This window comes from Rhizobium etli CFN 42 (genome assembly GCF_000092045.1).
In the GTDB taxonomy this organism is placed as follows: Bacteria; Pseudomonadota; Alphaproteobacteria; order Rhizobiales; family Rhizobiaceae; genus Rhizobium; species Rhizobium etli.
The window spans coordinates 1,420,356-1,478,026 of record NC_007761.1 but is presented as its reverse complement, the minus strand read 5'-3'; the positions used below and the strand labels follow the sequence as shown (position 1 = coordinate 1,478,026).

The following is a 57,671-nucleotide window of genomic DNA, read 5'->3' as shown; positions in this document are numbered from 1 at the left end:
CGCGCCCTCGGCCTACGCGCTTTCCGAACTCCACAAGATCCCCGGCCAGGCCTCCGGCGAGGCGCCGCCTGCACAGGGAAGCGCTGAGGGGCAGAACCAGACTCAGGGCACCACTCCCGGCGTTCCCATGGCCGAGCCGCTGGTCAACAGTCAGAACAGTCAGGGCGTCGACAAGACGCCGGGCGCCCAGGACGCATCCAAGCCGGTCGAGGTGATTTACGACATCAACAAGGCGCCCGAGCCAGTTCGCAAAATGCGCCAACAGATCGTCGAGGCCGCCGCCTCCGGCGATCTCGAACGGCTGCGGCCGCTGATGGGCACCGGTAAAGACCAGACGCAGGTGACGGTAGGCGAATCGACCGACGACCCGATCGGCACGCTGAAAGATCTCTCCGGTGATCCCGACGGAGACGAAATTCTCGCCATCATGCTCGACATCGTCTCGACCGGTTTCGTTCATGTCGGCCAGGGCACAGCCGACGACATGTATGTCTGGCCCTATTTCGCCGAGAAGGACCTTAAGTCGCTGACGCCGCCGGAGCGAGTCGAGCTGCTGCGCATCGTCACCGCCGGCGACCTTTCCGACATGCAGGAATTCGGCGGATATAATTTTTACCGCCTCGGCATTACGCCTGACGGCAAGTGGAAATTTTTCACGGCGGGCGACTGACGCCGCCTCGCATGCGTTTTTCGCATGACGCTTGCGATCCACGTCCCGAAGTCATACCTCTGAGCGACGACCAACGCGACAGGTTCCGCCATGCCAGCCGTATTCCTGAAAGACCGCTCACTGCTCTCCGTCGGCGGCGCGGACGCCCAATCCTTCCTGCAGAACCTGATCACCACCGATATCGTTTCGCTGGCGCCCGACGAGGCTCGTCCGGGGGCACTGTTGACGCCGCAGGGCAAGATCCTGTTCGACTTCATGGTTTGGCAGGACGGCGACGGCTACCTGCTCGAAACGGATGCCGGCCAGCGCGACGCGCTGCTGAAGCGGCTGACGATGTACAGGCTGCGGGCCGCCGTCACACTTACGACCCAGCCTGAGAATGGCATTACCGTTTGCTGGGGCGAGGATGCCGATCGCATCGGGGGTGCCCGAGACAGCCGCTTCGCCAAGGCGGGTGTCCCGCTGCGCCGCCGGGCAGGAAGGCATGGCGAGGACGCGCCGTCACTCTACGATAGCTTGCGCATCCGCCACGGTATCGTCACCTCGGGATCGGACTTCTCCTTGCAGGATGCCTTCCCGCACGACGTGCTGATGGATCTGAACGGCGGCCTATCGTTCAAGAAAGGCTGCTATGTCGGCCAAGAGGTCGTCTCGCGCATGCAGCACCGCGGCACGGCGCGCCGGCGCGTTGTCACCGTGTCCGCCGCAACGGCCTTGCCTCAAGCGGGCACGGAGATCACGGCCGCCGGCAAGCCTGTGGGGGCACTCGGTTCAGTCGAGGGCGGCAGTGGGCTTGCGATCGTGCGAATCGACCGCGCGGGTGCCGCGATGGCGGAAGGCACGCCGCTGCTGGCCGGTCAAACGCCGGTTTCTCTCGCCCTGCCGCCATGGTCCGGCCTTGTCTTTCCCGCCAGCGCCGACGAGGCCAGCACGTGACTGCCAAAGCTCCGCGTGCCTGGCAACGCATGCTTTCCGGGCGCAGGCTCGACCTGCTCGACCCCTCGCCGCTCGATATCGAACTCGTCGATATCGCCCATGGTCTCGCGCGCGTGGCACGCTGGAACGGCCAGACATCGGGCGATCATGCCTTTTCGGTGGCGCAGCACAGCCTCGTCGTCGAAGAAATTTTCCGCCGTTTCAACAATGCGCGGCCGGAGGAATGCCTGATGGCGCTGCTCCATGACGCGCCTGAATATGTGATCGGCGACATGATCTCGCCGTTCAAATCGGTGGTCGGCGGCGGCTATAAGGCGGTGGAAATGCGGCTGGAGGCGGCCGTGCACCTGCGCTTCGGCCTGCCGCCTCACCCATCGCGCGAGCTCAAGGACCGGATCAAGAAGGCCGACACGATCGCTGCCTATTTCGAGGCGACGGTACTTGCCGGCTTCACGCCCGCCGAGGCGCAGAAATTCTTCGGCCAGCCGCGCGGCATCAGCAAGGAGATGCTGATGATCGAACCTTTGCCGGCGCTGGAAGCACAGCGGTTGTTCTGCGAGCGCTTTGCGGCGATCGAAACCGACCGAGGAATGGTATCGTGAGCTTCATCGTCGTCTCGCCGCTCTCGCGTATCGCCGAAATGGCGGTGCGCCACAAGGCCCGTGACATGATCAGCCTGATCGCCAAAGAACAGAGCTTTCACCGGCCGGGCGTGATCGCGCCCGACCGTCACCTGACGCTTTCGATGAACGACATCGCGTTCAAGGGCACGGGTGGTCTCGTGGCGCCTGACGAAACGCATGTGCAGGCGATCATCGAGTTTGCCGGATCGTGGCGGCAGGAGACGCCGCTGCTCATCCATTGCTGGATGGGCGTGTCGCGATCGCCGGCCGCGGCACTCATCGCGGCGCTATCCATCGCGCCGGATCAGGACGAGGAAGGACTTGCCCGTCGGTTGCGCGCCGCCTCGCCTTTCGCGACGCCGAACGCGCTGCTGATCGAGATCGGCGACACATTGCTTGGCCGCGGCGGTCGGCTGGCTGCGGCCGTAAAGGCAATCGGGCGCGGCGCCGATGCCGACGGCAATGCGCCCTTCCTGCTTGCGGTCCGCGACGACGCCTGCGGTTGACGCTGCTGCCGTCTGCTCCATCTTGGCCTCGACCTACGCACAATTCTCAAGGCCTGATCATGGAACAACAAGCAGCCGACGTCCTCCTCGCCACCCGCACGGCACTCAGCCAGGCAAGCGCTCTTGCAGTCCAATATTCCTTCTCCGTCCTCGGCGCTTTGATCCTGCTCGTCATCGGCTGGACGCTGGCCGGCTTTGTCAGCCGCTGGGCCTATGAGGGCCTGTCGCGCATCCATGGCATCGACGAGACACTGGCGCGTTTCTTCACCAATGTGGTGCGTTATGCGCTGCTGATTCTGGTGTTCATCACCGTGCTCGGCCAATTCGGCGTCCAGACCGCCTCGATCATCGCCGCCCTCGGCGCAGCCGGCCTGGCGATTGGGCTGGCGCTGCAAGGGACACTGCAGAATATCGCGGCCGGTATCATGCTCCTGATCCTCAGGCCGTTCCGGGTCGGCGAATATATCGAAACCAGCAGCGTGGCCGGCACGGTGCGCGAGGTCGGATTGTTTGCGACAGAACTCAGAACCGGCGACGGGCTTTATCGACTGGCGCCAAATTCAACGCTGTGGAACACGCCGATCACCAACTTCAGCCGTGAACCTACGCGGCAGAACGACCTGAAAATCAGCATTTCTCGTGAGGATGACCTCGATCTGTCGATGGAGACCTTGATGGGTATTGCCAAAGGCAACCCAAGGGTGCTGCAGTCACCGGCACCCAGCGTTTTCATCGACACCCTCGGTGACAGCACGATATCGCTAACGTTGCGCTACTGGGCAAAGACCGGTGACTGGTGGCAGGTCAGCCGCGACATGGTGAAGCGAGTAAAACTTGCCTTCGACGAAAAGGGCGATCCAGCCGCTGTGCGGGACGGTGGAAATTCCACCCTGGGAGGAAGGTCCAACGGGACCGCGAGGGAAAAGCCGACCAGGCAGTGAAAGAATGCAGCGCGGCCGATCGTCGACCTATTGGACCACTCCGCAGGCAAGTCTCTCCCCGGCGTCACCGGAAGGCTGGCTGCGATAATCATCCGAATTGGCGTGCACCATCAATGTGCGGCCGCGAATGCCATCTTTCTTTCCGTCGAGCGTGACCATGCCATCGAAGATCTGGGCTCTGAGCACACCGTCCTGTCCAACATACTGGTTGGGCATGTCGCCAGCATGCGGCCCCTTGGCGGCAAGGATGCCATGCTCGGCCGAGTCCGGGTTGAAATGGCCACCTGCCGACTCGTAATGGGTCGCCGCGTCACAGCGGCCGGTTTCATGAACATGAAAGGCCACCCATTTATTGGCCGGCAACTCCGATATCTCCACTTCGATCAGGACGCCGCCATTGGCGGCAGCCGTCATTTGGGCCCGACCGTTTTCCTTGCCGTCCTTGCCGACGAAATTGGCGACCGCCGTCTGCTTGTTCTGGGCGCTTGCCGGCAAGGCAAGAGCCAGCAGGCTCAGGGCGGCGGTGATGTGAATGGCTTTCATGGAGATCTCCTTCCGTCCGGTTGTCCTTCTGAACGTCTTGGCCCGAAAGCTGTTCCTCTGCGGAGCTCCAAAGAGAAAAGCCGGCCAAAGGGCCGGCTTCAGATCACGGGAACGATGACATCGTCAGGCGACGGCGTCGAAATCGAACTGGCCGTAGGTCTTGCGGTAGAGATCGTCGGACTGATTGTCGGTCGCAGGTGCGGTCTGCTGCAGCGGATAGGGCACGGCAATTCTACTTGTCGTGCCGCTATCGCGGGTATCCATCATCAGCGCAATCAGACTGCCGGAAAATTTGGGCTGAGTCTCGCTGCCCATGTCTTCCTCCAGGAGTTCCTTGATGATGCCTGGCTTCTCATCGGCGGCACGTTCGCCGCGGCTCAACACGCCGTCGCCGTTGAGATCAAGCCGCGAAAGCGTCGCAAGATACGCATATGACGTGTCGGAAACGGATGTGGTGCGGGTCATACAAACCTCCATTCACCGCCTTTTGCCGGTGGTGTTTGCACGCAATACGAGGTGGGAAAGAACTGTTGACTCGGTGGTTAAACTGATTTGCGCAGTGCGTCAATTAGTTGTTAACTTCTCATTAACAATGGTTGACAGAAATTAACGGAATGCGCTCAGACCCGCCTTCCGCCGTTGCCCGACCCGGTATTTCAGTAGTTTTCAATAGAGAAAGCAACCTGCCTGACGACGTGCACCTCTGCTGCACCGCAACCGAATATTAATCCGCCCGCTCCAAAATAGTCGTTAGGCATTACCCGTACGTCACTATAAAAATCGATTTCAATGGTTTCTCTTGGAAGGTTTTCATGTCGGATATTTTGAGGTACGTCCATCAGAGGCGGACGGCTTTTGCTATTGCCGTCAGACAAGATGCTTTCCCATGAAGGCTGAAGCTCTCTTCTGGCGGCAATGTACAGAGGCTGTCATGGCCGACGGATCAATCGACGCGCAGCGTCTGATGGAGCTGGTGATCGCAACCTATCGCGGCCATGAAAGCGACTATGATATAATCGAGAGAAGTGCGGAAACCCTTCAGAGGGAAAACCAGGCGTTGAAAGGGAATATGTCGGCCCTCAACCAAGCGTTCGACGGACAGAAAAGACTCTTCGAGATCGTCCTGAACAACCTGCCGCTCGGCCTCAGCGTCTTTGACGCCGGCCAGCGGCTGACGCTTTACAATCTCCGCTTTCCTCAGCTCTTCGGCCTGACACCGGAAGACGTCGCTGCGGGCGCGACGATCGCCGAACTCATCGGCAAAATGCGCGGCAACGAACGCACTGCCTCCAAACCCGTCCGGCAGACAGCACGACCTTCTCTCGCCAAGACAGGAAGCAGCAGCATCCGTCGGCGCGAATGGCTGATGCATGATGGCCGCATCATCCAAAGCGTGGTGACCATCCTCTCCGACGGTAGCAGCATCGCCATTCATGCCGATATCACAGAGGATCGAAAGGCGGCCGAGCGCATCAGCTATCTCGCCCATCACGATCCCCTGACCGGACTTCCCAATCGGATGTATTTCCGCGAGCAGGTCGATACGAGACTCGCCCAGCGCAAGCCGCACGAGCAGATCGCCCTCGTCCACCTCAATCTCGACCGGTTCAAATCGATCAACAACACGATCGGCGTGTCGGTCGGCGACAAGATCCTGCAGCAGGTCGCGGAGCGGATCCGAGCCTCGGCCGGGTCGGAAAACATACTGGCACGCCTTGGTTCGGACGAGTTCGCCATCCTGCAGACCGGCAAGCAGCAGCCGAGAACCGTGACGGCACTGGCCGACCAGATCCGCAGCGAGCTTTCCGAGCCGTTCCTGAACGGCGAGAAACAGGTGACGCTCAGCGTCTCCATGGGTATTGCGATCGCTCCCGAGAACGGCGGGGAAACCGATATCCTGCTGAAAAATGCCGGCGTGGCGCTGTCGCATGCCAAGGCGGACGGACGCAAGCGCGAGCGCTTCTTCACCGGCGAGATGGAAGCGCAGATGCAGTTGCGCCATGCGCTGGAGGCAGATCTTCGGGCCGCCGTCGAGAACGAGGAATTCCATCTGCATTACCAGCCGCTCTACGATCTTGCCGAGCGGCGGATTTGCGGTTTCGAAGCATTGATCCGCTGGAACCATCCGGTCCGGGGCCGCGTGCCGCCGATGGATTTCATTCCGCTTGCAGAGGAGGTCGGCCTGATCGTCGATATCGGCCGCTGGGTTTTGCGCCGGGCCTGCCGGGATGCGGCCCAATGGCCGGAGAACATCAAGGTGGCGGTCAATGTTTCGGCGATCCAGTTCAGCGGCAGCGATCTGACGCAGGACGTCAGCGAAGCGCTTGCCGCCGCCGGGCTGTCGCCATCGAGGCTCGAACTGGAAATTACCGAGAGCGTGCTGATGGAGAACCTCAACGAAGTGCTCCCGATCCTGCACGCCCTGAAGGACCGCGGTATCCACGTCTCGATGGACGATTTCGGAACCGGATACTCCTCTCTGAGCTATCTCTCGAGCTTCCCCTTCGACAAGATCAAGATCGACAAATCCTTCGTCAACGACATCGTCGACAATAAGGAAGCGTATGCGATCATGCGCGCAATCATCCTGCTCGGTGATGCGCTCGGCATGCGCGTCACTGTCGAAGGCGTCGAGACGGCCGCCCAGTTGGCGCTGCTCGAATGCGAGGAATGCGACGAGATCCAGGGCTATCACATCAGTCCACCGCGACCGGTCCGTGATGTGCCTCATCTTCTCTGCCTGCCGCCGAAGAGCGGCGGCGCGACAGCTTCTCCGACGCTCGAGCGCTGACCTCCCTCGATTGCGACTCGCACGTTAAGCCGCTACAAGCCGGCTTCGAGATCCTCGAGTTTCGTAGCGGCGTCGCTTCCTGTGAAGCTCCCTTCGCTTTCGGCCGGCGCTCTTCGACGTTTTTTCTTCCGACAAGAGGTGGCGCAATGTTCGAGGCCGAAACCTTCTCCCCTCATGAAACGCTCGCAGCGGCGCTGGTCGCACACGCGGCCGAGGGCGACGACGGTTCACACGATCTTGCCCATATCCTGCGTGTCTTCAGGAACGCCATGCGCATCCATGCGGGAGAAGGCGGAGATGGACGGATCCTTGCCGCCGCCGTGCTGCTGCACGACTGCGTCGCCGTCGAGAAGAATTCGCCGTTGCGGGCAAAAGCGTCGGCCTTGGCGGCGGAAAAGGCTTCGGTGATCCTTTCCGAACTCGGCTGGAGCGAAGCGCATATCGAAGCCGCCGCCCACGCCATCACCGCTCATAGTTTTTCCGCTGGGGTGGCGCCACAGACGCTCGAGGCGAAGATCCTGCAGGATGCCGACCGACTGGACGCGATCGGCATGGTCGGCGTCGCACGCTGCTTCTATATCGGCGGGCGAATGGGATCAGGGCTCTACGATCCGTTCGACCCTGCGGCAGCGAACCGTGCGCTCGACGACAAGCGTTATGCCATTGATCACTTCCAGACGAAGCTGTTCAAACTGGCGGAGGGATTCCAGACCGAGACCGGCCGCCGGATTGCGGCCGCGCGGGACAGGAGCCTGCGCGATTTTCTCGCGGCATTCATGGACGAAATTTAGGGAGAATGGCATGCGTGTCAGCGACCTCTTCATCTACCCGCTCAAGAGCGCTCGCGCCATTGCGCTGCCCGCCGCCGATATTGACACCTATGGGCTTTCCGGCGACCGGCGGGCGATGATCACCGACCCGCAAGGCCATTTCATCACCCAGCGCGAACTGCCGGACCTCGCGCGCATCGAAATACGGCCGGAGGCCGGCGCCTTTCGACTGCTGATGCAGGGCAAGCCTGAGATATCGGTGTCGCCGCCCCGGCCTGAAAGCCGCATGGATGTGAGCGTGTGGAAATCGACCGTCAGCGCCGCCGTCGCCGATGCAGAGAGCAACCGTCAGCTTTCCGAATGGCTCGGCCGCGAGGTGCGGCTGGTGTTTTTCGACGGACAGGCACAGCGGACGGCGAACGCCGAATGGGCCGGCGAAGGCACGCCCGTGAGCTTTACCGACGGCTATCAGATCCTGGTGACGACGACCGGTTCGCTACAGGCGCTGAACGCCGATCTCGCCGCCCATGGCGAAGGCAGCGTCGGCATGGAGCGCTTCCGACCGAACATCGTCATCGACACCGACGAGGCCTGGCCAGAAGATCGCTGGGCGGCAATCGAAATCGCGGGCATCCGCTTCGATCTCGTCAAACCCTGCTCGCGCTGCATCATGACGACGCAGGACCAGTTAACCGGGTCACGCGAAGTGGCAAACCCGATGCCGGCCATGGGCCGCATCCGCATGTCGGCCGACCGCCGCGTGCCCGGCCCGCTGTTCGGCTGGAACGTCACGCCGCGCGGCAGCGGCAGGATCACGATCGGCGACGCCATCAAGATCGTTGAAGAGCGGCCGGAGGGCTGGGCGTTGAAAATTCGTGACCGGCGGTAGGGCCGCCACATCCTCCCTCATTCCTGTGCCTGTCAGAGGAATCCAGTGCGCCCAAGTCCTTGGACGCGGGAGAGTCTTCTTCAAACTCGCATTGGGTCATTCACCGCGCAGACGCGCGGTGGCCGGATTCCTGTGACGAGCACAGGAATGAGGGAGCGTGGGGAAAGTCCCCACTCACGGATGCCCCAGCGCGGCATCAATCCCCGCCATAACATCGGCCGATAGCGGCCCTTTCTCCAGTGCGCCGGCATTTTCCTCCACCTGGGCGACGGTGCGGAAGCCCGGAATGGGGAAGGTGCGCGGCGACCTTGCCCAGAGCCAGGCGAGCGCCCCCTGCGTCAGCGTGCGGCCGCCTGACGTCAGGAGATCGCGGACGGCGTCGAGCCTTGCGGCAAATTCCGGAGCCATACGCCCGTCCTTGAAATAGACCATCCAGGAGAGTGCCGCGCCGCGGACATCCTTGGCGCCCACTGCCTTGTCGGCGGTGAACTTGCCGGTCAGGAGCCCCATGGCCAGCGGACCGCGATTAATGGAGATCAGGCCTTTCTGCTCGACCACGGCGATCATCTCCGGCACCGGCTCGAAGACGTTCATCGTATGCTGGACCGAGACAAAGCCGGCGCGCCCGGCATGGCGGGCGGCGCGATCGGGAAAATCGGTGCTCCAGCCGAACGCGTCGATCTTGCCTTCGGCACGCAGCGCCTCCAGCGTATCGAAGACTGCATCCGATTGCTCCAGCGGAAAATCATTGAGGTGAAACTGCAGGAGATCCAGGCGGTCGCGCTTCAGACGGCGAAGCGATGTTTCGACGGAGCGGCGGATGAACGCCTCATCGGCGAAGGCGCCGATTGCCTGCTTCGTTTCCGGATCGGTGGCGAAGCCAAATTTGGTGGCGACGATGATATCGTCACGATTGCCGATCGCCCGGCCGAGCACCTCCTCGGAATGGCCGGCCCCGTAGTTCGAGGCTGTGTCGAAGAAGCGGATGCCGAGCGCGATGGCCCGGTTGATCGCTTCAACGGATTCATCGTCGTCAACCTCGCCCCAGCCGAGCGGCGTCTCGCCGGCGAAGAAAGGGCCTCCGATTGCCCAGCACCCCATGCCGAGGCGCGGAATTTCGCGGCCGTTCCAAAGCGTGATCGTCGTCGGTGATGCGGTTTTGGTGAGCATGAGATTCCTCCGTGATTGGCAGACCTTCAAGACATAGGTAGGCCTCCCAGGCGGGTAAACCGCCAGATCCGGAGGATGTTTTGCAGCGGTAAAAAACCAGGTCAGGCAGAGACGCCGTTCGGACTGGAGAGCGTCTGCGAGGCTGGATTAAGCGCCTTGAGGGCAGCCTGAACGAAACCGTCACGGGCTGCCACCGCCTCGATGCCACGCGGCTCGTAGACGTGGCGGTGCAGAAAGAATCCGGTCAGACGGAACGCCGCCGCAAGGCTGTCGACGTCGGCCGCATGGTTGCCCTCGACGCCGAGGAAGGGCGGCAAAAGCAGCATCTTGTCCGCCCAGGGGGCGCCTGCGCTGCGGCTGACGGCGCGTCCTGATTTTGGCGAGACATAGGCGAGATCTGAACGGGCGCCCGTCGCGGCGCATTCGGCAAGATCGAGACCGAAGCCTAGATCGTTCAGCACCGCAAGCTCGAAACGCACGAAGAGCTCACCGGCATCAGCCGGATTGTGCAGGTGATCAAGAATGACTTCCAGCGCATCGAAGAGGTGCGGATGCGGGTCGCGCTCCGGCAGCAGCCGCAGAAGAGCGCCCATCGCCTGGACGCCGTAGACGGCGGTCGCCGTATCCATCAGACGGGCGGCGCGCAGCGTCACCGGCTCGACGCGGAATTCGCCGAGATGTTCGTCGAGTCGGGCGCGCCAGACGACCTCGACGGCATTGCCCGGCTGCAGCACCGGCCGCATGGCGCGCGAACGCCCGGAACGCACCAGGCCGAGGTGACGGCCGCGACCACGCGTCATCACCTCGGCGATGACGCTCGTCTCGCCGTGGCGTTTGACGCCCAGAATGATCGCCTGATCCTGCCACTGCATAAACAAGTCCCTGCGGCCGATTGCCCTATCGTAGCGCATAACTCGGAAAACCGGAATCGATTTCCCGAAGGATTACCCGCAGTTTCAAAGTGATAGCATCTTGTCCGCGGGCGCGGGCCGAGCAGATCCCGCTTTCGCCTCGAACTGCATTATGCCGCAGCCGGCAGAAGCCTCTGCAGGAATTCGCGCATCGCTTTTTCGTCGAACGGCTTCACCAACAGCGGTATGTGCTGAAGGTCGCACGGGAAGTCACGTATATCGGAATAGCCGCTGACGAAACCGAAGGGGATGCCGGCGTCGAGAAGATGGCGGGCAAATCCGAAACTCATGCCCTCGCCGAGGTTGACGTCGAGAAGGGCGAAATCATATTTCTCCGCAGCGATGGCGGCTCTTGCCTGATCGAGACTGCCGACAATATCGATGCTGTCGACACCGGCCAGGCGCAGGATATCCTCCGCCTCCATCGCGATGATCAGACTGTCCTCGAGAACCAGAACACGGAGTGCATTCATGATTCCGTGCCCCTCGTCGGGCGCCTGTCGCAGCGCCCCGGCCTTTTCGCCAACATCATTGCCCTCCGGTGCCCCGCATGGCACGCTATCGGTGAATTCCGCCACCAGTTCTGAATAAACCATTTTTCTGCCCGGTCGATAAGAATCAAAATCGGAGGAAAGATGACGACCGACCTTATTTTCCAAAATGCTAAACTGCATTTAAAAAAGACATATAGCCTTCGCCTAAATGAAAGGACGCTTGCCCTCTCCAAGCCCCTCCCAGCCGGCGATCGCCATTAACTCCTCACCGTTTTGCACCTCGCAGCCGCGTTCCTGCCAGCGGATCAGACCGCGTTCTCCAAGCTTTCTCAGGGTCTTGTTGGTGTGAACGATGGAAAGACCGAGAGTGTCGGCGATGTGCTGTTGAGTGATGGGGATGGACTTGCGGCCGTTGAAGAGATCAAGTTTCCTGCCGCGCTCATACAGGAAAGCGATCAGATAGGCCGCTCTTTCCAATGCCGTGCGGCGACCGATGGAGAGGAGATGCTCATCCAAAATCCGCTCTTCGCGCGCGGCGATCCAAGTGATGTCGAAGGCGAGCGAAGCGTGTTTGTTGTAGAGCGTCATCAGCCGATCGCGCTCGAAGACGCAAAGGGAAACGGGTGACAGCGCTTCGATGGAGTGCTGCATTTCGCCGGCAATCGTTCCCTGCAGGCCGATCAGGTCACCGGGCATGATGTAGTTCAGAATCTGGCGGCGGCCGTCCTCCAGCATCTTGTAGCGGAAGCCCCAACCGGAAAGCACGGTAAAGAGATGCGCGCTATGGGCGCCTTCCACGAGAATGGTGGAGCCGGCATCGACGGCAAGCTCGCCGCGCTTGAAACGGGAGACGAATTCCAGCTCGTCGCGGCTGAACTCCCTGAAATGCGGCAGTGGCCGCAGCGGGCATTGCTCACAAGGGGTCTTGAAAGAGTGGGTGCGTTTCGACGTTGTCATGCCTGCCCTCGCGGTCGCGCAACCGGCGGCCCCTCATTGCACACCGTCGAGCGAGGAAATGCCCCAAGGCAATGATTCGTTCCGCAACAACCCGGTTTTTTTCCAAGGAAACAAAGGGCTGGCGCTTGCCCAACGAAATCCTTGCCAGGCCTATTTCGGGAATTCGAGGCCCATTTCGCGGAACCGCTCGGGGTCATCGCCCCAGTTTTCGCGAACCTTGACGAAAAGGAAAAGATGGACCGGCTGCTCTAATATTTCCGACAATTCCTTGCGAGAGGCGGTCGAGATCGCCTTGATGGTTTCGCCGCCTTTGCCGAGGGCGATCTTCTTCTGGCTATCACGCTCGACATAGATTACCTGCTCGATACGCACCGAGCCGTCTTTGCGCTCCTCCCACTTTTCCGTTTCGACATGCGAGGAATAGGGAAGCTCCTGGTGCAGGCGCAGGAACAGCTTTTCGCGCGTGATCTCGGCGGCGAGCTGGCGCATGGGAAGATCGGAGATCTGGTCTTCCGGATAGTACCACGGCCCCTCCGGCAGGGTGCTTGCCAGATAATCCATGACGTCGTCGCAGCCTGAACCGGTTTCGGCCGAGATCATGAAAGTGCGATCGAAAGCGATCTTCTCGTTGGCGCTTGCGGCCAGCGCCAGCAGATCCTCGCGGTTGACGCGGTCGATCTTGTTGAGCACCAGGATCTTCGGCTGCTGGACTTCCTTGAGGCCTTCGAGGATGGCTTCGGCATCGCCGCGAAGCCCCCGTTCGCTGTCGATCAGCAGCATGATCAGATCGGCATCCTTGGCGCCGCCCCAGGCCGAGGTCACCATGGCTCGGTCGAGCCGCCGGCGCGGCTTGAAGATGCCGGGCGTATCCATGAAGACAATCTGGGCGTTGTCGTGGATCGCAATACCGCGGACGATCGCGCGCGTCGTCTGCACCTTGTGACTGACGATCGAGACCTTGGCGCCGACGAGGCGGTTCACCAGCGTCGACTTGCCGGCATTGGTCGGCCCGATCAGCGCGACGAAGCCCGAATGCGTCGGACCATTGGTTCGTGCAGCGGCCTCGGCCGCAATATTTTCTTCTTGTGTCATTGTCCCGTCAGTTTCCGGCAGGCGATTGCTGCCAAATGCCTTCGCGCTCGAGCATCTTGGTCGCGGCGACCTGTTCGGCGGCACGCTTCGACCGCTCTACGCCGCTTTCCGGCTTTATGCCAGCAACTTCCACCGTCACCCTGAAGCGCGGATCATGATCCGGTCCGCTGCGTTCATCAACCCGGTAGATCGGCGTGACGCCGAATTTCGCGTGCGACCATTCCTGCAGCTCGGTCTTGGCGTCGCGTTTAGCGCCATCGGCCCTGACCGCCCTGCCCTGCCAATAGCGCAGGATGAAGCGGCGGGCGACTTCAAGACCGCCATCGAGATAGATCGCGGCGATCAGGCTTTCGACGACATCGGCGCGCACGTTCATCATGCGCTTGCCGGTCAATTTCTTCACATCGGCGCCGGTGCGGATATAAAGGTGAAGGTTGAGTTCGTCGGCGACTGCAGCGCAGGTTTCGGCGCTGACGAGCTGGTTGAGGCGAACCGAGAGCTCGCCTTCCCCAGCCGTGCCGAAGGTGCGAAACAGAAGTTCGGCGATGCAGAGCCCGAGGACCCTGTCGCCGAGAAACTCCAGCCGTTCGTAATTGCTGCCCTTTTCCGTCCGGGCGCTCGCATGAGTCAGCGCGCGATCCAGGCGTTCCTTCTCGGCGAAGTCATGACCGATCAGGGCTTCGAGCTTTGCGCGGTCGGCCGCAGAAAGCGTCTGCGCCTTACTCATTCAACGACCTTGAAAAGACGGTCCCAGCGCATATTGGTGGGCCACTTCCAGACCTCGCGAAAAGAGGTGTCGTTGCCGAGGGAGAAGAAGATGACGCTGGCGCGACCGACAAGGTTTTCCGCGGGCACGAAGCCGACTTCGAAGCGACTGTCGGCCGAGTTGTCGCGGTTATCGCCCATCATGAAATAATGGCCTTCTGGCACGATGAATTCGCGGGTGTTATCGCCGCGCGATACGGGAGAATTATCGAGCGTGTCGTAGGTCTTGCCGTTGTCGAGCGTCTCGCGGAACACCGGGACGTCCTCGCCCGGATCGAGCTTGTAATCCGAGGTAAAACTGCCATCCGGCACCTTCGGAACCGGCTTGCCGTTGACGTAAAGAACGCCATCGGTGACCTGGATATGATCGCCCGGCAGGCCGACGCAGCGCTTGATGTAATCGACATCGGGATTCGGCGGGAAGCGGAAGACGACGATATCGCCGCGCTTCGGATCGGAGCCGAAGATGCGGCCGCTGAAGATATCGGGCGAGAAGGGCAGCGAATATTTCGAATAGCCGTAAGCGAACTTGTTGACGAAGATATAATCGCCGACGAGCAGCGTCGGCATCATTGAACCGGACGGAATGGTAAAGGGCTGGAACAGCACGGTTCGAATCACCATCGCCAAAATCAGCGCCTGAATGATGACCTTGATATTTTCCCAGAGGGCGTTCGGCTTGGTATCGACTTTTTCGGACACGCAGTCTCATTCCTTCAAGACGCCGTAAAGGCGCAATTCTTTCTGCCGTTCTCTCTAGCGGCTTCGGCCGGTTGCGGCAATGGCGACAACATGAAAAGCGACGAGAGGTCGCGTTGAAACACCTCCGCGGTCGCGGCCAAACGCTCCCGAGGTCGCGGCCAAACGCTCCCGAAGTCGCGATCATGGGCTCTCGGGCAACGCCTCGATGATCACGAAGGCCTGCGCCAAGGGATAATCATCGGTTATTGTCAAATGAATGGCGGCCCTATGGCCCGCGGGCAGTATCGCTTCCAGCAGCACGGCGGCGGTACCGGTCAACTGCATGGTCGGCTTGCCGCTCGGCAGGTTGACGACGCCCATGTCCTTCCAGAAGACGCCCTGGGCTATGCCGGTGCCGAGCGCCTTGGAACAGGCCTCCTTGGCGGCGAAACGCTTGGCATAGGATGCGGCGCGGTTTGCCCGGCGATCGGAACGGGCGCGCTCGACCTCGGTGAAGCAGCGATGGGTGAAGCGCTCGCCGAAGCGCTCGATCGATTTCTCGACACGACGAATGTCGATCAGATCGCTGCCAATGCCGATGATCATGCCGGAACCTTCCGTCGCCTAAGAATTCTGCACCGGTTCATACGCTCGGCATGTCGCCGGTCGGACCCGCCAGGCGCAGGCGCGCCCGCTCCATCAGCCGCGCGCGGCGGCGCGCCTGAAAACCCTTGACGGTGTAGAACGTCAGCGCATAGAGCGCAACGGAGGTCATGATTCCCGGCGGAATGGCGCCGACCAGCATGGGCTCCAGCACCGGCCTCCACAATTCGGTGAAGTTCAGCTTGTGAAAGAGCGCGGCGAGATCCACCGCCTGACCGGCCAGATGATCCTCACGGCTCAACAGCAGATGGCCGATCTCCCAGGTGATACCCCAAATGAACGGATAGGTCAGCGGATTGCCGAAGGCGGCGCAGCCGAGAGCCGCGGCCACCATATTGCCGGAGAGGAAATAGGTGATGACGAAAGCCATGACGAAATGCACGCCAATGAACGGCGTCCACGAGACAAAGACCCCCGCGGCGACGCCGGCCGCAACCGCATGCGGTGAAGCGCTCAGGCGCAGGATGCGCATTGTCAGGTAACGGATCGGGCGAAGGAAACCTTTTCGGGGCCATAGAAGCTCCCGCATCTTTTCCTTGAAACCCGCAGGCTTGCGACGGCGAAACAACATGGCCGCTATTTAGTGCAGTGCACCGGACCATGACAAGAGCGGCAAATGGTACCGCCCGAAACACCCCCCTCATCTTTCTTGCAAAGGAGCGTCTTCATACCGAGGGGCGCTCGCTATACGTAACGTCCCTCACTCGACCAAGTATAAAGGCGGTATCAGCGATTGCGGAACAGACCGCGATCGACCTGACGCTGACGAAACTCGAGATCGATACGATCCAGCGAGCCGTTCAGATAGGCAATTTCACGTTCCTGTGTGGTCGGAGCGCGAAAGGCGCGAGCAATTTTCCTGATAGGATCAAACATTACCTTGTCTCATCTTCTGTTTGCGTTTTCGATGACCAGAAGATAGTCGTGCCAAAGGTTAATTACCACCGCCGCAACATGGACACAGCTATGCACTCAGCGCATTCCTTGCCTTATTGCTGCGCCGTCACAATTATAAACCGATCATAAAATATGCGTTTTTTGTCGATCAGGCCCATGGCAGGCTTAACAAAAGCCTACTCATAGAGTCGTCGGACCGTGGCGATGCAATCCAGTTCCTTCATCTGGGCGAGCAGCTGGTTGAGTTGCCGCAGGTCCCACACCTCGACTTCGAGCATCATCTCGGTGAAATCGGCTGCTACGCGCACGGTATTCAGCATGCGAATATTGACGTCGAGCCCGGCGACGGTCTGGGCGACCTTGGCAAGCGTGCCGGGCTCATTCAACGCATTCACCATGATACGTGCCATGAAACGCGATTTGTTGGCCTCGTCGAGATCCCAGCGCACGTCGATCCAGCGATCGGGCTGATCGTCGAAACGCTGCAGGCTCGGCGACTGGATCGGATAGATGGTGATGCCCTTGCTCTGATCCATGATGCCGACGATGCGGTCGCCGGGCACGGCGCCGGTCGAGGCGAACTTGACGTCGACGTTGCCGGACAGACCGCGGATCGAGCCGACATCGACATCGGCATCGAGTTCCGAATGGGCACCTTCGGCCCCCGCCTTGGCCTTGCCGGGAATCTTGAAGATCATGCCCGCGGCGCTGCGGACGTTGAACCAGCCATCATCGCCGGAAGGCTTGACGGTGACACGCTCGTCCTGGTGGTCAGGATAGACGGCGCGCAGCACGTCGAGTGACGACATCTCGCCGCGGCCGACGGCGGCGATCGCATCCTCGACATCCTTCTGGCCCAGGCGGTGCAGTGCCGGCTTCATCGCCTCCCGCGAGAAAATCTTGCCGGCCCGGTTGAAGGTGCGCTCGAGAATGCGGTGGCCGAGGCCGGCATATTGCTTGCGGATCGCCATGCGGGTGGCGCGGCGGATGGCCGCTCGCGCCTTGCCGGTGACGACGATCTCCTCCCAGGCGGCCGGCGGAACCTGCACGCCGGAGCGGATGATCTCGACCTCGTCGCCATTTGCCAGCCGCGTCACCAGCGGCATGATGCGGCCGTTGATCTTGGCGCCCACCGTCGTGTCGCCGATATTGGTGTGCACCGCATAGGCGAAATCGATCGGGGTGGCACCACGCGGCAGGGCAATCAGCTTGCCCTTCGGCGTGAAGCAGAAGACCTGATCCTGGAAGAGTTCGAGCTTGGTGTGCTCAAGGAATTCCTCAGGGCTGTCACCTTCAGCGAGCGCCTCGATCGTATGGCGCAGCCAGGAATAGGCATTGGATTCGCGCGAAAGAATGTCGCCATCGGCATTGGTGGCGCCGTCCTTGTAGAGCGTGTGGGCGGCGATGCCGAACTCGGCGATTTCGTGCATGCGCTTCGTGCGGATCTGCAGCTCGATGCGCTGGCTGGAGGGGCCGACGATGGTGGTGTGGAGCGAACGGTAATCGTTCTGCTTCGGCGTCGAGATATAATCCTTGAACCGGCCGGGCACCACGCGCCAGCGCGTGTGGACGATGCCGAGCGCCCGGTAACAGGACGGGATGTCCTCGACGATCAGACGGAAGCCGTAGACATCGGAAAGCTGTTCGAAGGAAAGCGACTTCGACTGCATCTTGCGAAAGACCGAATAGGGCTTCTTCTGCCGGCCCTTGACATAGGCGCTCGTCAGGCCGCTTGCGACCAGCAGGTCGCGCAATTCGGCCTCGATCTTCTTAACGATGCCTTCGTTGCGCTTGGAGAGCTCTTCCAGCCTTTTCGTGACGGTCTCGTAGGCCTCCGGGTTCATGTGCCGGAAGGAAAGCTCCTCGAGTTCCTCGCGCATGTCCTGCATGCCCATGCGGCCGGCGAGCGGCGCATAGATTTCCATCGTCTCCTCGGAGATGCGGGCACGCTTATCGGCCGACATGTGATCGAGGGTACGCATATTGTGCAGGCGGTCGGCGAGCTTGACGAGCAGCACCCGCACGTCATCTGATATGGCGAGCAGCAGCTTGCGCAGGTTCTCCGCCTGCTTGGCCTTCTTGGTGACGAGATCGAGCTTCTTTATCTTCGTCAGCCCCTCGACCAGGCGGCCGATATCCTCACCAAAGAGTTCGTCGATTTCGGCGCGCGTCGCCGTCGTATCCTCGATCGTATCGTGCAGAAGGGCAACCGCGATCGTCGATTCATCGAGATGCATATCGGTCAGGATGGCGGCGACCTCGAGCGGATGGGAAATATACGGGTCGCCGCTCGCGCGTTTCTGCTGGCCATGTTTCTGCATGGCGTAAACATAGGCCTTGTTCAGCAGTGCTTCATTGGCATCGGGCTTGTATTGCTGAACCCGCTCCACGAGCTCGTACTGCCGCATCATTCCAAAGCCACTCCGACAAAAATAAAAGCGCGCCAATCAACGATTGGCGCACACATGGGCAATAATATGCCTAAGCAATAAAGGCGCAAGATTGACGATTGGTAATCGTCGCTCTTTTCCGGATCAGGTCCGGTCGACGCGCTTAATAATCGTCGCTCTTTTCCGGCGGCACGAGGCCCTCGATACCGGCAAGCAGCTCTTCTTCCGACATCTGGTCGAAAGTGATCGTCTCCGGCAGGTCATCCTGCTCCTCGCTGTCGGCGGCAGCAGCGCCACCGGCGGCGATCATGCTGGCGGGATCGGGCTCGGGCTCGTCGACTTCGACATGTTTCTGCAGCGAATGGATCAGATCTTCCTTGAGGTCATCGGGCGAAAGCGTCTCGTCGGCGATTTCGCGCAGCGCCACGACAGGATTCTTGTCGTTGTCGCGATCGATGGTGATCGAGGCGCCCTGGGAAATCAGCCGGGCGCGGTGGCTGGCGAGCAGAACCAGCTCGAAGCGGTTCTCCACCTTGTCGATGCAATCTTCAACTGTGACACGGGCCATTGCCTGTCCTTTACGGTCGTCATTTCGGGATTAGCACGCCCGATACAATTAAAACCGGGCAAATACAAGTTTTTCGTTCCGACTCCCCTCGTCTTTATCCGGCGCCGAGCTAAATTTCCATGGAGAATGCGACAATTCCACCAAAGGTTGCTTGGAATATGCGGAATCGTGCCCTAAATCTCTCTTATATGAACAGTTGGTAAAGTAAGCATCAGATCAACAATCACAATAAGCCATTGTATTTATTGAAATTTGATGCCAGGCGAATTTCGATTTCTCTCATTGGAATTGGTAAGCGATGTTTGACCCACGCGAAAAAATTGCACTCTTCATTGACGGCGCCAATCTCTACGCTGCATCCAAGAGCCTCGGTTTCGACATAGATTACCGCAAGCTGTTGAAGGCATTCCAGAAACGAGGCTACCTCCTGCGCGCCTACTATTATACGGCATTGATCGAGGACCAGGAATATTCATCGATCCGGCCTCTGATCGACTGGCTCGATTATAACGGCTACAAAGTCGTCACCAAGCCCGCCAAGGAATTCACCGACTCCATGGGCCGCCGGAAGATCAAGGGCAACATGGACATCGAGCTTGCAATCGACGCCATGGAGCAGTCGGAAACCGTCGACCATCTCGTCATCTTCTCCGGTGACGGCGATTTCACGAACCTCGTCGAGGCGCTGCAGCGCAGAGGCCGCAAGGTTTCCGTGATCTCGACCATGGCGACGCAGCCGCCGATGATCGCCGACGACCTGCGGCGACAGGCCGATCATTTCATCGACCTCTTGTCTCTGAAGGCTGAGATCGGTCGCGATCCCGCGGAGCGGGCGCCGCGCCCGGTCGAAGTCGCCCCCGCCAGCGACTTCGAGGACTGATCGAAAGGGCCGCGAGCCGATCGGCTGCGGCGTGATGAGTTAGCCGTTATCCTTCAATAAGCGGCTCTTCTGCCGGTTCCAATCGCGCTCCTTCTCGGATTCGCGCTTATCGTGCAATTTCTTGCCCTTGGCGAGCGCCAGCTCCATCTTCGCCCGACCCCGATCGTTGAAATAGATCTTGAGCGGGACCAGCGTCATGCCTTCGCGGTTGACGGCGGAGCGCAGGCGATGGATTTCACGGCCCGACAGCAGCAGCTTGCGGCGCCGGCGCGGTTCGTGATTGAAGCGGTTCGCCTGGAGATATTCCGGCAGGTAGGAGTTGATCAGCCAGATCTCGCCATCCTCATCCGATGCGTAGGATTCGGCAATATTGGCCTTGCCTTCGCGCAACGACTTGACCTCTGTGCCCTTCAGCACGAGACCTGCCTCATAGGTATCGATGATCTCGTAGTTGAAGCGGGCCTTGCGGTTTTCGGCCACGACCTTGTTCACCACGCGCTGGCTGCCTTTGGGGGCCATGACGATATTCCCTTCGGGGCGCGAAAAGCCGCGCCCTCATTGCTTGCCCTTATGTAAGGGAACGACCCGGCCTTGTGAAGACGGCCGGTCTCCTCAGTTCAGCAATCCTGCATGACGCATGGCGGCGTCGATTGCTGCTTCGGTTGCCGGCTCCAGCGTCGAAAGCAGCGGCGAGCGGACATTGCGGCTCATCCGACCGAGCCTGGAGAGGCCGTATTTGGCGCCGCAGAGACCGGGCTCAAGGAAGATCGCCTTGTGCAGCGGCATCAGCCGGTCCTGATATTCCAGCGCGCGGGCGTATTCGCCGGCGAGCGTCGCGGCCTGAAAATCGGCGCAGAGCCGCGGGGCGACATTGGCCGTCACCGAGATACAGCCGACGCCGCCATGGGCGTTGAACCCGAGGGCTGTCGCGTCCTCGCCGGACAATTGTCTGAAATCCTTGCCGCAGGTGATGCGCTGCTCGGAGACACGCTCGATCTTGCCCGTCGCGTCCTTGACGCCGACGATATTGCTGTGCGCCCTGGCGAGAGCACCCATCGTTTCCGGCGTCATGTCGATCACCGAACGGCCCGGAATGTTGTAAATATAGATCGGCAGAGCGACGGCCTCGGCAATCGCGGAAAAATGCGCGATCAGACCCTTCTGCGTTGGCTTGTTGTAATAGGGCGTGACGACGAGCACGGCGTCGGCGCCGACCTTTTGGGCATGCTGGGCGAGTTCGACCGCCTCACGCGTATTGTTCGAACCGGCGCCGGCCATGACCGGAACGCGTTTTGCCGCCACTTCGATGCAGAGTTCCACGACCCGCTTGTGCTCGGCATGCGACAGCGTCGGCGATTCGCCAGTCGTGCCGACCGGAACGAGACCGCTGCTGCCTTCCTTGATCTGCCAGTCGACATGGGCGGCGAAGCTCGCTTCGTCGATCAGTCCGGCATCGGTGAAGGGGGTGACGAGGGCGGGAATGGACCCATTGAACATGCAAAGCTCCTCACGACCAAATCCTTGCTTCGGCCGCATTCCATGAATATTTTGCGCACCATAGAGCGCCGAAATCATCGCGACAAGCGCGGAGAGTTCGGTTTAGGGCAAATTCCGATAGCAGATGTGAATGAATTTTACCTGGTACGGTAAGGTTTCGTTAAGAAGCCTCTAGCCAAATGGGCAGGGCGTGTTTTCCGTTGCGAGATCCCGGATGAAGAAAGCTGTCCTGATTCTGACCGCCTTCGGCTTTGTTGCCGCCGCGTGGGGCAGCCTCGCGTCGCCGCTTTCCGGCGAAGGCATTCCGACGCCTGACGTCAAGCCGATCGACTTCGTTCCCGAGACATCGATACCTGCAGCGCTTACAACCGGCGCCATACCCCGCAATCCCGCCGTCGCGCCTGTCGCCAGCGATCTGAAAACCGGCCTCGACGCACTTTCCGCTAAGAATCCGCAACTGGCTCTATCGATCCGCGACAGCATGCGCGAGGGTACGCTCGACCGGCATATCCTCACCTGGGCGATCGCCGTCTCCGGATTGAAGGGCGTTCCCTCTTATGAAATCGCCAGCGCCGCGCAGAAGCTCAAGGGATGGCCCGGCCTTTCCAGGCTGCGCGCCTATTCCGAACGTGCGCTCTACGACGAAAACCCCGCCCCGTCAGCCGTGCTCGCCGCTTTCGGCGACACCGCGCCGGAGACGATGCAGGGCGCCGTCATTCTCGGGCGGGCGCTGACTGCGTCAGGCAAGCAGGCGCAGGCGGCAAAATATATCCGCAAGGTCTGGCGCACCGAGGCTCTCGACAAGGCGAGCGAAGACAAGATCCTCCTCGAGTTTTCCGCCCTGCTGACGCCAGCCGACCACAAGGCGCGGATGGACTATCTGATGTATCGTGGCCGGGTGGCGCAGGCCAAGCGCTTCGGCGACATGGGCGAGGCGCAGTCCCTCTACAAGGCCTGGGCCGCCGTCGACGCCAAAGCCGCCAATGCCGGCGCGCTTCTCAATAGCGTCGAGCCGAAATGGCGTGGCGATGCCGGCCTGCTGTTCGCGCGGATCGAATATCTGCGCAAGCAGGACAAATATGCCGAAGCGGCGGCGCTTCTGGAAAAGATGCCGCGCGAGCCGGGCGAACTCGTCAATTCCGGAGAATGGTGGAACGAGCAGCGGATCGTCAGCCGCGGCCTCGTCGATCAGGGACAATTCAGACCGGCCTACCGCGTCGTCGCAAACTCCGCGGCAACCAGCCCGACAGATATCGTCGAGGCCGAGTTCCATGCCGGATGGTATGCGCTGCGCGGTCTGCAGGATCCGACAACGGCAGAAAAGCATTTCCGCAAGATTCTGGCGACTTCGAACGGTCCCATCTCGGTGTCGCGCGCCTGGTACTGGCTCGGGCGGGCAGCCGAGGCCGGCGGAACCGGCAACTCCGGCGAATTCTACGGCAAGGCCGCGAATTTTCCCGGCACCTTCTATGGGCAGCTCGCGGCCGAAAGGCTCGGACGCAAGACGCTCAACGTCAGCTATCCCACGCCGAGCGCAGCCGACCGCCAGAGTTTCGAGGCGCGCGAGGCCGTGCAGGCAATCGCCCGGCTTGAGGCAGCCGGCCACGGATGGCGGGCCGACATCCTCTATCTCGCGCTCGCCGATCAGCTGCAAAGTCGCGGTGAACTGGCGATCCTGGCGGCGCAGGCCGAACAATCAGGCAATCATCATCTGTCCCTGCAGATCGGCAAGATCGCCTATGGCCGCGGCATCGACGTCGCCGCACTCGCCTTTCCCGTCGGCGTAATCCCGGCCAATGCCAATATCTCCGGCTCCGGCAAGGCGCTCGCCTATGCCATTGCCCGGCAGGAAAGCGCCTTTAACCCGGCCGCCGTTTCGGCCGCAAATGCGCGCGGCCTGCTGCAGCTTCTGCCCGGCACGGCCCAAGCGGTGGCCAAGCGCCACAACATCACCTTTTCGAAGGACAAGCTGACGGCCGATGCCGGCTATAATGCAACGCTCGGCGCGCATTATCTCGGCGAACAGATCGAAGCCTTCGGCGGCTCCTACATCCTCACCTTCATCGCCTATAATGCCGGCCCGAAGCGGGTGCCGGAATGGATCGGACGCTACGGCGACCCACGCGGTCGGCCGGTCGACGAGATCGTCGACTGGATCGAGCGCATCCCCTTCCCTGAAACGCGCAACTACGTACAGCGGGTGATGGAGAATTATGAAGTCTACAAGGCTCGCCTCGGCCAGCCGACGGATATCGAGCGCGACCTGATCGGCGGACGCAGCGCTTCCTGAAGCCGTTAGGCGCGGCTCGAAAAGCAGGCTACACCTTCCGGATCAGACAGGTCTCAAGGGATGCGATGCCGGACATGGACACAGGCGGTTTCCAGGAACGATTTTACTCTTCCTCCGACGGGCTGACGCTTTATGCCCGCGACTATCGGCCCGAGGCGGCGGCGACCGCCGAAAAGCTGCCGGTGATCTGCCTGCCCGGCCTGACCCGCAACGCGCGGGATTTTCATTCGCTGGCGCTGCTTCTCTGCCAGGACAAGACAGACCCGCGCAGGGTGATCACTCTCGATTCGCGCGGGCGTGGAAATTCCGCTTGGGATGAGAACAAGGCCAATTACAATCTCGCCGTCGAGATGGCCGACATTGTTGCCGCCTGCGCTGCCTTCGGCATCGAGCGAGCAATTTTCATCGGCACGTCGCGTGGCGGCCTGATCCTGCATTTGATCGCGGCGACACGGCCGGATCTTCTCGAAGCCGTGGTCCTCAACGACATCGGTCCTTTGATCGAGGCTGAAGGGCTGGCGCTGATCCGAGATTACCTCAACAGCGGCAGGAGGCCGGCAGACTGGGCCGAGGTGGCCGAAATATTGCGAGAAAATCACGGCGCCTCGTTTACCGCCCTTGGAGAGCACGACTGGCGCGAAATGGCGCTTGCGCTATATCGCGACGTCGGCGGAAGGCCGGTGGCCGATTTCGATCCGACGATCGCCGAAGCGCTGAAATCGATCGACTTCAGCCAGCCACTGCCCGATCTCTGGGCACAATTCGAAAGCCTGAGCCGCGTTCCGCTGATGTTGATCCGCGGTGAAAATTCGCCGCTGCTGTCGCAGGAAACCGCCAGCAAAATGGCCCGACTGCATCCCAGGCTGATCCTTCATTCCGCGGAAGGGCAAGGACATGCGCCCCTCCTTCATCTCGGCAATATCCCTGCAGCAATTCGCGCTTTCCTCGCCACTTTCCGGTAGCTGATTGATCGGAATCGGATGCGCCTCCCGGCGCGTGTAGAAGGCCCCTCGCCTACACCTCGTCTGCAGCCCCTCAGTTCGGTTCCCGGATGGCATCATCCAGGCCGCGCAGCAGCGGATAGAGGAAATACGAGATCACCGTCCTTTTGCCGACCTTGATCTCTGTGGAGACGGTCATGCCCGGCAGCAGTCTGACCGGCACGTCCGAGACGTTCAGTCTCGTATCGGCAAGCAGGATGCGCGCCTTGAAGAAGGGGGCGGCCGGCTGGCTCGGGGTGGCGGTCTGTTCCGACTGCTGGCCGGTCATAAACGTGTCCTCGCTGATAGTGCGAACTTCGCCCGACGCGGTGCCGTATTTCTGGAAGGGATAGGCGTCTAGCTTGATGCGGGCCTCCTTACCCACGGCGATGCGGCCGATGTCGCGGGTGTTGATCGACACTTCCGCTTCGAGCGGCACGTTGATCGGCACCAGGGTCACGACCGGTTCGGCTTCGCGCACGACGGAGCCGATAGAGCGCTGGGCAAGATCGAGCACGACGGCGTCGGCAGGTGCTGTCAGCGACACCATGTTGCGGCGCAGCTCCATCTTCTTCAGCTCTTCATCCGCCATGTCGCGCTGTCCGCGCAGCTCCACCAGCTGTTCCATCGCGGCGCGGCGGAAATCTTCGATAAAGGCCTGCCGGTCGGCTTTCAGCTTGGCAAAGGCATGCGCCGCCTCGTCGGCCTTGCCGCGCACGGCGGTCAGATCAGATTCGACGTCGAGGCGGGCGTCGCGCGAGCCGAGCATGGTGATCAGCGAGCCGCTCTGCTTGTCGTAGAGCCGCGTGCGCGCGCCTTCGATCTGCGAGAGCGTGTCGCGCCGGTCGATGAGCACTGCCTCCTGGTTCCTGCTGGCGGCAAGCGCTGCCGACTGGCCGGCGATCTGCTGCTCGAAATTCTGCAGCTGCGCGGTGTAGAAGGCCCGCCGCTGGCCGAAGAGCTGCACCTGCAGCATCTCGTCGGGCGTTGTTCCCGCCATCATGGTGTAGTCGTCTCCGGCAAGTTCCGCCTCGATGCGCTTCACCTGGGCGTCGAGTGCCGAGAACTTCGCCTGCTGCTGGTCGACGTCGGCCTGGCTGAAAGTGGCGTCAAGGGTTGCGAGCGTTTGGCCGGCATGCACGACCTCGCCGGCCTTCACATCGATCGTGCGGATGATCGAGGTTTCGAGCGGCTGGACGACGATGGTCGGCTGGGTGGTAACGAGCTTGCCGGGCGCAATCACCACCTCGTCGATATCAGAAACGGAGGCCCAGATGATGGTCGCAGCAATTAGCGCCGTCACGCAATAGAGCGTCATGCGCGCAACGCGCGGCGGAGCACGTTCCTCGAGCTCGACGGCGTCGGACTGGAATTCCGCAATTGCCGGCGGCAGCGGCAGGCGAGCGACGAGCTGCCCGCCCCTGCCTGGCGGCACCTTGTCTGAAGGGCCATGGTCTGAGGCGCCCTTGTCTGATGGAACTGGCAGGTTCTCGCCGGATTTTCTGACACGCGCGCTCATGCGACCTGCCTCATTTGCTGTGCCCACAGGTGGCGATAGGTCATGCAGCGTGCCACCAGCTGGTCATGCCGGCCGATATCGGCGACCTTGCCGCGATCGATGACGAGAATGGCATCGGAATCGACAAGCGTCGAAAGCCGGTGTGAGACGATGACGACGGTGCGCCCGGCAGCGATACGGCTCAGATTCTGGCGGATGATCGCCTCGCTGTCGGGGTCGAGCGCGCTCGTCGCCTCATCGAAGATCAGGAGCTTCGGATCAGTGATCAGAGCGCGCGCAATGGCGAGCCGCTGCTTCTGGCCGCCGGAGAGATTGGCGGCATTTTCTTCCAGCATCGTATCGAAGCCGCGCGGAAGCCGCTCGATGAACTCTTCCGCGCCGGCGACGCGGGCGACCTCCATGATCTCCTCGATGCTGGCATCCGGCTTGGCGGCGGCGATGTTGTCGCGCACCGTGCCGCGAAACAGGAAATTATCCTGCAGCACGACGCCGATGCTGGTTCTCAGGTGCACGAGGTCAATCTCGCGGCTGTCGTAGCCGTCCATGCGCACCAGCCCTTCCTGACTCTGGTAGAGCCCCTGGATCAGCCGGGTGATCGTCGTCTTGCCCGAGCCGCTCTTCCCGACCACGCCGAAGACCGAGCCCGCCGGGATGGCGAAAGAGACATTGTCGAGCGCAGGCGCCGTGTCGGGAGCATAGCGGAAGGTGACCCTGTCGAATTCGATGCGGCCATGCAGATGCGGCCGCACACCACGGCCGCGTCCGGCCTGCTCCGGCCGCTGGTTCATGATCTCGCCGAGCATGCGCACGGAAAGAGCCACTTCCTGATACTCGTGCACCATTGTCACGATTTGCACCAGCGGTCCCGAGACGCGGCCGGCCAGCATGTTGAAGGCGACCAGCGCGCCGATGGTCATGGAACCGCTGAAAACATCGAGCGCGCCGAGCCCGATGATCGCCACACTCATCAGCTTCTCCAGAAGCCCGGTCATCGACTGGGCGATGGTGGAGATTTTTTCGACCCGGAAACGCACCGAAATCGACTGCGCTGAATAATCGTCCCACACCTTGCGCTGGCGCGGCTCCAGCGCCAGTGACTTGACGGTGCGCATGCCATGCACGGTTTCCACCAGCAGGGCCTGCCGGTCGCCTTCGGCCTGGTAAAGCGCCTGCAGCCGGCGTTGGAACGGCCCGACGAGCATCATCACCACCAGCCCGACGAGGGCTGCGAAGCCGAGCACCACGAGCGTCAGCTTGGCGCTGTAGAGAAGCAGGATCGGCACGAAGACGAAGAGGGATACGCCGTCGAGAAGCGTCAGGAATAACCGGCCAGTCAGGAATTCGCGGATCCGTCCCGTCTGCTGCATATGCTTGACGAGAACGCCGGCTGAGGCCTGCTCGAAGAGCGCGATCGGCAGGTTGAGCAGATGGCCGAAGGTGCGCGTCGCCACCCGGATGTCGATCCTGTTGGTGGCGTAGAGCAGCAGATAGCGACGCAGGAAGCTGAAGGTCGCATCGAAAACGAGCGCCACCGCGATACCGATCGTCAGAACTGTCAATGTCGCGTAGCTCTGATGCACGAGCACCTTGTCGATGACCAGCTGAAAAAACATCGGCGTCGTCAGCCCCAGGCCATAGAGCACGAAGGCTGCGAGCGCCACGTCACGGAAAAAGCTGCGCTGGCGGATGATTTCGGGGACGAACCAGCGGAAGCCGAAGGGTCGGTCCTCATCCGACATGCGATAGTTGCGCTTCACCAGAACCACCGATCCGAGCCAGGCCTTGGCGAATTGTTCCTCGCCCAGCAACATGACTTCGGGTCGGGCGGCGAGCGGGTCGAGAACGCGGATCCGCTCATCTTCGCCCTGCCCGAGAGCGCCGGCGATGACCACCCAGTTGCCGTTCGAAAGTTCGGCAAGCACCGGGAAAGCCTCGCCGAGCTGGAACAGGCTTCGCCAGTCGAGCGTCAGATGCCTGGCCCTGAGTCCGGCATCCTTGGCCATTCTGAGCATTTGCCGCACGGCCACCGGCTCGTTGCCGACGGAATAATCGTGCTGCAATCGCTCAGGAGAAAGGTCGACGCCGTGGTGACGCGCGACGAGCGCAAGACAATGCAGGTTGGTATGCAGAAAACCACTCATGGCCCACCCGAAACACTACGAGACCGAAGCTGTCCCTGTTGTCAGTTGAAATTCGGCGAGGCGTTCGAAGCGCCGCCCTGCACCGACTGGATATCGCTGGCGGCTGCAGCCGACATATCCCCGATGCGACGGACCGCGCCCGCCTCGACCAAGCCGCCAAGCGCCTTCTGCATGAGGTCGACCGCATTGGCGAAGGCGTCGACAGGCATGATGATGCGCTGGCGGAAAACCGGCTTCGGATTGTTGTTGGCGTCACGATCGGTGGCCGAGAGCGACATCAGGTCGATGCGCACGATCGTTCCCGTGACGGTGATTTCGCCGATACCGTCTGCATAAAGTTCGCTGCTCATTGTTCTCTCCTCTGGTTGATAATCAAAACCTGTTCACCTTTGCGTCGACGCATCGGATCATCCGAAAACCGCTTCACACCTTTCGGTCCGATGCGTGCGTATCGTGCCGCCATGCCTGAAACGGATCGTGAAGGCCGACAGCGGTCTGCGGATCGAAACCCGTCTCCTCCCCGGTCAGGCAATCGTCGAGCGCTGTGCGGATGGCGGCCTCGTCGAAGCCGGAGCCGATGAAGACCAGCTCCTGGCGGCGGTCGCCCCAGACATCGTCCCAATGCCGGTCGAGCAATTGGCGGAATTGCGGATGGCGTGGCCAGTGCGCCCGCGGCACCGAGGTCCACCAGAACCCTCTGGTATCGATGCGGCATTGCGTGCCGGCAATCGACAGCAGGCCGATCTCGTCCGGCCGGGTCGCCAGCCAGAAATGCCCTTTCGCCCTGATGACGCCAGGCAATGGCTGCTCGAGCATGCGGCTCAGCCGCGCCGGATCGAAGGGCCGGCGGCTGCGATAGACGAAGCTTGTTATGCCGTATTCCTCGGTCTCCGGCACATGATCGCCCCAGCCGTAAAGCTCCTTGTGCCACAGTGGATGGCGGGCGGCCTTGGCTTCGCTGAAGAGCCCGGTATCCATGATTGTGCCAAGCGGCACCTTGCCGAAGTCCGCCTCGATGACGCGGGCATCCGGATTGAGCGCCGCGACGATCCGGCGAACCTCGGAGAGCATCGCGGGCGGCACCTCGCCTGCCTTGTTGATGACGGCGACGTCGGCGAATTCGATCTGTTCGACGAGGAGTTCGACGAGCCTGCGTTCGTCGTCGCCGTCACGGCTCTGGCCGCGATCGCTCAGAAACTCGGCACTGGCATAATCGGCGAGAAGATTGACCGCATCGATGACGGAAACCATCGTGTCGAGCCGCGCGACATCGCAGAGTGCTGCTCCGCTCTCGTCGCGGAAGGAGAAGGTCGCCGCTATCGGCAGGGGCTCGGCGATCCCCGTGCCCTCGATCAGCAGATAGTCGAAACGGCCGGCGGCGGCGAGCCGACGGACCTCGCTCAGGAGATCGTCGCGCAATGTGCAACAGATGCAGCCGTTGGTAAGCTCGACCAGGGTTTCGTCCGTCCTCGAGAGGTTGGCGCCGCCGTCGCGGACGAGATCGGCATCGATGTTCACCTCGCTCATGTCGTTGACGATCACGGCGATCCGGCGTCCCTCGCGATTGTTCAGGACATGATTGAGGACCGTCGTCTTGCCGGCGCCGAGAAACCCCGCCAGGACCGTCACCGGAAGTCGATTGTCTGCACCTGTCATCGATACCCCCGCACGCCTTTACGCCGCGAGCTGCGGTTTGAACGCCACGTCCACATAGTAGTTTGTGCTGTTGTAACTGCTCGTCGGGAACAACCCGCTCGATCCGTAGGCATAGAGGCCGTTATTGCCGCTGAGCGCCCGGAGGTCGCCGCTCGTCTTCTCGGTGCTGAAATAATGGCCCGTCGCCGAATAATTGCCGTTCGTGCTGTAGGAAACGACGTAGGTCGTATCCGCTTCAACCGCGACCTGCTGGGTGAGCGTGGCGGTCTGCCAGCCGCTTGCCGTTTCGTTGCTGAAGGTGACGCTGCCAAGCAGCGTGCCCGAGGCGGTCCAGAGATAACCGTTATGCGGGCCTGTATTGTCGGCGCCCTTGTAGAAGCGGATGCCCGTGATCCAGCCTGCCGTGTCCGCCTGAAATTTCATGCCGAGATTGACCGGCTGATTGTCGTTCACCGAGACGACTGCTGGCGTTTCATTGGCGCTGAAGAGGTTCTGCTCGCTTCCCTGGGCGTTGACGGTAAGTGAAACCTGGGCGGATGCCGTGCCGCCCTTTCCGTCGGCGATGGAATAGCTGAAGCTCGCCGGCCCGGTATATCCTGCCGTCGGCGTGAAAGTGACGGTCTGCGTCTGGCTGTTGTATGACACCGAACCGTTGACCGCGCCGCTGACGCCGGTGACGACAAGCGGGTCGCCATCCGCGTCGCTGTCATTTGCCAGCAGGTTTGCAGCGGCGATCGACAGAGCCGTATTGGTATAGGTCGTATAGCCGTTGTCATTGGCGGCGACCGGCACCGTATTGCCCGTCGACTGATTGAAGACGACGTCGACCCAGTAATTCGTCGACTGGTAGCTTGACGTCGGAAAGATCGAGCCCGATCCGACCGCGTAGACGCCATTGCTGCCTGCAAGCGCCGTCAGCGAACCGCTGGTATGCGCCGTGTTGAAATAGTTCGACGTCGCCACATAGGTGCCGGTCGTGTGGTAGGAGGCGACATAGGTCGCGCCCGCCGCGATCTGCAGCGGCGTGGCGAAGTTCGCAGTCTGCCAGCCGGAAAGCGACTCATTGGTGAAGGTGACCGTGGCGACGAGCGTGCCGTCGGCCCTCCAGATGGAGCCGGTATGGGCACTGGTATCGCCGGCAGCCTTGTAATAGCGGATGCCCGAGATCGTGCCGTTTGAGGAAGCGACGAACTTCATGCCGAGTTCCATCGCCGTGTTGTCGTTGAAGCTGCCGCCGGTCGGTCCCTCACTCGCCGTAAACAGCGTCTCGCCGGCCGAACCGGCCTGAACGGTCAGGCTGACATTGCCCTGATCCGTGCCGCCGCGGCCGTCCGACAGCGTGTAGGCGAAGCTTGCCGGGCCGGAATAATCGGTGACCGGCGCGAAGATGACGGTTCCGGCCTGCTTGTCGAGAGTGACCGTGCCGTTCAGCGCATTGCCGACGGCGGTGATCGTCATCGCATCGCCGTTGGGATCGGTATCGTTTGCCAGCAGTGCGGCAATGGAGATAACGAGCGTTCCGTTGTGGCCGATGATCAGCCCACTGTCGTCGGTCGCGACCGGTTGGCTGTTGGGCCCGGCATCGAAGACCACGTCCACCCAGTAATTGGTGCCGCCGGGGCTCTGGCCGGGGAATGTGCCGGCAGTGCTCCCGTAGGCGAAGACGCCGCCGCCGTCGACGGCCTTCAGCGCGCCGCTGGCATAGGGCTCGCTGAAATAATTCGCAGTCATCGAGTAGTAGCCGTTGCTGTGATAAGAGGCCACATAGGTCGTCCCGGCCGCGATCTGGATCGGGCTGGAGAACATCACCGTCTGCCAGCCGGAGAGCGATTCACCTGTCGATACGCCGGTCGCCAGCAGCGTTCCCGTGCTGCTCCAGAGGCTGACGACGTGTTCGCCGATATTGTAGAAGCCCTTGTAGAAGCGGATGCCCTCTACCGAGCCTGCCGTCGTCGCCTGAAAGCGCAGGCCGAGCTCGACGGAATCGCGATCGACCGCTACTTCGGTCGCGGGCTTTTCGGCGAGTGTCCACAGGCCCTGCGTGCCCGGTAGCGTGACGGTGACCTGCTTGCCGGCTGACGGCGTCTCCAGATTGACGCTGTCGTCGACGGCGCGTGACAGGATCGTGTAGGTGCCGCTCGCCTGGACGACCCAGTTATAGCTCCAGTTCTCGCGGCCTGTGGCCTTGAACCAGTGCTGGCCACCATCGGTGGAGACCTCGACGCCGGCAATGATGCCACCGCCGAAGTCCTGCGCCGTGCCTGATATCGTGACATGCTGGCCTTCGAGAAAGCTTGCGCCGACGATGGGCGAGGTAATCGATGAGGTGGGCTTCAGCTTATCGGTCGATTGGGTCGCGAGGATCAGGCTCGCATCGAGCGTTGTCGGCTGGATGCCCATGTCCGCGAACATGTTGACCATCGCCTGCTGCACGTTGCGATCGGTTGGCGTTGCCGGCCCCTGATGCTGATCGTTTAGCCCCCAAGACCAGAAGACGGTGCCGGCGCCGAAGACGAGCGCGCCGCTTGCCGCCCGGTACATGGTCAGGCTGTGGGTCGCCACCGCATCGCCGATTGTCGAACCGTAATCGCGGAGATAGGTGTTGACAGCGACTGAGGAGAGCGACAGGTCGATCAGTCCAGCCGGACGGAATCCGTTCTCGACATCGGAATCCCATTCGTAGCCGAGCAGGTTCTGCACCAGATTGTAGGTTTCACCCTCCTGAAGCTCCGCCACATCGGTGTTGCGCCAGAAGCGCAGGTTCGAATAGTCGTAGGGGATGGAGATCGTATCCTGGCGGTAGCTGTCCACCTGGAACATCGTGCCCGTCAGCGAATTTTCCGGCTCCTGCCCCGGATCGGCATAACGCGGATCGCGCCAGGTGCCGGTGCCGATATTGCTCGGGTCCGTGCTCGTGCCGTAGGTCTCCTTGTAGCAGACCATGGTGCGGTAGGCCTGGCCGCTGCCGTCGATGCTGCTTTCCCAGCGAACCTTCCAGTAGAGCTCGTTGCCGCTCCAGAAGGCGAGATTGACGCCGGCATCGCGCGCCGCTTCGACATTGGCGCGCTGTTCGGCAGACCAGTATTCGTCATGCCCGACGGACAAATAGGCATCATGGTTGAGCAGCAGGCTGCCGCTGCGCGCCGTATCGACGCCTGATATATAGGACACGTCGTAGCCGTTCTGCTCCAGCCACGAGATTGCGGAGGATTCGACGCCGAAGATGTAATCATGCGAGCCGCCGATCGGGCTCGTATTGGTGATGATCGGCCTGTTGTAGCTGACCGCGGAAGCGCGGCCGATCGCGGTTAGGCCGCAGCTGCAGTTCGGTGGCAGGTAGCCGATCATGTCTGCCGGATCGACGGGCACTTCACCGTAATAGAGGCTGGCGCCGCCCCAGGCATTATAGGCCTGCCAGGTCGTATCCGATGTCTGGAAGACGATATTGCTGGTCGAGGCGTCGTCGCGCACGACGAAGGGGATGATGCTGGCATCCTGAGTGCCGTCCTCCCGCACCAGCTTGGCGAAATAGACGCCGGAGACCGCGTCCGTTGGAATCTGCCAGCTCGCCGAAACCGACCAGTTGCCGGCATCGATGAGACCGAGTGACATGTCGACGATCGGATGCGGCTGGATCTGCGCCGCCGTCAGCGATTGCTCAATCGAGTCGACCTTGCGCGCACCGAGCCCGCCATAATAGCCCATGCGGTAGATATCGATACGGTAGTGGGTGGAGTCGGTGGCGATTTTGAAATTGACCGTCTGGCCGATATTCGTGCTGATTTCGGTGGCAAAGCCCTGGATGGTGCCGTTGCCGTCGCCTTCCAGACCCCACTCGCTGATCGGGTTGCCCTGCTTCAGGTTTTCGAGCGCGATCTTGTTGAGTGTGACCACAGCCGGAGCCACCGCCGGTGCGGCCAGCGCTGAAGTCGTGGTCGTCTCGGCCGAAGCGTCCTGACTCGGCTCCACCGAGAGGGATGCTATCGAGGCCTGAAGGCGCAACGAAGTCGTGTCGAGACTGCTGGACGAAGTGACTGGCGCCGCCGTCGTGGCGCTTCCGGTGTCGGCATCGCTGGTAATACCCGTCAACGTGGGCGCGGCAGGCAGCGTCGCAGCCTCTTCGTACGGATCCGGGGCAAGCACGATGTCTTGCGATATCGAGGAAGGCGTCTGGAAGACCGTCGCAGCCGACGCCGTCTTCGTGGAATTGTCCTGTGCCCCGCCATGTGTCGCAGGTGCCGATATCGCCGTCGACGGTGCGGGGGGCGATTGCATGCCGCCTGATGACATCAGCGAAGTTGTGACTGTGCCGATGAGAGAGCTTTGGACGGTTGCGCTGCCTTGATTGGCAAAGCCGGAAGAAACCTGGGTGCTCGAAGACACTACGGTTGGAGTTCCGAGCAGCGCGGCCCAGCCGGTGATGGCAGGAGTGACGCATGGCGTGCCGCCGGCAGCAGTCAGATATTTGCGATTCCTCACATGAAATCTCAGCAAGAGCGGCGTCCCCGTTTCCCGTCGACCAGCATTGGATGACTTCATCCTGCCAGCTTTCGAAAAGGAACGTACGACAGCAATCTGGGGTATGTGGGTGGTACCTCCATACGCCCATATGATGATCCTCGCCGCGCACCCGACCGACAGGGCTGCGACGCTGCCGAGAGCGCTCGGCCGGGCGCCGACGCACGTTGTAAAGGAACTCTGTCGCTATTGTTTCGCCGACCCGGCTGGACTGCGCCGCCCGTGCTACCAGGCCGGAAACGGATCTTCGAGAGCCGACCAGTCCCGCGGATCCGAGCTGGCCAGGCAGTCGTCCAATGCGCTGCGGACTCCTGTCTCGTCCATATCAACACCAATGAACACGAGCTCCTGCCGGCGATCGCCCCAAGCGCTGTCCCATCGGCGCTCGAGATGCTGACGAAACTGGTGATGGCTCGGCCAGTCCTGCCGGGGAACGGCCGCCCACCATAGCCCCATGGGCTCACAGCGTCGTTGCGCTCCGGCAGCCGACATCAGACCCACGTGACGCGGTCGCGTGGCCAACCAGAAATGACCTTTGGCGCGGATCACCCCCGGCCAGGGTTCATCCAGGAATGCTCGAAATCGCGTGGGGTCGAAGGGACGCCTCGTGCGATAGACAAAGCTCGATACTCCATATTCCTCCGTCTCCGGAACGTGATCACCCGGGCTGTACAGTTCCTTGTGCCATAACGGGTGAGCGGCGGCTTTTGCTTCGTCGAAGAAGCCCGTATTGAGAATGCTTGCAAGAGGAACCTTGCCGAAGTCCGTCTCCACCTGGCGCGCATCCGGGTTGAGCGCAGCCACCGTCTTGCGGATTTCCGCGCGAATCTCCTCGGTCGCGTCCGAGATCTTGTTGATCACGACAACATCGGCAAACTCGATCTGGTCCACCAACAGGTCGATGAGTGTCCGCCGGTCCTCGCCGTCCCGCTGCAGGCCGCGGTCGCGAAGCAGATCGGCGCTGCTGTAGTCAGCCAAGAGACTGGCGGCGTCGACGACAGTGACCATCGTGTCAAGATTGGCAAAATCGGAGAGCGAAACACCGTTCTCGTCGCGGAAGGAAAAGGTGGCGGCAATGGGGCGCGGCTCGGCAATGCCTGTCCCCTCTATCAGCAGATAGTCGTATCGCCCCTCTTCGGCCAGTCGCCGCACTTCCGTCAGGAGGTCATCGCGCAGGGTACAGCATATGCAGCCATTGCTGAGCTCAACCAATGCCTCCGTCGTATGCGACAGGTTGCAGCCGCCGTCGCGAATGAGGCTGGCGTCTATATTCACCTCGCTCATGTCGTTGACGATGACGGCAACACGCAGGCCCTGACGGTTGTTCAGGACATGACTGAGGAGCGTCGTCTTGCCGGCGCCAAGGAAGCCGGCCAGCACGGTCACCGGAAGCCGCTCGCCCTTGTTCCCCGCGGCCCCTCGAATGGGAGCGGAGGCAGCTCCACTCTCTGCGACCCGCATATGCGTCGTATCAGCCTCATTCGAAACCGATCCTAACTTTATCATTTGCATCACGCGACCAGTTGCGGCCGGAAGACGACGTCGGCGTAGTAATTGGTTGAATTGTAACTGTTAGTCGGGAAAAGGCCCGTGGTGGCAGAGCCGCCGTAGGCATAAACACCATTGCCGCTGGCCGGCGCCGTTAACGGACCGTTGGAGACGGCGGCGGTGAAGAAATTATTGGTCGCCACGTAAGCGCCTGTCGTGTGATAGGAGGCGACATAAGTGGTATTAGCGGCGATGGTGACGGGGTTTGTGAAGTTCACGGTCTGCCACCCGCTCGCGCTGGTGGTGGTGAAGGTGGCGGTAGCAAGCTTGGTGCCCGTCGCGGTCCAAAGGTCGACGACATTCTGGCCGTTGTCATTGGCGTTGCGATAGAACCTGATGCCGGTGACGTCCCCGGCAACGTTCGACGTGAACTTGACGCCAAGTTCGAGCTGCTGACCATCGTTGAGGGTTCGGGCCGGCGTGCTGGAGGCGGAGAACAGGCTGTAGGTCGTCGGCGCCGTCGACACGGCGATGTTGAAGGTCTCGTTGGCAGCAAGGCCGCCGAGATCGGTTGCCGTCACCTTGACGCCGTAAGTACCGCCTGCAGTCGGCGTGCCGGAGAAGGTCCGCGTCGAGGCATTGAAGCTCAGCCAGGAAGGCAGCGCCGTGCCATCGGCGGACGTTGCCGCATAGGCTAGCGTGTCGCCGCTGTCGACATCGCTGAAGGTCGTCGTCGGCAGGGTGAAGGAGAAGGCGGAGCCGACCGTGGCGTTCTGGGTCGTCGTCTGGACGGCCAACACCGGCGCATCGTTGGCGCCATGGATGGTGACGGTCAGGTTTGCCGTCGCTGTGGCGCCGGCGCTGTCGCGCATCGTGTAGCTGAAGACATCGCTCAGCGTGTTGGTCGACTGGCGCAGTGCTTGGACGGTCGCATTATTCTCGTTGACGGCATAGCTATAGGCGCCCGATGCATTGAGCACGAGGCTGCCGTAGGTGCCGTTCAGCGCCGAGCCGAGCGTGCCCGGCGTCGCGCCGAATTTGACCGCGGTCACCGTCTTCGTGTCACCGGAATCCGGATCGGTGTCATTGGTCAGCACATTGCCGCTGGCAACCGCGCCGCCCGAACCATTGGCCACACCACCCTTCTCGGTCGCATCCCCCGTATCGGCAACTGCCGTCGGCGTCGTGTTGCCAGGCACCGACACGGCGATGTTGAAGGTCTCGTTGGCAGCAAGGCCGCCGAGATCGGTTGCCGTCACCTTGACGCCGTAAGTACCGCCTGCAGTCGGCGTGCCGGAGAAGGTCCGCGTCGAGGCATTGAAGCTCAGCCAGGAAGGCAGCGCCGTGCCATCGGCGGACGTTGCCGCATAGGCTAGCGTGTCGCCGCTGTCGACATCGCTGAAGGTCGTCGTCGGCAGGGTGAAGGAGAAGGCGGAGCCGACCGTGGCGTTCTGGGTCGTCGTCTGGACGGCCAACACCGGCGCATCGTTGGCGCCATGGATGGTGACGGTCAGGTTCGCCGTGGCGGTGGCGCCGGCACTGTCGCGCATCGTGTAGCTGAAGACATCGCTCAGCGTGTTGGTCGACTGGCGCAGCGCTTGGACGGTCGCATTGCTCTCGTTGATCGTATAGGTGTAAGCGCCCGAAGCATTGAGCACGAGGCTGCCATAGGTGCCGTTCAGCGCCGAGCCGAGCGTGCCCGACGTCGCGCCGAATTTGACCGCGGTCACCGTCTTGGTGTCACCGGAATCCGGATCGGTGTCATTGGTCAGCACATTGCCGCTGGCAACCGCGCCGCCCGAACCATTGGCCACCCCGCCCTTCTCGGTCGCGTCACCCGCATCGGCAACCGCCGTCGGCGTCGTGTTCGAGCCCGACGTCGTAAACATCACGTCGACCCAATAATTCGTCGACTGGTAAGTGCTTGTGGGGAAAAGGCTGTTGCTGCCGTAGCGGTAGACGCCGTTGCCGCTGGCTGGTGCAGTCAGCGGACCGCTGGTCACATTTGAGGTGAAGTAGTTGGTGGTCGTCGAATAATGACCGCTGTTCGTGTGATAAGACGCCGTGTAGGTTTGGCCGACCGTCAGCGCCACGGGACTGGTGAAATAAGCAGTCTGCCAGCCGCTGGCAGTCTCGTTCGTGAAGGTGAGGGTCGCAATCCGGGTGCCGGTACTCGACCACAGTGAACCGGTGTGCGTACCGGTATCCTGGCTGCCCTTATAAAAACGAATGCCGGTGACCGTTCCTGCCACGGAGGTCTGGAATTTGAAGCCGAGTTCAACGGCCGAGGTATCGTTGGTGTTGACGACCGCTGGCGTCGCCGAACCGAAGAGAGAGGTGTAATTCGGTCCGCTGACGGTGACCGTTCGTCCCGCCGAGGGCGTTTCCAGATTGACGTTATCATCGACTGCGCGAGACCGGATGGTATAGGTGCCCGTGGTTTGCGGTTGCCAGGTATAGGTCCAGTTCTCATCGCCGGTCGCCGGATGCCAGCTCGCCCCGTTGTCGGTCGAAACCTCGACCGCGGCGATGACCCCGCCCCCCGAATCGGCAGCGGTGCCGGTAATCGTCACGGTGGATCCGACGGTCGCCGTGGCGGGCACCGTGATGACCGATGTCGGCGCAGTGTGGTCCAACGACACGGTTGCGGCGGTGAGCCCGGATTGAAGCGTCCCGGGCTGAATGCCCATATCGGCAAGCAAATTGACCATTGCCTGCTGCACGCGCGGGTCCGTCTGGGTCGCCGTGAGGTCGTGATTGTCGCTGAGCCCCCAGGTCCAGTAGACCGTGCCGGCGCCGAACACCAGCGCGCCGCTGGGGGCACGATAGAGCGTCAGATTGTGGGTCGCGGTGGCATTGCCGGTCGTGTTTCCGTAATCGAGCAGGTAAGTGCTGACCGGAAGCGTCGTCGACGACAGCTTCACCAGGCCAGCCGGATCGAAGCCGTTATCGGGCGCTTCGTCCCACTCGTAACCGAGATAGTTTTTGGTGAGCGTCGCCGTCTGCCCGGGCTGAAGATTGGCAACGCTCGTATTGCGCCAGAAGCGAAGGTTGGCATCATCATAGCCAACGGTGATCGCACCGAGGTTGCTGCCGACATCGTCGACCTTGAACAGTTGGCCGGTCAGCGAATTCTCCGGATTGCCGCCGCCAATGGCAGGTGGACTGAAGCGTGGATCGCGGAAGGTACCGGTCCATTGGTCGGAAGGATCGATATCGCCGCCGGCCCATGTCTCCTTGTAGGTGATCAGAGTGCGGTAAGGTGTGCCGTCGGCGCTATAGGCGTTGCCCCAGCGGGTACGCCAATAGACTTCGTTGCCGCTCCAGAACATCAGGTTAACGCCCGCGTCGCGCGCCGCCTCGACATTGGTCCTCTGCTGTCCCGACCAGTATTCGTCATGCCCGGCATCGACATAGGTCTTGTGATTGAGCAACAGGCTGCCGTAGCGGTCGACGTCGAGGCCCGACAAGTAGGAGACGTCATAACCGTTCTGTTCCAGCCAGTAGATACCCGCATATTCGGCGCCGAACAGATAATCCTGGGGACCGGCGTAGGTGCCGACCCCGCCGCGGGTAGCGATCGGCCTGTTGTAGCTGACCGCATAGGCGCGACCGGCACCCTGCCCCGTCGCCGGCCCGTTGCCGCCATAGAGGTTTGCGCCACCCCAGCCGTTGTAAGCCTGCCAAGTCTCATCCGCGGTCTGGAACACGACGTCGCTGTGGCTGTCGTCGTCGCGCACGATGAACGGAATGTGATTTGAGCCGGAGGTGCCATCCTGACGCACGAGCTTGGCGATGTAGACGCCCGAGACGGCATCATCCGGTACGGTCCACGACGCCGAGACGGCCCAGTTGCCGGCGTCCACCGTTCCGGTCGTGGCATTGCGCAACGGACTGGGCTGCGTCTGCAATCCGGTGTGCTGCAGGGTCGCGACCTTGCGCGCCCCCATGCCGCCATAATAGCCGAGCCGATAGATGTCGATCCGGTAGTTGGTGGAATTTGTATTGATCTTGAAGCTGATCGTTTTGCCGTTGTCGACGCTGATGTCGGTCGCAAACCCTTCGATATTGGAGCTACCGGCGCCGGCGATGCCCCACTCGCTCTCCGGATTGCCCTGCTTCTGGTTTTCCAGCACGATGGCATTACTGGCAGCCGCCGCCGTGATTGCCAGACTTTGCGTTGTCGATGACCCCTGCGTAGAAGTTTTAGGTGGCTTCGTCACAGAGCCGGACAGGATACCGCTATCCTTGGATTTGGTTCCCGTTCCCGTCTCTCCCCCGCCAGGCAGGGTTCCATTGGTGAGCGCCGCGTCCGACCATGTTGCAGTGCCGGGCCAGCCCGAGAGCGGGGACAGGTCACGATCGAGAAGCGGATCGCTGATCGAGGCGCCGATGGCCTGCTTGATCGTCGCCACAAAGTCCGGCCCTTCGGTCAGCCTGGTCCCGGGCAATTGACCGTCCTGCTGAAGCAGGGCACCGCCATGAGCCCAATCGAGAATCCGCGTGGGGGAAGTAAAGTAGCCGCACCCGCACACGCCAAAGGGCATGCCGAAAGCGAGCGAACTCGCGCCGGCGTCGTGCGCAGTCGGCTGCCCTGACGGGCTCGATTCGAGAATGACGACCTTGCCCGAATGAGCACGCCCGACCGCCACCTTAGGAGCACCTTGCCCCGAAGCTGTCGGTGCAGGGCTTTGCGGCAGATAGGAAGCCAGAGGATCGTCGCCCAGAAGGGACGATCCAGCCCCGAACGCAACTCCATCCGCGTGCCCCGGGAAACTCGCAAAATCCGGCATGAGAGCTGACAGCGCGGCCGCATCACCGCTTGGAATTCCCATTTCGCCAGGCGTTGCGAAAGTGTCAGGCAAGGGCCGCTCTTCGAGGCCGTTGTCCGCGGCGCCGTTCACGTGTGCTCTCTGCCCGCCCTCATGCTCGTTGAGGGCCACATCCTTATAGGGATCGTCGGCAAGGGTGCCCTGCTTGTGTTCATCGGCGGTTTGCACCGATGCCGCAAGTTGAGCACTATCCTTATGCTTTTCGGCATGCTTTTCGGCAGGTTTGCGCGGTCTTTCCTTTCCGCCGACGGTCAACCATCGAGGCACTAAGGAATCCACCAGGAATGAGCGCGAAGTCCACCGGCGAGAATTGCGATACATGGCAAGAACCTCTCGCGAAATTTAAAGGATCAAATCTATTAGGATCGTTTGACACGAGACCCGCAAGTATAGTCGAAAACTTCGCGAGTATATCCTACGCCTTTCGCTTTACAGGCGGCATCCTTTGGGCAACGCCCGTTGTATGAACCAATGACGCGTCGGGGCCGCGACGCTTCGCCCCGTCCGATGCAGGGCCTCAAGCCGCGGCGGTGATCGTCCATCATCATCACATGGCGGCACTGACGGTGGAAACGCCCAGGCAAGAAGCAACGCACCGGGTCGAACAAGCGATGGCAAAGGCCGTCTGCATCGCGGAGTCTTCAATCCGGCACGAGCATGCGATCGCGATCCTTTGCGGCGAGCGCGCCTATTCCTGCGTGCATGATCTCGTGATTTTCCAGGATGATACCTCTCCGAGATATACGCTCCTGCTCGATTTAGACTGAGGCACCCGCCCCCATCTCATCAATAGTGATGAGGCAAAGCAAACGACCTTCACCTTCCTCAAGCCTTCGCCAGACTGCACACTAACGATGTGCTTCGGACCTGCCGGCCGGCGGTCGAACAGCGTGAAGGCATTGGATCAGCATCCGTTCAAGGGTGTTTCGCAGGCGAGATATGTATATGAATTCATCGCACCGCATCCCCCAGCTGCTCTTTCGCACGACGTTTGTCGTCGGCGCACTCGCCTTTATTGCCGGAGCCTCGCCGGCTCTCGCCGACGGCGCGTTCTTTGCTCCACAGACAAAAATCCGTCTGACGATCGTCCAATGGATGCAGTCCAAAGGCCAATATGAACGATGGGACGCGCTTGGCGGCGAATACACGGTGTCGGCTGAGGGCACGGTTTTCCTGCCTTTTCTCGGATCCGTTTCCGTCGGCAATCTCGAAAACACCGCTCTCACGAACGAGATCGCCAAGCGTCTGCAGGAAAAAATCGGGTTGATTCAGCCACCCGCGGTAACGATCGAAATTCTCGAATATCCGCCAATCTATGTTGTGGGAGACGTCACCACACCCGGAGAGTATAAATTTCGCCCCGGGCTTACCGTTCTGCAATCCCTGGCAATGAGCGGCGGCCCGTTTCGCGCTAAAACTCCGCTGGAAACGGCATCGATCAAGCTCGCCGGCGAATTGCGGGAAATCGATCATTCTATCCTGCGCAGCACCGCGAAACTGTCGCGACTTCAGGCCGAGATGGCCGGCGCGAAGGAGATTACCTTTGATCAGACGACCGGCGCCGATCAGCAATTTTCCAGTGGGATATACAATGAGGAGAGGGTTATTTTCCAAGCTCGTGCAAGTGCGCTGGAGAGGCAGTCAAAGGCGCTCACGGAATTGCGCGAGCTTTTGACCACCGAGATCTCGACTTTGGAAGAGAAACTGGTGGGCGCAGACGAGAATATCAAATCGGTCGAGGACCAGCTGACCAGCGTTAAGTCCCTGGTGCAGAAAGGCCTCACGATCTCGTCAAGGCAGCTGGACCTGGAACGCCTGCTGACGACCTACCGCTCCGACAAGCTCGACCTCGTTACCGCCATCATGCGAGGTCGTCAGGCAGTCAGCGAGACAACGCGGAATCTCGAGGGGCTGTCCGACACGCGTCGGAGCGAAGTCGCGGTCGAAGCGCAGGCGGAACGGGCAAATCTCGATCAGCTCAAAATGAAGCGTGAGATGACGCAGAAGCTGCTGATCGATGAACTCGCTGCCGGCGATGGCTTGAAAAGCCGCAGCGAGGAACTCCTCCCGATCACTTTTACCGTCAGCCGGCGGAATAAAGGACGAATCGACCAGTTCCAAGCCTTGGAAACGACGACGCTGGCGCCGGGTGACGTGGTGAGAGTTGTTCGGCCGCGCATTCCGGGCGAGCCGTCCGAGCCCACCTCCGATCAATCTGCGGAGAAGGGGCCAGAGACGCTCGCGAATCGGGCAAGCCAGTGACCTGTGGCGAAAGCACGATCAAGGTGAAAGCGGCCGTGAATAGACCGGCAGAGATGAGATCCTGCCGGCTCGAAGATTACGAGCGATATGACCGCCTCAGGAAGACCGCGCGCGCGGCGCATCTCCGCAGCTGCGTTGGGCACCAAGCCCGAAACAACGCGCCAGAGATCCTGCCCGACAGGATAGAAGCAGCTGGGGATATCCCATGACCTTGCGCATGATCCCACCCAGCGGTCAGTCTTATACCCAGATCTTGAAGTCGACGATGCTGATGGGCGGCTCCTCAATGGTGAATGTCGCTCTTAGCATCGTTCGCAACAAGGCGCTTGCCCTTCTGCTCGGTCCTGAAGGTGTGGGGCTTCTCGGTCTTTACGGGGCTATCCTGGATATAGCGCAAGCGATAGCTGGTCTGGGTGTGAGCGGCAGCGGGGTGCGCCGGGTCGCCGAGGCGGCGGGCGCCGGCGACGGAGAGAAGATCGCGCGGTCGGCGACAGCGCTCAGACGCATCTCTCTGGTGCTCGGGCTGCTTGGCGGGCTTTTGCTTGCGGCGCTGGCTTTTCCGGTGTCGAAACTCACGTTCGGCGATTACCAGCACGTCGGCGGGATTGGGCTGCTCTCCCTCGCCGTATTCTTTCGCATCGTGTCTGCCGGGCAGACTGCGTTGATTCAGGGCTTGCGAGGCATTGCAAATCTCGCCCGGATCAACGTGCTTTCGGGGCTCTTCGGCACGATCGTCACCATCCCGTTGATCTATCTGTTCGGCGAAAAGGCGATCGTACCTTCTCTCGTGGCGATCGCGGCCGTCGCGGTCCTTCCCACCTGGTGGTACAGCAAACAAATATCCACGCAGCCACCGCCGATGTCGGCGCGCCAGTTCGGCCGGGAAGCGAAAGCCCTGTTCAGGCTCGGCATCGCTTTCATGGCAAGTGGACTTCTGACCTTTGGCGCGGCCTACGCCATCCGCATCATCGTGCTGAATGAAGGGAGTGTCCAGGCGGCGGGATTGTACCAGGCAGCCTGGGCGCTTGGCGGTCTCTATGCCGGTTTCATTTTGCAGGCGATGGGAACGGACTTCTATCCGCGCCTGACCGCAATCGCAGACAATAATCCCGAGTGCAACCGGCTGGTCAATGAGCAGGCGGAAATCAGCATGCTGCTGGCCGGCCCCGGTCTGATCGCCACTTTGACTTTGGCGCCGCTCGTGATGAGCATGTTCTATTCCGCGGAGTTTCACGGGGCTGTGGAGCTCCTGCGCTGGATCTGCCTTGGGATGATGCTCAGGATCGTCGCCTGGCCAATGGGTTTCATCGTCTTGGCGAAGGGCGCACAGACGATCTTCTTCTGGACGGAGGTCGCGGCAACGCTGGTGCATGTGGGGCTGGCATGGCTCTTCGTATCAAAGTTCGGCACGACAGGAGCCGGCATGGCGTTCTTCGGCCTCTACATCTGGCATGGTATTCTGATCTATGTAATCGTGCGTCGCCTCACCGGCTTTCGCTGGTCGCGCGCTAATCGCAGGCACGCGCTTCTCTTCCTGCCTACATCGGGAATGGTCGTCTCGACCTTTTCACTGTTGCCGCCATGGTCGGCCATGGTGATTGGCTGCGCCGCCGTCGTCGTGACCGGGCTTTACTCGCTGCGCATGCTGGTCGAACTGCTTCCGCCGGAGTCGGTGCCCGCAATCATCAGAGGGTGGATAACGAAATCCGCATGAGGAAAAAGCGCGCATCAGATGATGCACGCTTTCCCGATGTTGTATCGACATGCCGGAGTGTGCCGGCGTCACACTTCAGTCAGGCATGTACGACATCCTGCTCAGGCTGCCGGACGACGCGCCCGGTGCTGACGTCGGCAAGGGCCTGGCGCAATGCCTCCACGACCCTGACGATATCGACCTCCGTCATCTGAGCATAAAGCGGCAGGATGATGGTTTGTTGCTGCGCCGATATGCTTCGCGCCAGGCTGGTGGCGGCGCGATGGGAGCTTTGGTCACAATAGGCCCCCTCCAGGTGAATGTTCATCACGCCGCGCCGCGTCGATATCCCCTGATCGAGCAGCGCTTGCATGACTGCTCGCTGGTCGATTTCATCAGACAATCTCACGCAGAAGCTTTGCCAGTTGCTGCGAGCCCAGGCAGGTTCGGCCGGAATCGAGAGACCTGGGATCGTGGACAGCCCCTCGCAATACTGCAATGCAAATTTCCGTCGCTGCGCAACCAGCTCCGGCAGCCGCCGCAGTTGAACCCGTCCGACCGCCGCCTGTAGGTCGGTCATACGGTAGTTGTAGCCGAGCTCATCATAATCCTCGAAGATCACCTGTTTGGAGCCGTGGCGGACAGCGTCGGTGACGCTCATGCCATGCTGGCGCCACAGCCGGAATTTTCGGTCATAGTCCGGGTTCGCCGTCGTCAGCATGCCGCCATCACCCGTGGTGACAACCTTTCGGGGATGGAAGGAGAAACAGGCAATATCGCCATGCGGTTTGCCGATCTTTTCCCAGCGCCCTTTCCACAGGATTTCGCTTCCCGTCGCGCAGGCCGCGTCCTCGATAACCGGTATCGAATGGCGCTTGCCGATTTCCACGATCGAACGGAGATCGCATGGCATGCCGAGCTGATGCACGCACAGGATTGCCTTGGTGCGTGGCGTAATCGCCGTTTCGATCAGGCCGGGGTCGATGTTGTAACCGTCCGCTTCGATGTCGACGAAAACGGGGACCGCATCGCAATATCGAACGGCGTTCGCGGTGGCGATGAATGAATGGCTGACCGTGATGACTTCGTCACCGGAACCTACGCCAACCGCCATCAAGGCGAGATGTAGCGCGGTCGTGCAGTTGGAAACGGCGCAGGCGTGCTCTGTGCCGACGAAGGCCGCGAATTCCTTCTCAAATGCCGCGACTTCCGGCCCCTGCGTGACCCACCCCGACAGGATGACCCGGCGCGCGGCCTCGGCCTCTTCCTCTCCAAGCACGGGCTTGGCGACTGGAATTGTGGATTGAGATGAGCTCATGCTGCCGCCCCTCCCGCGGCGGTCTGCTGCTGCCACCAGGCAACGAGATCGCGAAGCCCCTGTTCCATTGATATCTCCGCCTTGAAACCGAGGAGCCGTTCGGCCTTGCTGATATCAGCGAGACGACGGGTTACGCCGTTGACGGTCCGGGCCTCCTTGTGCTGTGGCTCGAGTGAAACGCCCATGACGCTGCTCAGCATCTGAGCAAGTTCCAGGAGGCTTATTTCCTGGCCGCTCGCGACATTGAATACTTCGTCCGTGACGTCGCTCTTCGCGGCGAGAATGTTTGCCCGCGCGATATCGCGTGCATCGACGAAGTCCATCGTCTGGCTGCCGTCTCCATAAATGAGCGGCGGCATTCCAGCCGCAAGGCGCTCCATCCAACGGATCAGCACTTCCGTGTAGGCGCCGTAAACGTCCATTCGTGGCCCATAGACGTTGAAATAACGCAGCGCCACATAGCGCAGGCCATACATTTCCGCGAAGCTGCGCAATAGACCCTCGTTGAAGGTCTTGGCCGCACCATAGATCGTCCGGTTATTGTAGGGGTGATGCGCCTCGGTGGTCGGGAAGCTTTCGGCCAGCCCCAGCACCGATGCGGAGGAAGCAGCAACGACCTTCGACACGCCTGCCTTCACGGCAGCTTCGAGGACGTTGAACGTGCCTTCGGCAAGAACATCGAAAGCGAGCCGCGGGTCTTCGGCGCACTGCGTTATTCGGATCGCCGCCTGGTGAAAGACGATGTCGATGCCTGCGAAGGTCTTCGCCAGCAGTGCCCTGTCGCGGATATCGCCTTCGATGATGTTGACGGAGCCGCTTGATATTGCCGTGCTGAGATTGTCCCGGCGCCCACGCACGAAATTGTCGAGGACGATGATCTCGCGAGGTTTTTCCAATGCAACAAGATCGGCAATATGCGAACCGATCAGACCGGCACCGCCGGTGATGAGCACCCGTTTGTTTCTCATGATCTTCCCTCACGCGACATGTTCGTCATCGGATCATTCTCCGAACGCCAACGTATGAATTTTGCCGGTACGCCGGCAGCAACGGAGAACGGCTCGACGTCGGAAACAACGACTGCCCCCGCTCCTACGATTGCCCCCTTTCCGATGGTCACCCCGGGAAGAATCGTCGCATTCGTCCCGATATCGGCCTCTGCACAGATACGTACCGGCCTGATTTCAAGATCGGTGCGGATGATCGGCACGTCTATTGGCAGTGCCGTGTGGGTAGAGCCAAGCACCTTGGCGCCCGGCCCCCACCCGACAGAATCCTCGATCACCAGGTCGCGCGCGTCGAAATAGGCCATCGGGCCGATCCAGACATTGTCGCCGATGACGCAGGTGCCATCGTAGCGTCCCTGGATGTAGGCCTGAGCGCCGATGAACACGCCATCGCCGATTTCGAAAGTTTCCGGATGTTTGAAACCGGCGCCGCTTGCGACCTGCAGACCTTCGCCGCAGCGCCGTGTGATAGCCTGCCAGATGGCTTTGCGCATCAGCGAGTCGACGACGCCGTCGCCTGTCGCGAAGCGGCCGTAGAGTTCGATCAGGCCGGCGCGCCCATATGACTGCCTGAGCTCTTCGGCGAGCCCCGCCTGATAGGCCGGATCTGCTGGCTTCCGGCTGCGGCCGTGAACAGCCTGCACGACGCGAGCCTCGCGTGGATTAGCTGACATAGGCATACTCCAGCGCAGCCGCGACCTGATCGACATGCTGGACGGGCATTTCAGGGTAGATCGGCAAGGAGAGAACCTCTCCTGCGGCGGCTTCCGAGACCGGGAAGTCGCCAGCTTGGTAACCGAGGTCGGCATGGGCCTTCTGCAAATGAACCGGGATCGGATAGTGCAAACCGGACGGAATGCCCTCTGCCGTGAGCACACGCTGCAGACCGTCGCGATCGTGGCTTCTGACGGCGTAGACATGGTAGACATGCCGCCGCTCGGCCGCTTCCACAGGCGTTCGCAAGTGTGGCGATCCTGCAAGCAGCGAGGAGTAGCGGCGGCCATGCGAACGACGGGCTTCGGTCCAGGCTTCGAGATGCCGGAGCTTAACGCGCAGAATGGCTCCCTGGATGGCGTCCATGCGATAGTTGAAGCCCTTCAGCAGGTGGTAATAGCGCTGTTCCTGACCCCAGTCGCGCAGCATGCGCATAGTCTTGGCCTGATCGTCGCTGTTCGTGACGGCGATGCCGCCTTCGCCGCAGGCGCCAAGATTCTTGCCCGGGTAGAAACTGAAGCAGCCGGATGCGCCGATGCTGCCGGCGCGCGCGCCCTTATACCGAGCGCCATGTGCCTGGCAGGCGTCCTCGATGACCGGAATCCGATAGTGGTCGGCGACTGCCATGATGCCATCCATGTCGGCCATCTGGCCGTAGAGATGGACGGGGATGATCGCCTTGGTCCGGGATGTGATCTTCGCCTCGAGCTGAGCCGGATCCATCGTGAGCGTCACGGGCTCGACATCAACGAATACGGGTGTTGCGCCCGTGTAGCAGATCGCCGACACGGTCGCGACGAAGGTGAATGGCACGGTGATGACTTCGTCGCCGGGACCAACGCCCGCCGCAAGCAAAGACAGATGCAGGGCACTCGTCCCGGTGTTGACGGCGATCGCGTGTTTGACGTTGCAATAATCCGCGAATTCCTGCTCGAGGCGGATGACTTCCTCGCCCAGTATGTATTGCCCAGAGGCGAGCACGCCGAGCACGGCGGCGTCGATTTCGCTCTTGATGGATTGATATTGTGCTTTGAGGTCCAGAAAGGGGATCATGCAATGCGCCTCGCCTCTTCGAGCTCGACGATACGACCGCGCTGGGCGAGCGATCGGCTCGCCGCTTCAAGAATGCGAACGACACGCAGCCCGGCGAGTCCATCGGTAATGGGGCGCAAGTTTTGCTCGACGCACTCGACGAATTGATCGAGTTCGCGTTTCAGCGCCTCGGTCATATCCAGCTTGGGCGCCCACATGTCGCCGCTGCGGTAGCCGACCAGCATCTGATGCACCTTCTCGCCGTAGGACTGAGAATTTGGGCACATGGTGATACCTTTGTCATAGACCTTGATCTTTTCGCTGGGCTCGAGATCGTCATAGACGATCATCTTGTTGCTGCCGCCGATCAGCGTGCGGCGCACCTTGACCGGCGCAAGCCAATTGACGTGGATGTGCGCGATGAGCTTGCTCTCGAAAAAGAGCGTCAGATAGGCGATGTTCTCCGGCTCGCCGAGAACGTGGCTCATGCCCGTCGCAGAAACAGCCACTGGTTTTTCCTGCAGGACATGGTCAAGGATGGAAAGGTCGTGCACCGCGAGGTCCCAGATGACGCTGACATCATGCTGGAAGAGCCCCAGATTGACCCGAACCGAGTCATAATAATACATGTCGCCAAGGCCGCTTTCGACCAGTTCGCGCATTTTCCGGACGGCGCCGGTGTGGACGAAGGTATGATCCACGGCCAGCACGAGGCGTCGGCGCGCAGCTTCGTCGACCATTCGCGAGGCTTCTTCCGCCGTCGCTGCCATCGGTTTTTCGACGAAGACATGCTTTCCGGCCATCATCGCCTGCATTGCCAGCTTGAAATGCGTCGAGACCGGCGTCGCGATGGCGATCGCGTCGACTCTCGGGTCGCGCAAGACTTCCTCGAAATTGTCGGTGACCGTTATTGCGGGGTACCGGCTTTTGACGGCCCCCAACCGTTCAAGATTGAGATCACAGACGGAAACAAGGTGGGCGCCGGCCGCTTCCGAGATGTTACGAACCAGATTCGGACCCCAATACCCATATCCGACAACAGCGATACCGATCATTCCATTTCTCCCAATGCAAACATGTCTACCGGTCCGTCATTGACGCGACCGATTACCCTGGCCGGAACGCCTGCGACGATGGCACCATCGGGCACGTCCTTTGTTACAACCGCTCCGGCACCGACCTGGGCAGCCTCTCCGATGATCACGCCGGGCAGAATGGTGGCGTTGCTCCCGATCGACGCGTGGCGCTTGACAAGTGTAGGGATGAGTATCCAGTCGGTCTCCGTCTGCAGGCTGCCGTCCGGATTAATGGCGCGCGGATAGGTGTCGTTCGTAAACATGACGCCGTGGCCGATGAACACGCCGTCTTCCAGCGTCACGCCCTCACAGAGGAAGGAATGGCTGGAGATCTTGCAGTCCCTCCCGACCACGACATTCTTCTGAATTTCGACAAAGGTGCCGATGCGCGTTCCTGCGCCGATCGTGCAGCCATACAGATTCACGAGATCTCGATGGTGGATGACGCTTCCGTCACCCAGCTTGACATTTGATGCAATCATCCCTGAGACTCCTACTACTCCTAACAGGGCCCGATTTTCAGTTGAACAAACAATCGGGCGATTGCGTCCAAGGTTTCAAACCAACAGGACAAATATTTCTCTCCACTTCAAAGAGAATTGTTTTCCTCGCCCGAGTAAAGAAACAAAACGTTCAAGCTTATTCACCTAAAGGCGTATCTACTTATGACGACTTACGCCCTGGTGTATGCCCTGTACCAGCATTGGTGGCGGACCCATCCTCCCAGCCTGTCGCCGCGCCTACGCCGAAGACAGCGATTGTTTCCATGCGTTTAGTGGCCCATCGGCAAAACGGAAATGTAATAACAGAGACTATCCGTAGGGCAGCGCAGTAAGACCTAGGTCTATACTCAGGCTTATCTTCCAATTTGAAATCGATGCGGTAAGTTGTGCTGTACTTAGCCTATATTAGCTACTGTAACGTTCCGCGAATTGTGGTATTCGATTCCTACTTTAGAGTTCCCAAACCCCCGTATTGAGAGGGGTCGGTACTCGGGGTCGTAGTGAAGCGTAACGTGTTAGTGGGAGGGTGAAGCTGTGAATTCAGCACTTATACCGAATTTGGACCGCAGGCAGGAACACGTACCTCTTCCCCTTAGGATAGAAAATAACGCGCACACGCTTGCTCTGTCGGCAGGACAAACGCATTCGCTTGTCATTCTCGACAATCGTGAGCTTGATCGCCAATGCCTGGCGCAATGCATGGCTGCGCAAAAGGCGGATCTGCAGATTTTGGCGTTTGGATCGATTGAGGAGTGGAAGCAGAAGCGCGACGAATACGCGCCGCTTGCAGCCATCCTCTTGAACATCGGCGGCAAAAAGGTCGATGAACCAGCCGTTTCGGAGCAAATCCGGAAACTTTCGTCGGAATTCGCGTCCACACCTCTTATCGTGTTGGCCGATAGCGACGATTTCGGCCAAATCGTCAGGGCTCTTGAGTACGGAGCCAAAGGCTTCATACCGGCCTCGGTCAGCGTCAGCGTCTGCATGGAGCTGATCGCGCTGTCGGTGGCAGGAGGAATATTCGTGCCTGCAAGCGCCCTGTTCGCCATGCGTCACCTGCTGGACTCGAGCAACTCGACCGCCCGCCCGCTCTCCGGAATCTTCACCGATCGTCAGGCAGAAGTGGTGGAGGCGCTCCGACGCGGAAAGGCGAACAAGATCATCGCCTACGAGCTCAATCTCCGAGAGAGCACCGTCAAGGTGCATGTTCGAAACATCATGAAAAAGGTCAAGGCGACGAACAGAACGGAAGTCGTGTTCAAGCTCAACGATCTTTTTCAGAGTAACCTTTCGGGCGGCTTAGCAGCAAACTGATGGTGCCAATACTGTCAGCCGATCAGACCTAGCTTCGCATGGAGAGCATTTTCTCTGCTTAGACATTGCGGTGGCGGCACGGAACGCCACCGACTCGCTACCTAAAGCGTGCCGCGATCTTTCGGATTCGCGTGTCACGCTTTAGGTCTTTTGCAATTGCGTGTCCTCGCAGCCTAATTGCCGCCGCTCACGGAAAGCTTGGAAAGCGCCATTCGAATCCTGCGCAACGGAGCTTTCTGCGAATGAGGGACCAGACCCCGCGCAACATTCCACAAATAGCGGAACTCCGGCAGAGGCGGAACACTCGGCCGCAGGCCATTCAGGCGTAGTTTGATCATCAGGCCATCGATGCCCGAATATACTCGCAGTCGCCAACCAGCATCAGGTTCGAACTGCGGAAGTGTTAGTTTCTCGCCAACTCTTTCGCCAAGCGCTGCATGACGAAGAACATTTGCAAGATCTGGCTGCCGGCACCGTTCAAGAGTGTCGGCGAACCATGCAAGCCACTCGGCATCGGTTCGATCGGGAAGCTGATGAATGCTTTTTCGATCCCTGCCATGCCGTTTCGGGACCACCCCATCGGCCGAGCGAGCGAGTTGCGCAATGACGAGCTGAGCGCGCCTGAATTCGCCATGAGACAGCGACGGATAGAAGTCTTGCAGCCTCCGCGCCCGCTCAAATTGGCCTCTGCAGATCAAAGCGAGAAGGAAGTATGCCCACTCAACCGGATCCGGATCGAGCGCGCCATATTCGACGATGGTCACCTTGACCAGGTCCACGAGAAGGTCATAGGCGCGATCGGTGTCACCCTCCTGCAATGCGCAGATGGCAAGGCGGAATTTCGCTTCGGGCAAGTAGGATACATAGTCAAGACAGCTGAGGTAGCATTGCTTGGCCTCCTCCACCCTGCCCTGCTGGAGAAGCAGGTCCCCCTGCTTCAGCAAGACACGATCGCTTGCTTTCCCGACGATATGAACGCTCTCCTGCTTCGAGATGCGCCTGACCTTTGAAAGATCGCCGAAGGGGCCGGACTGGATGATCTTTTCGCCGAACTGCAGACCTTTGTTCAGCAGGAACCACTGATATATTTGCGGCCTGTGGCTCAACGTATGACGCGAGTGGATCAGGCTGTAACCGGCTGCCGTGATACGGCTTGTTTCGTGGGGATGGGCAAAAAGATAATCCAATCGCTCGACCACGTTGCGGCCGTCAACAAAGACACAGTTCTCCATGTCGACAAAGCCGGCAGCCTCCACTGCTGCCGTCCGTTCCGTCACGAGGCAGGCCTTTGACCCGGGGATCTCGAAATGCTTGCGCACGACCTCGCCGCCCATGGTGCCGCATGTGGGGACCACGAAGCTCGCGTTGAGCGCGCGCGCATAGGCTTCACCAGAAAGGAGTTGGGCGGCCAGCTTGCTCTCATAGGCGTGTTGCGGCGACACCAGGCAGGGGTAACGGTCGCGGATCATCGGAAAGACCGTCTGTCGCCAAGGATAAAGACCATAGGCCTGACCCGTCAGCGTGACCGGGATGACCTTTTGCTGCCCATAGTCGCGGTAGATTTCGGGATCGATGAAATTTGGCCAGACGAACAGATTCTCCCTTACCGCCGGCATATATTCCGGCGCCATGGTTGCGATGGCGAAATACGTCTCGATGCCCCACTGCTCCATGTCGGAAAGAAAGCCGGCGCGTCGATCGCACCATGCATCAGCGTTATGAAGACCAAGCTTCGGAACGGCCATATGGGTATTGGTGTTGGTGATTTTTATTCGACGTGAGCCATGCGACCGGTAACCGCTTTCAAACAACGTCAGATCCGGTTCGTACCTGTCGCAAATCTCTGCATAGTCACAGTCGCGATTAATGACGACGACATCGAAATGTGTTGCGAGGCATTTGACCTGCTGCTGCATGTGCAGCAGCAGGTAACTGGCCGCGTTCGCATTGGGCTGATGATCCCATTGAAAAAAAACGAGCCGCGGCTTTTGATGATCGAGTTTGCTGTTCATGTCCCTATCGAATGGCTTCAGGAGCATTGAGTTCTACGCCCGGAGACGCAAGATGCGGATAGGGCCCTTGCCGGGATTTGAGGCTAAACCTGTTGTTTACTCCGCCGGAAAGCTTCCACTCGAAATAGGCGATCGTTCTCTCAAGCCCCTCACGAAGGTTCACCTTCGGCTGCCAGCCCAGCTGTTGCGTTGCGCGGCTGATGTCGGGCTTGCGCTGGGTCGGATCATCGATCGGCAGAGCCTTGAAAACGATGCCGGACTTCGATCCGGTCATTTCGATCACCATCTCTGCCAATTCACGGACCTGGAATTCTCCGGGATTGCCGAGATTGATCGGTCCCGTAACCCCAGCGGGCGCGGCCATCAAACGGATGAAGCCGTCGATCAGGTCGTCCACGTAGCAGAACGACCGTGTTTGCCTGCCGTCGCCGAAGATGGTGATCGGCTCGTTGCGAAGCGCCTGAACGATGAAATTGGAGACGACGCGGCCGTCATTCGTCTGCATTCGCGGGCCGTAGGTGTTGAAGATCCGAGCCACCCGGATTTCCACGCCATATTGACGGTGATAGTCGAAGAACAGCGTCTCGGCGCACCGCTTGCCTTCGTCATAGCATGCCCGCGGGCCTATGGGACTGACGCTGCCGCGATACTCCTCGGGCTGCGGGTGGACTGCCGGATCGCCATAGACCTCGCTCGTCGATGCCTGGAAGATCTTCGCCTTGGTGCGTTTGGCCAGGCCGAGCATATTGATGGCCCCATGCACATTCGTCTTCACGGTCTGAACGGGATCGTGCTGGTAGTGGACCGGAGATGCCGGGCAGGCGAGGTTGTAGATCTCATCGATCTCCACATAAAGCGGGAAGGTGATGTCGTGGCGGAGTATCTCAAAGCGAGGATCATCAAGAAGGTGCAGCACGTTATCGCGCGAGCCGGTGTAGAAATTGTCCACGCAGAGGACATCATTGCCCTCTCGCAAAAGCCTTTCGCACAGGAATGATCCCAGAAATCCGGTGCCGCCGGTAACCATAATTCGCTTCTGTCCGTGCATTGATTTGCTCCGTTGTTGATGTTTGCCCACAGGAATGGAGAACATGTCAGCAAGCTCCCCTGCCTTTGAGGACCGCAGGAATTGTGCTGAGAAGGATGTGCCAGTCGAACCACAAGGATCGATTGTCGATGTAGAACTCGTCGAGTTGCTGCTGCAGCTCGATATCCGCATTGCTTCGTTCGGATATCTGCCAAAGCCCCGTCAGACCTGGGGTTACCGAGCGCCGTTTGTCGCGAAACTCGCCATCCATCGCCGAGAGGTGATACTCCGGGAAGGGGCGCGGTCCCACGAACGACATCTCTCCTGCAATGATGTTCACCAACTGCGGGAGTTCGTCGAAGCTCGACGAGCGAAGGACATGCCCGATCACCGGCAGGATGCGAGGATCCTGCCGAAGCTTGAAGTGGTTCGACCACTCGGTTTGTGCGGCCGGATTGTCCCGGAATAATGATTCGAGGCGCTGTTCCGCATCTCTGTACATCGTTCTCAGTTTCAGGACGCGCACCGGTTTGCCAGACAAGCCTTCCCGGGCGTGTCTGAAGAAGACAGGCCCCGGGTCGATGGCGTAGATCGCGGCGGCGGCAACCAGAACGCAGGGCATAAGCACCAGCGTCGCAGGTATTGCAATCGCAAGATCGAGGACTCGACGAACCAGGTTCGAGCCTGCCGATCTCCCGCCGATGGCCAAACGAATACCGATCTCTCCGCCGACATCCGCCGGCCGCAAGCCCGTTATCTTGAGGTTTGGCGTGTCGGAGAGGAGGATGACTTCCGCGAACTGGCGGCGCATCGTTGCCAACTCGGTGATAAATGAGCCCGTATCGTCAGCGATCAAGGCAATTGACGGCCCGCCGTCGGGTAATACTTCCGACATATCGGGAGAGGAGGATTCCGGCCGAATGCCGTAATGCCAATGCTCTGAGAAATAGGCCGTGAGCGCAGGGATACGATTGCGGGCACCGATGATCACTGCCAGTTCACCCCAGATACCAAGTCTCCAGGACAGTCCTCGTGCGGCCCCGCGCATAAGAGGTTGAACAACCAGTCCGAGGCCAAGGAAGCCGATGATCGGAAGCAGCAGTCCTAACCCTTCCGGCAGAAGGATCGCCCCAAGCGCTGCGATGATGGACACCTTGAAGGACGCCGTCGTGCGGCGACGCAGATGTTCGTGGTCGTGAAGGCGATATCCGGGATAGAGCGCGTTCGATGCATAAAGAACGATCGCTGCCAGTGCTGCGACGGCGAAAGCGCGCTCCGGCACCATATTCTCCAAACCGTGCGGAAGGAACGGCAGGAGAAGAAGATAGGCTATCACGTAGCTTGCGATGTCGCCGGCAACCAGAAATGATGACGTAGCCAGCCGAGGCAAGCTGCCCCTGAATGGAACCGGTATCTTCAACCCTGCCCGCTTGCTGAATTCGGCGGTCGGCGCGGAGTTTGCCACGAAAGGGTTCGCCTTCCGCAGGTCGGGCGTGATTGCTGACGGCGCAAATAGGGACATGATCGCTTCACACCTTTACGGCTGTTGCTTTTGGCGCACTCGATCCAAAAACCTCGTCTTCGATCGGAAACTTCCGAAGCCCCAGTCTCTGGAATGCTGTCAGTGAGATGAAGGTCGGCACGACGAGCGCATAGCGCCGCCACAGCCGTCGCGGCTCGCACAAAAGACGAAAGGCCCATTCGAAGCCGCTTCTTTGAATGAACCTTGGAGCTTGCCGCTTGAGGCCGGCGTGGAAATCGAATGCAGCTCCGACGCCGATAAGCATCGATGCATCCAGACGGTCACGCATGCGCGCCATCCAGAGTTCCTGCTTGGGACTGCTCAGCCCCACCCAGATGATATCGGCGCCGGATCGATTGAGCAGGTCTGCAATATCGACTTCCTCTTGCGGTGACAGTTTATGAAAAGGCGGTGCATAGGAGCCGGCTATCTCAGCTTCCGGGAATTTCGCGAGAAGCCGCGCCTGCAAGTGTTGCAGCGTCTCGGGCGTTGCGCCGTAAAGGAAGTGGCGTATACCCTTCGATGTGCCGGCCTCGAAAACAGACAACATCAGATCAGGTCCGTACACCCTGTCGCTCTCCAAATGGCCGGCGTGCTTCAATGCCCATACCAACGGCATGCCGTCGGGGGTCACGAGAAAAGCCCGGTTATGGATCGACCGAAGCTCTGGATCATCCTGACATCGGACGACGCCGTGTGCGTCGCGAACGCACACATATTCCCTCCGGCCCTCTTCAATCCCTTTTTGAATAAAACCGGTAGCGCTTTTAAGATTAACTGCCGAAATGCGAACACCAAGGACATTAGTCCATTCTAGGGAGTCCTTTTGTTTAAGAACTGAAGTTTGGATTCTGTCTGCTGGTTGCTTTCTCATGACCTACGCTTCCGCGATTTAAACTGTCACCAGAATATGCCGCCAGCGCGATTGTCTCCATACTTGCAGTTCCAACTATTGGACGTAGAAGACACTTCATACTCCTACGCCTTCGGCCGAGATAAGTTACAATGTTCGAAGTAAGGCGGCGTACCCCCACGGCTTGCCACGTTGCTCTTTTTGATGAGTGCGAACCCAAAAGAGAGGTTTGGTCTTCACAAAGCCGCGGAGGAGAGCCACTGTCGCGCCCAGGCGGGAG

At 60.6% G+C, this 57,671-nt stretch carries 49 protein-coding genes (1 of these 49 only partly in view); 15 read left to right on the top strand and 34 right to left on the bottom strand.

The annotated features are described in order from the left end of the window. The 5 genes from RHE_RS07170 to RHE_RS07150 form a co-directional block, all read left to right on the top strand. Positions 1-670 carry the 3' portion of a hypothetical protein gene (locus tag RHE_RS07170; protein ID WP_042118176.1) on the top strand. 86 nt of this gene lie to the left of the window's left edge, so 670 of the gene's 756 nt are visible here — the last part of the coding sequence; its start codon lies off the left edge, out of view; its stop codon occupies positions 668-670. 90 nt (positions 671-760) lie between these two features. Beyond that, positions 761-1,606: a CAF17-like 4Fe-4S cluster assembly/insertion protein YgfZ gene (ygfZ, locus tag RHE_RS07165; RefSeq protein WP_011424739.1), complete on the top strand. Its 846-nt coding sequence runs from the start codon at positions 761-763 to the stop codon at positions 1,604-1,606. Between the two features lie 29 nt (positions 1,607-1,635). Beyond that, positions 1,636-2,208: an HD domain-containing protein gene (locus tag RHE_RS07160; RefSeq protein WP_011424738.1), complete on the top strand. Its 573-nt coding sequence runs from the start codon at positions 1,636-1,638 to the stop codon at positions 2,206-2,208. Beyond that, a complete protein-coding gene (locus RHE_RS07155; protein ID WP_011424737.1) occupies positions 2,205-2,735 on the top strand; it encodes a tyrosine phosphatase family protein in 531 nt (176 codons plus the stop codon). Before RHE_RS07160 ends, RHE_RS07155 begins: the two co-directional genes overlap by 4 nt. 59 nt (positions 2,736-2,794) lie before the next feature. Further along, positions 2,795-3,676 (top strand): mechanosensitive ion channel family protein, encoded by an 882-nt coding sequence (locus RHE_RS07150; RefSeq protein ID WP_011424736.1) that lies wholly within the window; start codon positions 2,795-2,797, stop codon positions 3,674-3,676. 27 nt (positions 3,677-3,703) lie between these two features. Here RHE_RS07150 and RHE_RS07145 read toward each other — a convergent pair whose 3' ends face one another. From RHE_RS07145 to RHE_RS33465, 3 genes are all read right to left on the bottom strand, one after another. Continuing rightward, a complete protein-coding gene (locus RHE_RS07145) occupies positions 3,704-4,219 on the bottom strand; it encodes a superoxide dismutase family protein (protein WP_011424735.1) in 516 nt (171 codons plus the stop codon). Between the two features lie 123 nt (positions 4,220-4,342). Then, positions 4,343-4,684: a hypothetical protein gene (locus tag RHE_RS07140; RefSeq protein ID WP_011424734.1), complete on the bottom strand. Its 342-nt coding sequence runs from the start codon at positions 4,682-4,684 to the stop codon at positions 4,343-4,345. 191 nt (positions 4,685-4,875) lie between these two features. Continuing rightward, positions 4,876-5,094: a hypothetical protein gene (locus tag RHE_RS33465; protein ID WP_157700399.1), complete on the bottom strand. Its 219-nt coding sequence runs from the start codon at positions 5,092-5,094 to the stop codon at positions 4,876-4,878. An 11-nt stretch (positions 5,095-5,105) separates the two neighbouring features. Here RHE_RS33465 and RHE_RS07135 point away from each other — a divergent pair, with 11 nt between their 5' ends. The 3 genes from RHE_RS07135 to RHE_RS07125 all read left to right on the top strand — a co-directional run bounded on the left by RHE_RS07135 (position 5,106) and on the right by RHE_RS07125 (position 8,669). After that, a complete protein-coding gene (locus tag RHE_RS07135; protein WP_011424733.1) occupies positions 5,106-7,010 on the top strand; it encodes a putative bifunctional diguanylate cyclase/phosphodiesterase in 1,905 nt (634 codons plus the stop codon). Positions 7,011-7,156: 146 nt separating this feature from the next. Next, on the top strand, positions 7,157-7,801 hold the full coding sequence (locus RHE_RS07130; RefSeq protein WP_011424732.1) for an HD domain-containing protein: 645 nt from the start codon (positions 7,157-7,159) through the stop codon (positions 7,799-7,801). A gap of 10 nt (positions 7,802-7,811) precedes the next feature. Continuing rightward, on the top strand, positions 7,812-8,669 hold the full coding sequence (locus RHE_RS07125; protein WP_011424731.1) for an MOSC domain-containing protein: 858 nt from the start codon (positions 7,812-7,814) through the stop codon (positions 8,667-8,669). A 174-nt stretch (positions 8,670-8,843) separates the two neighbouring features. Here RHE_RS07125 and RHE_RS07120 read toward each other — a convergent pair whose 3' ends face one another. The 12 genes from RHE_RS07120 to rpoZ all read right to left on the bottom strand — a co-directional run bounded on the left by RHE_RS07120 (position 8,844) and on the right by rpoZ (position 19,257). Beyond that, on the bottom strand, positions 8,844-9,839 hold the full coding sequence (locus tag RHE_RS07120) for an aldo/keto reductase (protein WP_011424730.1): 996 nt from the start codon (positions 9,837-9,839) through the stop codon (positions 8,844-8,846). Positions 9,840-9,940: 101 nt separating this feature from the next. Beyond that, positions 9,941-10,711, bottom strand: coding sequence for a DNA repair protein RecO (recO, locus tag RHE_RS07115; protein WP_011424729.1), 771 nt, complete (start codon positions 10,709-10,711; stop codon positions 9,941-9,943). Positions 10,712-10,860: 149 nt separating this feature from the next. Next, entirely contained in the window at positions 10,861-11,346 is a 486-nt protein-coding gene (locus RHE_RS07110) for a response regulator (protein ID WP_042118173.1), read from the bottom strand. Positions 11,347-11,448: 102 nt separating this feature from the next. Continuing rightward, entirely contained in the window at positions 11,449-12,201 is a 753-nt protein-coding gene (locus tag RHE_RS07105; RefSeq protein WP_011424727.1) for a Crp/Fnr family transcriptional regulator, read from the bottom strand. 150 nt (positions 12,202-12,351) lie between these two features. Next, positions 12,352-13,293 (bottom strand): GTPase Era, encoded by a 942-nt coding sequence (gene era / locus RHE_RS07100; protein ID WP_011424726.1) that lies wholly within the window; start codon positions 13,291-13,293, stop codon positions 12,352-12,354. A 7-nt stretch (positions 13,294-13,300) separates the two neighbouring features. Next, entirely contained in the window at positions 13,301-14,020 is a 720-nt protein-coding gene (rnc, locus tag RHE_RS07095) for a ribonuclease III (RefSeq protein WP_011424725.1), read from the bottom strand. Beyond that, positions 14,017-14,760, bottom strand: coding sequence for a signal peptidase I (gene lepB / locus RHE_RS07090; protein WP_011424724.1), 744 nt, complete (start codon positions 14,758-14,760; stop codon positions 14,017-14,019). Before lepB ends, rnc begins: the two co-directional genes overlap by 4 nt. Positions 14,761-14,940: 180 nt before the next feature. Continuing rightward, positions 14,941-15,345, bottom strand: coding sequence for a holo-ACP synthase (gene acpS / locus RHE_RS07085; protein WP_011424723.1), 405 nt, complete (start codon positions 15,343-15,345; stop codon positions 14,941-14,943). Between the two features lie 37 nt (positions 15,346-15,382). Next, on the bottom strand, positions 15,383-15,973 hold the full coding sequence (locus tag RHE_RS07080) for a DUF2062 domain-containing protein (RefSeq protein ID WP_011424722.1): 591 nt from the start codon (positions 15,971-15,973) through the stop codon (positions 15,383-15,385). A gap of 155 nt (positions 15,974-16,128) precedes the next feature. Then, on the bottom strand, positions 16,129-16,278 hold the full coding sequence (locus RHE_RS31520; RefSeq protein ID WP_011424721.1) for a DUF3563 family protein: 150 nt from the start codon (positions 16,276-16,278) through the stop codon (positions 16,129-16,131). Between the two features lie 197 nt (positions 16,279-16,475). Beyond that, complete coding sequence (locus tag RHE_RS07075) at positions 16,476-18,710, bottom strand: RelA/SpoT family protein (protein WP_011424720.1); 2,235 nt, start codon at positions 18,708-18,710, stop codon at positions 16,476-16,478. Positions 18,711-18,852: 142 nt separating this feature from the next. After that, positions 18,853-19,257 (bottom strand): DNA-directed RNA polymerase subunit omega, encoded by a 405-nt coding sequence (gene rpoZ, locus RHE_RS07070; RefSeq protein WP_011424719.1) that lies wholly within the window; start codon positions 19,255-19,257, stop codon positions 18,853-18,855. Between the two features lie 298 nt (positions 19,258-19,555). Here rpoZ and RHE_RS07065 point away from each other — a divergent pair, with 298 nt between their 5' ends. Then, positions 19,556-20,137, top strand: a complete 582-nt coding sequence (locus RHE_RS07065) for a LabA-like NYN domain-containing protein (RefSeq protein ID WP_011424718.1) — start codon at positions 19,556-19,558, stop codon at positions 20,135-20,137. Positions 20,138-20,176: 39 nt separating this feature from the next. Here the strand turns inward: RHE_RS07065 and smpB are convergent, their stop codons facing one another. Then, entirely contained in the window at positions 20,177-20,656 is a 480-nt protein-coding gene (gene smpB / locus RHE_RS07060) for an SsrA-binding protein SmpB (RefSeq protein ID WP_004675044.1), read from the bottom strand. A gap of 93 nt (positions 20,657-20,749) precedes the next feature. After that, positions 20,750-21,634, bottom strand: coding sequence for a 4-hydroxy-tetrahydrodipicolinate synthase (dapA, locus tag RHE_RS07055; RefSeq protein ID WP_011424717.1), 885 nt, complete (start codon positions 21,632-21,634; stop codon positions 20,750-20,752). A 214-nt stretch (positions 21,635-21,848) separates the two neighbouring features. Between dapA and RHE_RS07050 the strand changes: the two genes are divergently transcribed. Both RHE_RS07050 and RHE_RS07045 read left to right on the top strand, forming a co-directional pair. Continuing rightward, complete coding sequence (locus RHE_RS07050) at positions 21,849-23,924, top strand: lytic transglycosylase domain-containing protein (protein ID WP_011424716.1); 2,076 nt, start codon at positions 21,849-21,851, stop codon at positions 23,922-23,924. 65 nt (positions 23,925-23,989) lie between these two features. Continuing rightward, complete coding sequence (locus tag RHE_RS07045) at positions 23,990-24,886, top strand: alpha/beta fold hydrolase (RefSeq protein ID WP_011424715.1); 897 nt, start codon at positions 23,990-23,992, stop codon at positions 24,884-24,886. A 73-nt stretch (positions 24,887-24,959) separates the two neighbouring features. Here the strand turns inward: RHE_RS07045 and RHE_RS07040 are convergent, their stop codons facing one another. The 7 genes from RHE_RS07040 to RHE_RS07010 all read right to left on the bottom strand — a co-directional run bounded on the left by RHE_RS07040 (position 24,960) and on the right by RHE_RS07010 (position 41,379). Beyond that, positions 24,960-26,423, bottom strand: coding sequence for an HlyD family type I secretion periplasmic adaptor subunit (locus tag RHE_RS07040; protein WP_042118170.1), 1,464 nt, complete (start codon positions 26,421-26,423; stop codon positions 24,960-24,962). Continuing rightward, positions 26,420-28,564, bottom strand: a complete 2,145-nt coding sequence (locus RHE_RS07035) for a peptidase domain-containing ABC transporter (RefSeq protein WP_011424713.1) — start codon at positions 28,562-28,564, stop codon at positions 26,420-26,422. The genes RHE_RS07040 and RHE_RS07035 overlap by 4 nt, the downstream gene beginning before the upstream one ends. 41 nt (positions 28,565-28,605) lie before the next feature. Next, positions 28,606-28,914, bottom strand: coding sequence for a hypothetical protein (locus RHE_RS07030; protein ID WP_011424712.1), 309 nt, complete (start codon positions 28,912-28,914; stop codon positions 28,606-28,608). 73 nt (positions 28,915-28,987) lie between these two features. Continuing rightward, the gene (locus RHE_RS07025) at positions 28,988-30,220 is read right to left on the bottom strand and encodes a GTP-binding protein (protein ID WP_011424711.1); all 1,233 of its coding nucleotides are present in this window, start codon (positions 30,218-30,220) and stop codon (positions 28,988-28,990) included. Positions 30,221-30,238: 18 nt separating this feature from the next. After that, a complete protein-coding gene (locus RHE_RS07020) occupies positions 30,239-34,759 on the bottom strand; it encodes a DUF4082 domain-containing protein (RefSeq protein ID WP_042118168.1) in 4,521 nt (1,506 codons plus the stop codon). 204 nt (positions 34,760-34,963) lie between these two features. Next, complete coding sequence (locus RHE_RS07015; RefSeq protein ID WP_020920861.1) at positions 34,964-36,199, bottom strand: GTP-binding protein; 1,236 nt, start codon at positions 36,197-36,199, stop codon at positions 34,964-34,966. Positions 36,200-36,249: 50 nt separating this feature from the next. Further along, a complete protein-coding gene (locus tag RHE_RS07010) occupies positions 36,250-41,379 on the bottom strand; it encodes a DUF4082 domain-containing protein (RefSeq protein ID WP_011424708.1) in 5,130 nt (1,709 codons plus the stop codon). A 230-nt stretch (positions 41,380-41,609) separates the two neighbouring features. On the opposite strand from RHE_RS07010, the gene RHE_RS35055 reads away from it, so the two are divergent. The 3 genes from RHE_RS35055 to RHE_RS06990 all read left to right on the top strand — a co-directional run bounded on the left by RHE_RS35055 (position 41,610) and on the right by RHE_RS06990 (position 45,034). Next, the gene (locus RHE_RS35055) at positions 41,610-41,825 is read left to right on the top strand and encodes a hypothetical protein (protein WP_086081923.1); all 216 of its coding nucleotides are present in this window, start codon (positions 41,610-41,612) and stop codon (positions 41,823-41,825) included. A gap of 178 nt (positions 41,826-42,003) precedes the next feature. After that, a complete protein-coding gene (locus tag RHE_RS07000) occupies positions 42,004-43,320 on the top strand; it encodes a polysaccharide biosynthesis/export family protein (RefSeq protein ID WP_011424706.1) in 1,317 nt (438 codons plus the stop codon). Between the two features lie 205 nt (positions 43,321-43,525). After that, on the top strand, positions 43,526-45,034 hold the full coding sequence (locus tag RHE_RS06990; protein WP_042118162.1) for an O-antigen translocase: 1,509 nt from the start codon (positions 43,526-43,528) through the stop codon (positions 45,032-45,034). Between the two features lie 79 nt (positions 45,035-45,113). On the opposite strand, the gene RHE_RS06985 is transcribed toward RHE_RS06990, so the two are convergent. The 6 genes from RHE_RS06985 to RHE_RS06960 are packed head-to-tail and all read right to left on the bottom strand — an operon-like array spanning position 45,114 to position 50,642. Further along, entirely contained in the window at positions 45,114-46,331 is a 1,218-nt protein-coding gene (locus RHE_RS06985; RefSeq protein ID WP_011424704.1) for a DegT/DnrJ/EryC1/StrS family aminotransferase, read from the bottom strand. Then, entirely contained in the window at positions 46,328-47,299 is a 972-nt protein-coding gene (locus RHE_RS06980; RefSeq protein ID WP_011424703.1) for an NAD-dependent epimerase/dehydratase family protein, read from the bottom strand. The genes RHE_RS06985 and RHE_RS06980 overlap by 4 nt, the downstream gene beginning before the upstream one ends. Further along, a complete protein-coding gene (locus tag RHE_RS06975; protein ID WP_041678598.1) occupies positions 47,296-48,012 on the bottom strand; it encodes an acyltransferase in 717 nt (238 codons plus the stop codon). The genes RHE_RS06980 and RHE_RS06975 overlap by 4 nt, the downstream gene beginning before the upstream one ends. Further along, complete coding sequence (locus RHE_RS06970) at positions 48,002-49,105, bottom strand: DegT/DnrJ/EryC1/StrS family aminotransferase (protein ID WP_011424701.1); 1,104 nt, start codon at positions 49,103-49,105, stop codon at positions 48,002-48,004. Before RHE_RS06970 ends, RHE_RS06975 begins: the two co-directional genes overlap by 11 nt. Then, a complete protein-coding gene (locus tag RHE_RS06965; protein ID WP_011424700.1) occupies positions 49,102-50,139 on the bottom strand; it encodes a Gfo/Idh/MocA family protein in 1,038 nt (345 codons plus the stop codon). Before RHE_RS06965 ends, RHE_RS06970 begins: the two co-directional genes overlap by 4 nt. Further along, a complete protein-coding gene (locus RHE_RS06960) occupies positions 50,136-50,642 on the bottom strand; it encodes an acyltransferase (RefSeq protein WP_011424699.1) in 507 nt (168 codons plus the stop codon). Before RHE_RS06960 ends, RHE_RS06965 begins: the two co-directional genes overlap by 4 nt. 555 nt (positions 50,643-51,197) lie before the next feature. Here RHE_RS06960 and RHE_RS06955 point away from each other — a divergent pair. Further along, positions 51,198-51,977, top strand: a complete 780-nt coding sequence (locus RHE_RS06955; RefSeq protein ID WP_011424698.1) for a response regulator transcription factor — start codon at positions 51,198-51,200, stop codon at positions 51,975-51,977. A 173-nt stretch (positions 51,978-52,150) separates the two neighbouring features. Here RHE_RS06955 and RHE_RS06950 read toward each other — a convergent pair whose 3' ends face one another. From RHE_RS06950 to RHE_RS06935, 4 genes are read right to left on the bottom strand one after another with little or no spacing between them, the layout of a single operon-like run. Beyond that, on the bottom strand, positions 52,151-53,989 hold the full coding sequence (locus tag RHE_RS06950) for a glycosyltransferase family protein (protein WP_011424697.1): 1,839 nt from the start codon (positions 53,987-53,989) through the stop codon (positions 52,151-52,153). A gap of 4 nt (positions 53,990-53,993) precedes the next feature. Then, positions 53,994-55,037 carry a UDP-glucuronic acid decarboxylase family protein gene (locus tag RHE_RS06945; protein WP_020920851.1) on the bottom strand — a complete coding sequence of 348 codons (1,044 nt, stop codon included), beginning with the start codon at positions 55,035-55,037 and terminating at the stop codon, positions 53,994-53,996. A 46-nt stretch (positions 55,038-55,083) separates the two neighbouring features. Next, complete coding sequence (locus RHE_RS06940; RefSeq protein ID WP_011424695.1) at positions 55,084-56,538, bottom strand: sugar transferase; 1,455 nt, start codon at positions 56,536-56,538, stop codon at positions 55,084-55,086. Between the two features lie 7 nt (positions 56,539-56,545). Then, complete coding sequence (locus RHE_RS06935) at positions 56,546-57,412, bottom strand: WecB/TagA/CpsF family glycosyltransferase (protein WP_011424694.1); 867 nt, start codon at positions 57,410-57,412, stop codon at positions 56,546-56,548. Positions 57,413-57,671 lie beyond the last annotated feature (259 nt).

What these genes read in the sequence shown, in the direction of transcription:
- RHE_RS07050 (WP_011424716.1), top strand. Translation starts at nt 21,849, where the DNA reads ATGAAGAAAGCTGTCCTGATTCTGACCGCCTTCGGCTTTGTTGCCGCC.
- RHE_RS06965 (WP_011424700.1), bottom strand. Translation starts at nt 50,139, where the DNA reads ATGATCGGTATCGCTGTTGTCGGATATGGGTATTGGGGTCCGAATCTG.
- RHE_RS35055 (WP_086081923.1), top strand. Translation starts at nt 41,610, where the DNA reads ATGGCGGCACTGACGGTGGAAACGCCCAGGCAAGAAGCAACGCACCGG.
- RHE_RS07000 (WP_011424706.1), top strand. Translation starts at nt 42,004, where the DNA reads ATGAATTCATCGCACCGCATCCCCCAGCTGCTCTTTCGCACGACGTTT.
- RHE_RS07145 (WP_011424735.1), bottom strand. Translation starts at nt 4,219, where the DNA reads ATGAAAGCCATTCACATCACCGCCGCCCTGAGCCTGCTGGCTCTTGCC.
- era (WP_011424726.1), bottom strand. Translation starts at nt 13,293, where the DNA reads ATGACACAAGAAGAAAATATTGCGGCCGAGGCCGCTGCACGAACCAAT.
- rnc (WP_011424725.1), bottom strand. Translation starts at nt 14,020, where the DNA reads ATGAGTAAGGCGCAGACGCTTTCTGCGGCCGACCGCGCAAAGCTCGAA.
- RHE_RS07140 (WP_011424734.1), bottom strand. Translation starts at nt 4,684, where the DNA reads ATGACCCGCACCACATCCGTTTCCGACACGTCATATGCGTATCTTGCG.
- RHE_RS07105 (WP_011424727.1), bottom strand. Translation starts at nt 12,201, where the DNA reads ATGACAACGTCGAAACGCACCCACTCTTTCAAGACCCCTTGTGAGCAA.
- RHE_RS07020 (WP_042118168.1), bottom strand. Translation starts at nt 34,759, where the DNA reads ATGAAGTCATCCAATGCTGGTCGACGGGAAACGGGGACGCCGCTCTTG.
- RHE_RS07130 (WP_011424732.1), top strand. Translation starts at nt 7,157, where the DNA reads ATGTTCGAGGCCGAAACCTTCTCCCCTCATGAAACGCTCGCAGCGGCG.
- RHE_RS07120 (WP_011424730.1), bottom strand. Translation starts at nt 9,839, where the DNA reads ATGCTCACCAAAACCGCATCACCGACGACGATCACGCTTTGGAACGGC.
- rpoZ (WP_011424719.1), bottom strand. Translation starts at nt 19,257, where the DNA reads ATGGCCCGTGTCACAGTTGAAGATTGCATCGACAAGGTGGAGAACCGC.
- RHE_RS06940 (WP_011424695.1), bottom strand. Translation starts at nt 56,538, where the DNA reads ATGTCCCTATTTGCGCCGTCAGCAATCACGCCCGACCTGCGGAAGGCG.
- RHE_RS07040 (WP_042118170.1), bottom strand. Translation starts at nt 26,423, where the DNA reads ATGAGCGCGCGTGTCAGAAAATCCGGCGAGAACCTGCCAGTTCCATCA.
- RHE_RS07110 (WP_042118173.1), bottom strand. Translation starts at nt 11,346, where the DNA reads ATGGTTTATTCAGAACTGGTGGCGGAATTCACCGATAGCGTGCCATGC.
- RHE_RS07015 (WP_020920861.1), bottom strand. Translation starts at nt 36,199, where the DNA reads ATGCGGGTCGCAGAGAGTGGAGCTGCCTCCGCTCCCATTCGAGGGGCC.
- smpB (WP_004675044.1), bottom strand. Translation starts at nt 20,656, where the DNA reads ATGGCCCCCAAAGGCAGCCAGCGCGTGGTGAACAAGGTCGTGGCCGAA.
- RHE_RS07080 (WP_011424722.1), bottom strand. Translation starts at nt 15,973, where the DNA reads ATGTTGTTTCGCCGTCGCAAGCCTGCGGGTTTCAAGGAAAAGATGCGG.
- RHE_RS07075 (WP_011424720.1), bottom strand. Translation starts at nt 18,710, where the DNA reads ATGATGCGGCAGTACGAGCTCGTGGAGCGGGTTCAGCAATACAAGCCC.
- RHE_RS07010 (WP_011424708.1), bottom strand. Translation starts at nt 41,379, where the DNA reads ATGTATCGCAATTCTCGCCGGTGGACTTCGCGCTCATTCCTGGTGGAT.
- dapA (WP_011424717.1), bottom strand. Translation starts at nt 21,634, where the DNA reads ATGTTCAATGGGTCCATTCCCGCCCTCGTCACCCCCTTCACCGATGCC.
- RHE_RS07045 (WP_011424715.1), top strand. Translation starts at nt 23,990, where the DNA reads ATGCCGGACATGGACACAGGCGGTTTCCAGGAACGATTTTACTCTTCC.
- RHE_RS06935 (WP_011424694.1), bottom strand. Translation starts at nt 57,412, where the DNA reads ATGAGAAAGCAACCAGCAGACAGAATCCAAACTTCAGTTCTTAAACAA.
- RHE_RS06990 (WP_042118162.1), top strand. Translation starts at nt 43,526, where the DNA reads ATGACCTTGCGCATGATCCCACCCAGCGGTCAGTCTTATACCCAGATC.
- RHE_RS07065 (WP_011424718.1), top strand. Translation starts at nt 19,556, where the DNA reads ATGTTTGACCCACGCGAAAAAATTGCACTCTTCATTGACGGCGCCAAT.
- RHE_RS07025 (WP_011424711.1), bottom strand. Translation starts at nt 30,220, where the DNA reads ATGACAGGTGCAGACAATCGACTTCCGGTGACGGTCCTGGCGGGGTTT.
- RHE_RS06980 (WP_011424703.1), bottom strand. Translation starts at nt 47,299, where the DNA reads ATGAGAAACAAACGGGTGCTCATCACCGGCGGTGCCGGTCTGATCGGT.
- RHE_RS07150 (WP_011424736.1), top strand. Translation starts at nt 2,795, where the DNA reads ATGGAACAACAAGCAGCCGACGTCCTCCTCGCCACCCGCACGGCACTC.
- RHE_RS06945 (WP_020920851.1), bottom strand. Translation starts at nt 55,037, where the DNA reads ATGCACGGACAGAAGCGAATTATGGTTACCGGCGGCACCGGATTTCTG.
- RHE_RS07030 (WP_011424712.1), bottom strand. Translation starts at nt 28,914, where the DNA reads ATGAGCAGCGAACTTTATGCAGACGGTATCGGCGAAATCACCGTCACG.
- recO (WP_011424729.1), bottom strand. Translation starts at nt 10,711, where the DNA reads ATGCAGTGGCAGGATCAGGCGATCATTCTGGGCGTCAAACGCCACGGC.
- ygfZ (WP_011424739.1), top strand. Translation starts at nt 761, where the DNA reads ATGCCAGCCGTATTCCTGAAAGACCGCTCACTGCTCTCCGTCGGCGGC.
- RHE_RS07035 (WP_011424713.1), bottom strand. Translation starts at nt 28,564, where the DNA reads ATGAGTGGTTTTCTGCATACCAACCTGCATTGTCTTGCGCTCGTCGCG.
- RHE_RS06960 (WP_011424699.1), bottom strand. Translation starts at nt 50,642, where the DNA reads ATGATTGCATCAAATGTCAAGCTGGGTGACGGAAGCGTCATCCACCAT.
- RHE_RS31520 (WP_011424721.1), bottom strand. Translation starts at nt 16,278, where the DNA reads ATGTTTGATCCTATCAGGAAAATTGCTCGCGCCTTTCGCGCTCCGACC.
- RHE_RS06985 (WP_011424704.1), bottom strand. Translation starts at nt 46,331, where the DNA reads ATGAGCTCATCTCAATCCACAATTCCAGTCGCCAAGCCCGTGCTTGGA.
- RHE_RS06950 (WP_011424697.1), bottom strand. Translation starts at nt 53,989, where the DNA reads ATGAACAGCAAACTCGATCATCAAAAGCCGCGGCTCGTTTTTTTTCAA.
- RHE_RS07125 (WP_011424731.1), top strand. Translation starts at nt 7,812, where the DNA reads ATGCGTGTCAGCGACCTCTTCATCTACCCGCTCAAGAGCGCTCGCGCC.
- RHE_RS06975 (WP_041678598.1), bottom strand. Translation starts at nt 48,012, where the DNA reads ATGTCAGCTAATCCACGCGAGGCTCGCGTCGTGCAGGCTGTTCACGGC.
- RHE_RS06970 (WP_011424701.1), bottom strand. Translation starts at nt 49,105, where the DNA reads ATGATCCCCTTTCTGGACCTCAAAGCACAATATCAATCCATCAAGAGC.
- RHE_RS07160 (WP_011424738.1), top strand. Translation starts at nt 1,636, where the DNA reads ATGCTTTCCGGGCGCAGGCTCGACCTGCTCGACCCCTCGCCGCTCGAT.
- acpS (WP_011424723.1), bottom strand. Translation starts at nt 15,345, where the DNA reads ATGATCATCGGCATTGGCAGCGATCTGATCGACATTCGTCGTGTCGAG.
- RHE_RS07135 (WP_011424733.1), top strand. Translation starts at nt 5,106, where the DNA reads ATGAAGGCTGAAGCTCTCTTCTGGCGGCAATGTACAGAGGCTGTCATG.